Consider the following 56,042-nt stretch of genomic DNA (forward strand, 5'->3'; position numbering starts at 1 on the left):
ACCTTCCGCAACATCGTCGGCCATGCCAAAAATGTCGGCGATTTGTCTTCGCTTTCCTCTTGGACATCCGAGCAGTTCGACCCGCGCCTGTCGTGGGACGACGTTGCCCGCATCAAAGACTTGTGGGGCGGCAAACTCATCATCAAAGGCATTATGGAGCCCGAAGACGCCGAACTGGCCGTCAAACACGGCGCGGACGCCATCGTCGTGTCCAACCACGGCGGCCGCCAGCTCGACGGTGCCCCCTCGTCCATCCATGCCCTGCCAAATGTCGTGCAGGCCGTCGGCAGCCAAACCGAAGTCTGGCTCGACAGCGGCATCCGCAGCGGCCAAGACATGCTTAAAGCCTGGGCGATGGGTGCGCGCGGCTTCATGACCGGCCGCGCCTTCCTCTACGGCTTGGGCGCATACGGCGAAGACGGTGTGCGCCGCGCCCTCGAAATCATGTACAACGAAATGGACGTCACCATGGCCTTCACCGGCCACCGCAACCTGTCCGAAGTGGACAGCAGCATTTTGGTGGGCGGCACCTATCCGCTGCCGACCCGCTGATTGTCCGAATGGCAAAAAGGCCGTCTGAAAAAGCCCGAACAGGTTTTTCAGACGGCCTTTTCTTGTTTCTGCCGCTTTTCGTTAGGAAAACGGCAAACCGAGCCGGAAGAGGGCGGCAGGGTAGGAAATGGCGTGCCGGTGCGGCGTGCCTTATATAGTTAACCAAAACAAAAAATATCCAACAAAGCCTGCTCAAAAGACAAACAGCCGGACATCACTTTCCCCAGATGCCGTTTGATATTCGCCCACACCTTTTCTATCGGGTTCAACTCAGGCGAATATGGCGGCAGCGGCAGAATGATATGTCCTGCCCTCTGCGCCATTTCACGCAGTACCGCCATCCTGTGAAAACGGGCGTTATCCATAATAATGACCGAAGGCTCTTTAAGTTCCTTCAACAGAAACTGCCCAAACCACGCTTCAAACAAGCTGCTGTCCATTGTGCCTTTGTAAACCATCGGCGCAATCAGTTTCCCATCCGCACGGGCGGCAACCAATGACATTCTTTCATAGCGCTTGCCGGAAATCCGCGCTTTGACAATCTGTCCCCTCAAGGCATAGGCATACGGGCGGTAATAGAAAGTATCAAAACCCGTTTCATCCAAGTAAACCTTTGGCATTTCTGAATATTGTTCCAGCTGTTTTCGGTAGGCGGTTACTTTTTGGAGGTCTTGTTCTTTGTAGACGGTTGTCTTTTTTTACGCGTGATCTTGAGTGTTTTGAGCAGGTAGCCGACATTGGATGCGGTGCAGCCCAAGTGCTGTGCTATTTCGTATTGATAGGCATCGGGATGTTCTGCCACATAGCGGCGCAGTTCTTCTTTGTCGATACGTTCCGAATTGCCGCCTTTGGTGCGGTGTTGCAGCGAACCTGTTTCCTTTTTGAGGGCAATCCATTGGTAAAGGGTTCGGTTGGTAATGCGGAAGGTGCGTGCGGTTTGGCTGATGTTGCCGTGCTGTTCGTAGTGGTCTAATGCTTTTTGACGGAAATCGATAGAGTGAGTAGGCCATAAAACGGGAACAGGTAAGGTGTGGAGTTAAGGGAGAGAATTATATACTTTTTGTTTTGGTTAACTATAGTACGGCAAGGTGCAGCAACGCCGCATATTTTTTATTTTGGCTCATCTGCATAAACAATAAACGATACGTCTCTGTTATGCGGCAAAACCGTTATGTCGGGCATTTCTTTGGAAAACGGCAGCCCGTGTTCTGCAATCAGCGCGGAGTAATGGCGGATCAGCGCGATGCTGTTGTCGGATATGTTCAGGTAAATATAGTTTTGGGTGATTTCCAGCGTATCGTCGTCAGCGTTGCCATTTTTTGCAATATGCAAAACGGCGGGCTTTGCTGCGTTTTTAAAAGAAAATTCAGCGGGATAGGATGTGCCGTGTTCGGCGGCAGACGGGATTTGCGCCAAGAGAGATGGGTCGCAAAACAGTTCAAACGCGCTGTAAGCAAAGGATAGTTTTAGGGCAATCATAACTGTTTTACTGAATGGGTTCGGGTTTCAGTCTGCCTGTTCTTGTGCGCAAGAGGCAGCCTGAAAATGGAAAATAGGTGTTTCAGGATGCTTTTTGAACTGTGTATGCGGCTTGCTGTTTATTCTGTTTCTTCATCTGTGAAAATATCAGCTGAAACCCTGCGCACGCGCTTATCTTTTAATCGGTTATTGGATGCTTTGATTTCTTTTAGATATTCCGCCAATCCTTCTTTCCCGAAAATATCTGCAAAACTGCGCAGCATGATAAACAAATCAAATTCGTAGCCGCCGTATTTGGTATCGGGCGAAGCGTATTCGCCAAGATAAAACACATCCAATATTTCTTTGGCAAGGTCAATATTTGAGCAAAGTAAGGTTTCAAAAAAATAGTATCGTTCTTCTCCAAGAATGATGAGCTCTCTGAGTTTGTGAAAGTCCTCTTTATTCAAATAAGGTGTAAGTTCTGATGGTTTTAATTGCCCATAGAGGTGGGTTAATTCGTTATGGAGGTGGATAAATTCGTCTATTTTTTGTTTGAGTAAATTGATTTTGTCCATGTTGTTTTTTCTGTGTTTTCAGGCTGCCTTTGCGCTTTAAGGTAGCCTGAAAAGCGGGGCGGCGGGGTGGCTATGCCGAGGGCGGCGGCGAGGGGGGTGGTGAAGCGTTTGCTGTTCATGATGTTTCCTTTGTCGGGAGGATTGGCGGATTTCAGACGGCCTTTGGGTTTGAGGCCGTCTGAAAAGGCAGGTTAGGGAAAATGCCGCATGGGACTGAAGTCGGCTTTCCGGATGTCGATTTCGTACAGGCTGCCGCCGGGGAGGGCGTACAGGGTGGCAAGGACGGGGATGCCGTCGCTGTCGTTTGTCAGGTATTCGGCAACGGCTATGGAAACTTGTTCCGCAGCAGACGGTTGGTGTCGATGAAACGCAGGCTGCCCATGCCGCCGTCGTTCAGGGGCAGAACTTGGCCGCCGTGGCGGAAGGTCAGGCGGTGGGGCGGGCGGATGCGTGCAATCAGGATGTCGAGCAGGCATTGTTCCCGTTCGGTCAGGGGGTGGGGTTGCGGCACAGGTTTCCCGGTTTTTGTGTTTGAGGCCGTCTGAAAGCGTTTTAACTTTGTTGAAGTTTCGCTTTCAGACGGCCTCTTTGCCGGTTTACGCGCCCTCGCCCAGCCGTTGCAGGCGGTAGCTGCCGTCGAGGACGTTTTGCCACCATTGGCGGTTTTCCAGATACCAGGCGACGGTTTTGCGGATGCCGGTGTCGAAGGTTTCCTGCGGCTGCCAGCCGAGTTCGCGGCCGATTTTGGCGGCGTCGATGGCGTAGCGGGCGTCGTGGCCGGGGCGGTCTTTGACGAAGGTGATGAGGTCTTCGTATTTCGCCACGCCGGCGGGTTTTTGCGGCGCGAGTTCTTCCAGCAGGGCGCAGACGGTGCGTACGACTTCGAGATTGGTTTTTTCGTTGTGACCGCCGATGTTGTAGGTTTCGCCAACTTTTCCTTGGGTAACAACCTGATACAGGGCGCGGGCATGGTCTTCGACATACAGCCAGTCACGGATTTGGCTGCCGTCGCCGTACACGGGCAGGGGTTTGCCGGACAGGGCGTTGAGGATGATGTGGGGGATGAGTTTTTCGGGAAAGTGGCAGGGGCCGTAGTTGTTGGAGCAGTTGGTGATGAGAGTGGGCAGGCCGTAGGTGCGCTGCCAGGCGCGCACGAGATGGTCGCTGGACGCTTTGCTGGCGGAGTAGGGGCTGGACGGGGCGTAGGGGGTGGTTTCGGTGAAGAGATCGCTGGTGCCGTGCAGGTCGCCATAGACTTCGTCGGTGGAGATGTGGTGGAAGCGGAAGGCGGTGCGCTGGTTTTCAGGCTGCTTTTCGAAATAGGCGCGGGCAGCTTCGAGCAGGGTAAAGGTGCCGACGATATTGGTGTGGATAAATTCGCCTGCGCTGTCGATGCTGCGGTCAACATGGCTTTCGGCGGCCAGGTGCATCACGGCGCGGGGTTGGTGTTTGGCGAAGATGCGCTCGAGCGCGGTGCGGTCGCAGATATCGGCGTGCTCGAAGGTGTAGCGCGGGTTGTCGGCCACGGCGGCAAGGGACTGCAGGTTGCCGGCGTAGGTGAGTTTGTCGAGATTGACGACGCGCTCGTCGGTGTTTTGGATCAGGTGGCGGATAAGGGCGGAGCCGATAAAGCCGGCGCCGCCGGTGATGAGAAGGGTCATGGGGATTTCCTGTGTTTTCGGGTAGATGGGCTTTCAGACGGCCTGTCAGGACGCGGGTAGGGTAATCGGCAGGTGGGGGGCGATTTGCAGAATATAGCGAACCCAGTTGGCAAAGCTGTATTTTTCCCGTATGGCGGGGTCGGTGTCCCGGTAGGGTGTGGCGAGGAATTCGTCGATGCCGTCGAAGGTTTTTCCGTCCCAAATAAAGATGTTGTCGGGATGGTAGAAATCATATTTGGCGGTGTCGGGGTTGGTGGTAATCAGTTTTTTGCGGTAGCCGAGTGCTTCGAATGGTCGGAAGGACAGGCCGCTGTGTATGGGCGGCTTGAAGTCTATCAGGACGCGGCTGTTTTGTTCGCGGCTGATGTTTTCGGCGAAGGTCAGGCTTTGCATGGTGGCACGGACGTTTTTGGGGTACAGGGTGTCGTGCCGTCGAAAATCAGATTCGGATAAATAGCGGATGGTAAAGTCGAGTTTCAGGTTGCTGGCCTCGGCATAACGGGCGAAAGCGGCAACGGCTTCATGACGTTGCAATTCCGGCAGGTGTGAGCCGAGAAAGTAGACATCGGAAACAGTGTCTGCCGCAGTCTGTTCCGGCGGAAAATAGAAGTTGGTGGCGGGATACACTTTACCGGAGTATGCGGCTATATCGGCCGGGTCGAAGACGTATACGCGGTCGTAGAGGAAAAATGTTTGCCAAATATCGGGAAAACGGCTGAGGGCATCGCTTTGATAGGCGACGGTAAGGCCGCGGGTTTTAGCTTTGATTTCGCCGATGAGATCGGGCGGATAAATCTGTCCGCCGAGGATGAGGGTATGGTCAAAATGGGGATGGCCGGCAATTTGTCCGCGTATGCGGCGGCAGATGTTGTCGAAATGCTGCCCACGAAAATCTTCTACCAGCCTTTGTTTGGCGTTTTTTTGTCTCAGGATGTTTTTTTTGAAAAAAACGGCTGCGCGTGCGGCAGAGGACGGATAGCGGAAGGGAGGGAAGGTATGGTCGTAGCTGATGTCGACAACAGCAAATCCGGCTTTTTCCAGCTCGCTGACAATCAGTTGGTAAATGCCGTTTACCTGCCACGAACCGATCAGTATGGTAGGTTTGTCGGTTTGTTTCATGTTTTTATCCCAGGTAATAGTGGCAGGCCGATGCTTTGGTTGGGTTGGATATCGAATGCCCAGCGCAGCCAGTTGCCGAAGCTGTATTTCTGTTGCAAATCTTCCAGTGGCGGGTGGTAGGGGCGTTGCAGGAAAGCTTTCAGTTCTTCGGTATTGTTGCCGTTCCAGACAAAAATATTGTCGGGATGGTAGAAATCGTAATGGATGACGGTGGGGTTGGTGGTAATCAGCTTTTTGCCGTAGCCCAATGCCTCAAAGACGCGCAGCGACAGGCCGTGGTGTTTGGTGTGGAGAAAATCCACCAATACCCCCGCTTTTTGTGCGGTTAGTAGGTTGTCGCGGTAGGGCAGGGCTTCGTCCATAGTCAAATAGCGGATGCCGTCCAAACCCAGTTCGAGCTTGGCTTGAGCGGTGTCTTTGGCAGCGATGCGGAAATCGGTGGGTAGGCCGAGTTCTTCTGCCACACGATAAAACGCGCGGATGTCGGCAACACGCTCTTTGTGGTGTGTACCGATGAAAAACAGACTGCCGTTGTTTTCTCTGCTGTTGGGATAGGCGTCAAACCAAAAGCTGGTGGCGGGAACGAGCCTGTCGGCGTATTCGGGGCGGCGGCCGATGTCGTAGGGGTCGAAAAAGATGAATTTGTCGAAGAATTTGATTTTGTAGAATTCGTGTTCGAGAAATTCCAGAGTTTCCCAGTTGTAATGTACCATCAGGCGACTTTTGTCGCGCAGTGTCTGTATGAATTTGCTGGGGAATACGCCCGGCCAGAACATCAGGCAGTAGTCGGCCCTGCCTTCGATTTGATCCAAGCGGCGGGAAAATTCGGGTAGGTAGGGAGCGAACAATTTTTCCTTTTTGTATTCGCGCCGACGCAGGATATTGCGGAAAAACAGTTTTTTCACACGCTCCCAAATATTGCGGTAGGCGAATTTTTTTTCTTCGACAAAAATGAGTTCGGTTACTTCAAAGCCGTGAAAACGCAGGTTTTCGGCGATAACTTGGTGGATGCCGAAGATGGGCGGCATGGCGAGGATGACGGTTTTGGCTTTCATGGCGGTGTCGGCGTGATGGAAGGGCGGCATTGTATGTGATTCGTTGTCTGCGGGGTAGGGTTGATAATTACCGTTTTGGCAGCCTTGCCAAACTCACGCGGCGGGCAGACTGATTTTGATGTGCGGTTCAATGTCCAACACATAGCGCACCCAGTTGCCGAAGCTGTATTTTTGGTAGATTTCCTGCGGCAGTTCGTGATACGGCCGCGCGATGAACGCTTGCAGGCCGTCGAGGCTGCCGCCGCGCCAGATAAAAATGTTGTCGGGGTGGTAGAAATCGTATTTTTCGATTTCGGCGTTGGTGGTAATCAGTTTTTTGCGGTAGCCGAGGGCTTCAAAGGTGCGCAGCGACAGGCCGCTGTGGGTGCTGATAACGAAATCGACCAACACGCTGCTGCGGCGGGCGCGCTCGAGGTTGTCGGCAAAGGGGACATCGTCGGCAAAGTAAACGCCGTCAAAGGGGTAATCCTGAGCGGCTTCGGGCTGGTTTGGGTTGACGATGTGAAAATCGAGCTGCCAGCCGGCCTGCTGCGCGTACCGGCAAAAGCGGCGGATGGCGTCGAGGCGGTCGGCGCGGTGCGAGCCGACAAAGTAAAACCGTGGCGCGGCGGGATTGTAGGGCGCAAGGCCGCTTAGGTCGTGGTCGAAATAAAAACTGGTGGCGGGCAGCAGGCGGGAATCAGCGCGGATGTCGGCGGGGTCAAACGCATAATAGCGGTCAAACAGGCCGATTTGCGCTTGGGCGGCGGCAAAGCGTGCCACGCCGTCCCATTGGTAGTTCACCATCACGCGGCTGCGGCGGCGCACTTCGCGCAGAAAGCTGTCGGGGTAGATGTCGGCGCGGATAAACAGCGCGTAGTCAAACTGCGGATGCGCATTCCAAGCCGTCTGAATCTGGCGGCGTTTGAGCCCGACCATCAATTCTTTTTTGGCCTGACGGTTGCCCAGCAGTTTTTTAAGCTGTACCGCCGTGCGGACGCGCCAATTCGGGTAACGGAAATCGAGCGAATCAAGGGCGAAGTTGACCACCTCGAAGCCGTGGTATTCGAGGCAGGCGGCTACGGTTTGCGACATGGCGGCATCGTTAATCATGCCCAGCAATACGGTGGGTTTGCCCATTCAGACGGCCTCCTGCGCGGTAAAACGTGCCAGCGGCGCGGCCAGCATTTCGGGCGCGATTTCGTCGATATGCGCTTCAAAGCGCACAATCTCGGCGCGCGGCGAATTGGGATGCCAGTTGGCGAAATTCTGCGCGTCGTTTTGATACAGGCCGATGATGTTTTTATCCAAACCGGCGGCGATGTGAATCAGCGCGGTATCGGGCGAAATCACGGTGTGCGCGTGGCGGATGAGTTCGGCGGAATCCTGCACTGTGGCGGTATCGGCGTAGAGAAAACAGTTGCGCCGCCCCGCAATCAGGCGCGACAGCAGCGGAGTGGCATCAGGATAAGTAAGCAGTACAAAGCGCGTATCGGGAAAATGCGCGGCAAAATAATCGAGCATTTCGCGGATACGCGCTTCGCTGAAACGGCGGCGGTTGGCCGCGCCGAAAAAGTTTACCGCCACATAATTGCCCAGCACGTTTTGCCGCAAAAACGCGCCCACGGCGGCGGCGCTTTCAGGCTGCTCGGGCAAATCGTAGCGCGTGTCGATGTGTTGGAAACCGCAAATCTGCAAAGCCTCGCGGTAAATCTCGCTGAAATGCTGTTTTTTATCGGCGATGTTGCGGTTGAAAATGTGGTAGTTTTCTTTGGCAAAGCCGATGTTGTAGGGCGCGCTGATGCTGCGGATTAAAACCAAATCGCGGTTGCGCACCAATACGGTGGGATCGATAACGACATCATATTGCCCTGCAATCGAGCGGCCGGTTTCCCGATACGAGCGGCTGCTTTTGGCTTGGACAATATGCACCGCGTCGATATGCGGATTGGCGTCAAACAGGCTGCGGTTGGCCTCGGTGCAGACCACGCCGATGCGGATGTGCGGCGCGGCTTTTTTGATTTCGCGAAAGGCAAACGAGCTGACGATGTAGTCGCCGATTTTGCCGTCTTGGCGCAAAAACAGAATGCCGCCGATATTCTCCGGCGCAAGCGGCTTTTCAGACGGCACCGGCGCACGGTCGAGCCACGCCTTGCCCGCACGGATGCGCAGCGTTTGCAGGCGTTTTTTGATGGCTTTGAACAGGGTTTTTGCGCTCATTGTTTGGGGGGTCTTTTTCGGGTGGACGGCCTGTGTACTCCGTCATTCCCGCGCAGGCGGGAATCTTTTTCGGCTGCTGCGAGTGGTTTTATCCGCCGTTGCCCGTGGTTCGGAGCAGATTCCCACCTGCGCGGGAATGACGGCGGTTGGGGTTTCAGGCTGCCTTGAGGCCGTCTGAAAAGGCAGCCTGAAACGCGTTCATACCCATTTCAATAGGTAGGTTGGGTTGCCAAACCCAACATTTGGCAAGAGATTTAATCATGTTGTTGGGTCGCGACCCAACCTACCCGCTTGATTTATTGTTTCAGACGGCCTTTTACCGAATCGTTTTGCTGTAAATATATTGCAGCCCCTTTGTGCCCATAAAGGTTCGCCCCGTATCGGCAAATCCGCAGCTTTGGTACAGGCCGATGGCGGCGCGGTTGGCGTGGTGTACGCCGAACACGATTTCGTCGCAGTCGGGCAATATGCTGCGGATGAGCGGCGCCAATTTATCGTCAGCCAGCGCCGCGCGGGCGCAGCCTTGACCCTGATATGCGGGGTTGACCGACATCGAGCGCAGCAATACGGCGCGGGGGTTGGTGCTGTAAGTAAGGCGGTTGCTGCCTTTATCAAGGATGAAAAATCCGATGGGGCGGTTTTGGCACAAAATGGTTACAGCCAAACAGTCGGGCGTGGCGAACCGGCCGTTTTGCAGCCGCTCTTGGGGCGAAGCCGAGTATTGTGCTTGCTCTCCGTGCAGACGGTAGTCCAAATCGGCGGCGTGTGCGGGGTCGTACGGCACAAGGGTAACGGTTTGGGGCATGGCGTGTTTTCCTGTTTGGTGGGCACTTGGCTTGTTTTCAGGCTGCTTTGAGGCCGTCTGAAAGCAAGGTGTCGGATACAAGTATCCGACTTGCGGCTATTGCAATAAAGGCAGCCTGAAAACCGCAAAAGCCGTTTTCAGGCTGCTTTTGTTTACTCGCCAAGCAGCGCAATGTCCGCCACGGCGTTCATCTGTTGCGACAACTGGTTGAGCAGGTTCAGGCGGTTTTGTTTTACGGCGGCATCGTCGGCCATCACCATTACGCCGTCGAAGAAGGCATCGACCTGCGGTTTGACGGCGGCCAGTTCCGACAAGGCCGTCTGAAAGTCCTGACGCGCCAGCGCGGCTTCGATTTTGGGCTGCATGGACTGTGCGGCGGCGTAGAGGGCGCGTTCTTCGTCTTGCTGCAACAGGGCTTCGTTTACCGCGCCCAATTCGGCATCGGCTTTTTTGAGCAGGTTTTGTACGCGTTTGTTGGCGGCGGCGAGCGCGGCGGCTTCGGGCAGGGTTTTGAAGGCGGCGACGGCGTCGAGCCTGGCGGCTAAATCGTTCAGACGGCCGGGGCGTTTGGCGAGTACGGCGGCGATGATGTCCTGCGGATAATCGTTTTGCAGCAACACGGCCAGCCGCGCCTGCATAAAGTCGGCCACTTCGGCGGGGGTTTTGTCGTTTAACAAGCCTTGCGGGAAGCTCGCAAAGGCCGTCTGAATCAGGTCGTTTACGTCCAAGCCGTGCTGCATCAGCATGCGCAAGATGCCCAGCGCGGCGCGGCGCAGGGCGTAGGGGTCTTTGTCGCCGGTGGGAATCAGGCCGATGCCCCAGATACCGACCAGGGTTTCGAGTTTGTCGGCCAACGCCACGGCGGTGGCGACGGGGCTTTCGGGCAGCGCGTCGCCGGCAAAGCGCGGGCGGTAGTGCTGCTCGACAGCGTCGGCAATGGCGGCACTTTCGCCGTCGAGACGGGCGTAGTATTTGCCCATCGTGCCTTGCAGCTCGGGGAACTCGCCCACCATTTCGGTAACGAGGTCGGCTTTGGCCAGGCGCGCGGCGCGTTCGGCTTGGGCGCGGTCTGCCCCCAGCGCGGCGGCGGTGTGGGCGGCGATGCTTTGCAGCCGCTCGATGCGCTCGGCCTGCGAGCCGATTTTGTTGTGGTACACCACGTTTGAGAGCTTGGGCAAACGGCTTTCGAGCGTGTTTTTCTGGTCTTGTTTGTAGAAAAATTCGGCGTCGCTCAAACGCGCGCGCAAAACGCGTTCGTTGCCGTGGATGATGTGTGAGGGGTCGGCGGCTTCGAGATTGGACACCAGCAAAAAGCGGTTCATCAATTTACCGTCTGCATCCAAAAGCGGGAAGTATTTTTGGTTTTGCTGCATGGTGAGAATCAGGCATTCCTGCGGCACTTCGAGAAAATGCGCTTCAAAACCGGCTTCGAGTACCACCGGCCATTCCACCAGCGCGGCCACTTCGTCGAGCAGGGCTTCGTCGGCGGCCACTGTGGCATTCAGACGGCCTGCGTGTTGGTTTAAGGCCGTCTGAATCGCGGCTTTGCGGGTAGCGAATGAGGCGATGACTTTGCCCTGCTCGCGCATTTGCTCGGCGTAGGAATCGGCGTTTTGAATCGTGATGGGGCCGTCTGAAAGGAAGCGGTGCCCCAAAGTGCTGTTGCCGCTTTGCAAGCCCAATACATTGGCGGGCACGACGTTTGCGCCGTGCAGAATCACCAGGCCGTGCACGGGGCGCACGAAAGTGTGCGTGCTGCTGCCCCAGCGCATGACTTTGGGAATCGGCAGCTTTTTCACCGCCTGATTGATGATGTCTTCCAAAAGCTCAGAGAGCGGTTTGCCCGCCTGCGTGAACTCGTGCGCGTACACATCCTGCTTGCCGTCGTGAACGATTTTCAGGCTGCCAATGTCGGCGCCGCAGGAGCGGGCGAAGCCTTCGAGCGCTTTGGTGGGCGCGCCGTCTTTCATCGCGTTGGCGACGGCGGGGCCTTTTTTCACAACGTGCTGGTCATCCTGCACGGCTTTGACGTTTTGTACCTGCACGGCCAAACGGCGCGGCGAAGCGTAGGCGGTGTATTGTGCATCACCCTGAATCAGCTGCGCTTTTTCCAAGCCTTCGGCCACGGCGGCGGCAAAAGCGCTGCCCAGATTGTTGAGGGCTTTGGGGGGGAGTTCTTCGGTAAGGAGTTCGATTAAGAGGGTTTGGGTCATTTTTTGCTTTCTGTTTTCCGGCCGTGCGGGCGGCGGGGTTTTGCTGTTTTGACGGGTTCGGATGATGCGTTCAGACGGCCTTTGCGGTGCGAAGGCCGTCTGAAAAGACGGTTTGCCCTTGCGTTTTGAGCCGCGTGCGTGGCAGAGCCACACACCCTACGCAGGCCGTCTGAAAAGGGTTTTGCGTGCTGCGTTTGTTTTTCAGACGGCCTTTGAAGGGCAGGTTATGAGACCGTCTGAAAGTCATTCCGGCGCGGGCATTTTGCGGCTGAGGGCAGCGTAGTAGCCTTGTTTTTCCAGCAGTTCGGCATGGCTGCCCTGTTCGATGATGCGGCCGCCGTCCATGACGATGATGCGGTCGGCCTGTTCGACGGTGGACAGGCGGTGGGCGACGATGATGCTGGTGCGGTTACTCATCAGGCGTTCGAGCGCCTGCTGCACGAGGCGTTCGGATTCGTTGTCGAGCGCGCTGGTGGCCTCGTCGAGCAGCAGGATGGGGGCGTCTTTCAGGATGGCGCGGGCGATGGAAACGCGCTGGCGCTGGCCGCCGGAGAGCTGGTTGCCGTTGGCGCCGACGGGGGTGTGCCAGCCCTGCGGCTGTTGCTGCACGAAATCCCACAGGTTGGCCGCTTTGAGGGCGGTTTCCACTTCGGCTTCGGAGGCGTCGGCGCGGCCGTAAAGGACGTTATTATACAAGCTGTCGTCAAACAGAAATACGTCTTGCGAGACGAGGGCGAACTGGCGGCGCAGGCTGTCGAGGGTGAGCTCTTCTATGTCGGTGCCGTCGAGGAGGATGCGGCCGGATTCGGCTTCGACAAAGCGCGGCAGGAGGTTGACGGCGGTGGTTTTGCCGCTGCCGGAGCTGCCGACGAGGGCGGTTTTTTCGCCGGGGGCGATGTCGAGGCAGAAGTCGTCGAGGGCTTTTTTGTCCTGGCCGGGGTAGCGTACGTTGATGTGGTCGAATTTCAGACGGCCTTGGGCGCGGTCTATGGTTTTGCTGCCGCCGTCGGCTTCGTCGGGGATGTCGAGAAATTCGCAGACGTTGTCGGCGGCGATAAACATGGCCTGCATGGGGATGCCGACATTGGCGAGGTTTTTGATCGGGGCGACCATTTGCAGCATGGCGATGATGAAGGCCATGAATTCGCCGATGGTGGTGGTGCCGCTGCGGCTCTGCCACAGGGCGATGAAGATGACGACGGCCAGCGCGACGGAGGCGATGAATTCGCTGACGGGCGAGCGGGCGGAGGAGGCTTGGGCGATTTTTTTGTTTATGCGTACGATGTTGTCGTTTACGGCGGCGAAGCGGTCAAGCGCGTTTTGGTAGCCGCCGAACATTTTGACGATGCGGTGTCCCTGGTGCAGCTCGTTGATGACGGAGGTCAGCTCGGAGAGGGTGAGCTGGGCACCGATTTGCGGGGCTTTCAGGCGTTTACGGTAATAGGAAGAGAGCCAAAGCAGCAGGGGAAACATCAACACCACCACCAGGCTGAGCTGCCAGTTGAGATAGAGCAGCACGAACACCAGGCCGGCGACAATCAGGCTGTCGCGGCAGACGGTAACGAACACGCCCGATGCGTTGGAAACGGCGATGCCCGCCTGCACGAGAAAACGGCCGGACAGGTTGCCCGAAGGTTCTTCCTGCTGCACTTTCGACGACAGTTTCAGCATTTTGGCGAACATATCGCGACGCAGGTGCGCTATTGCTTCCACGCCCACCCACGAGAGCAGGTAGTCGCTGACAAAGCGCCCCAGCCCGCGCAGGGTAACAAGAAAAATCAGAAACGCAGGCACCGCCCAAACTTTGTATTCCGAGCCCCAGATAAAATGGTTCAGCCGGTTTTTCAAATCCGCAAGCGCCGCATACCAGTGACCGGCTTCGCCTGCTGCGGGCGCGGCTTCGGGCGCGACAAAACCTTGGTTGACAAGGGGCGCGATAAAGGCGGCCAGATAGCTTTCCGTGCCAGCAACGACGACGATGGCGAGAAATGCCCAGAAAATACGCATTTTGTAGGGCAGCATATAGCCGAGCAGCCGTCTGAGATTCTGTGTGTCTTGCTTGTTGAACAGGCTGAAAGATTTTTCGGTCATGAGGCGGAATGCTCTGTTTGGATTGGCAGGCAGCGGCTGCGGTTTTACGGTAACGGCGTTTTCAGACGGCCTTTGGCGGCAGGCTGAGGCCGTCTGAAAAGCGTCAGGCTGCCTGAAGCATGTGCATGATCAGGCGGATAAGCGTGTCTTTTTGTTTGGGGTCGGACTCGGCCACCAGCAGCGTGAGTGCAGCCAGGCCGGTGTCGTTGATGACGGTTTCGCCGCGCGTGTTAAACAAACGCCCGTTGCGGTGCAGGAAATCGGCAAACAAAAATGCGCCGCTGCGTTTGTTGCCGTCTGAAAACGGATGGTTTTTGACGACGAAATACAGAAGGTGCGCGGCTTTGCTTTCGATGCTGGGATACGCGGGTTCGCCAAATACCGTTTGCTCGAGATTGCCGAGCAGGGCTTCAAGGCCGCCGTCGCGCTCGCGGGCGAACAGTTCGGTGGCTTCACCGCGCGTGATTAACTGCTGCTTGAACTGTGCCAGCGCGGCGCGGGCTTCGCCGACAGTGGGCAGCGTGCCGCCCGCCTGGGCTTTGGGTTCGCTCAACAAGCCTTCGTCGTATTGCTGCAGCCAGAGAAAGGTTTGCGCATAGCGGCCGATAATATCAACCAGCCCGCGCCCGCTTTCGACGGTCAGCTCGGGCGAAGCGGCGGTTTTGCGGATAAGGGCGACGGCCTGCTCCAGCTCGGCGGCGTTTTGCTGCAAACGGCTTTGGTTGAGCGCGTAGCCTTTGAGCAGGTAGTCTTTCAGGCGGGCGGTTGCCCAGCGGCGGAAGGCCACGCCCTGCGGGGATTTCACCCGATAGCCGACAGAGATGATCATATCCAAGTTGTAATGATCAATCTCGCGTTTCACCGAGCGCGAGCCTTCTTGGCGAACTATCCGGAATTTCCGGATAGTTGGTTCTTTCTCCAATTCGCCTTCGGCAAAAGTATTGCCGATATGCTCGTTTATGGTGCGGACGTCTTTACCAAAAAGCTGCGCCATCTGCGCCTGCGACAGCCACACGGTTTCTTGGCCGAAACGCACTTCCACCTGCGTTTGGCCGTCTGAAGTCTGATAGATTTCGATGGGATTGTTCATGGTTCCAGCTTTTTTCAGGCAGCCTGAAAGCCGTTCGGGAAAATCCGCCGTTTAGAAACACCGGCAGCCAAAACAGCCGCGCCGTTTTATGCTTTCAGACGGCCTTGCTGCACATCAAAGGCCGTCTGAAAGCGCAGCTTCAACGAAGTTAAAACCCTTTCAGGCTGCTTTTTCCTGCGTTTTCAACAACGGGAAACCGAGCTTCTCGCGCCCTTCCACATATTTTTGCGCCACGCTGCGGCTTAGGGCACGGATGCGGCCGATGTAGGTGGCGCGTTCGGTTACGGAAATCGCGCCGCGCGCGTCCAGCAGGTTAAAGGTATGGCCGGCTTTGAGCACCAGCTCGTAAGCAGGCAGGGCAAGCGATGCGTCTTCCAGCGCAAGCAGGCGTTTGGCTTGAGCTTCGTAGCCGTTGAATTGGTCAAGCAGCCAGGCGGCGTCGCTGTATTCGAAGTTGTAGGTGGATTGTTCGACTTCGTTTTGGTGGTACACGTCGCCGTAGGTAAGTTTGTCGCCTGTGGGCGTAATCGTCCAAACCAAGTCGTACACGTTTTCCACGCCTTGCAGATACATGGCCAGGCGTTCGATGCCGTAGGTGATTTCGCCGAGCACGGGGGCGCAGTCGATGCCGCCTACTTGCTGGAAATAGGTGAACTGGGTTACTTCCATGCCGTTGAGCCATACTTCCCAGCCCAAGCCCCATGCGCCGAGTGTGGGGTTTTCCCAGTCGTCTTCAACGAAGCGGATGTCGTGCACGGTGGGGTCGATGCCCAGCTCTTTCAGGCTGCCCAGATACAAATCTTGGATGTCGGCGGGCGCGGGTTTGAGCGCGACTTGGAACTGGTAATAGTGTTGCAGGCGATTGGGGTTGTCGCCGTAGCGGCCGTCTTTGGGGCGGCGGCTGGGCTGCACATAGGCAACGTTCCACGGCTCGGGGCCGAGCGCGCGCAGGCAGGTGGCAGGGTGGGATGTGCCCGCGCCCACTTCCATGTCAAAAGGCTGAATGATGGCGCAGCCTTGGGCGGCCCAATAGTTTTGTAGTTTGAAGATGATTTGTTGGAAAGTCAGCATGGCGGAAAGTTGTGTGATTCGCAGAAAAGCGGGCATTTTACTGTTTAGGCGGGGCTTTGGATAGCTTGGTGCGGACATTGCCTTTATAATGGCGAAAATTTTTGTTTGTCTTTTGTAAAAGGAATGTGATGAGCAGCAATCAGCAGAAAGAACAGAAAATCGGTTTGTGGCTGGTCGGCGGCGCGGCGGGTTTGTCGGTGCTGACCGTTTTGTTTTTGTCAGTGTGGGGTTGGGAAACCGGCCGCATAGAAGGCTCGCCCGATTACGGCCGCGCCGCGTCGGAAGCGTCCGCACCGGCACAGATGCCGCAGGAACTTGAGGGAAGCGCCCCCGTTTTGGGCAGCGGTATCCCCGATGCCGTGGCGGTTGAAGAAACCGTTATCGAAATTTCCGCACCGCAAACCGAAGCGGCCGCTTCGGCCGCACCTGCCGCCGGGGCAGCGCCGCAGGACGGGCAGGACGAAGCGAAAATCGTCACGGCCAACGGCGCGGTGAAATTCTACTTTGCCAGCGGCAAGGACGATGTCGCACCGGGCGCGCAGCAGGCGTTGAAAGACGTGCTGGTGGCCGCGCTGGCGGGTAAAAAAGTAGTGGTGTCCGGCTATCACGACAACACCGGCAACGCCGCCTTCAACGAAGAATTGTCCAAACGCCGCGCACTGGCCGTGCGCTCCGTGCTGCAAGGCTTCGGCGTACCCGAGAAACAAATCGAGCTGCGCAAACCGGCCGATGCCGACGCAGGCATCGGAGCGGAGGCGCGCCGCGTCGAAGTGTTCGCCGAATAATTCCCGCACGGAAAAGGCCGTCTGAAAGCGCCGCGCCGGCGAGAGGCTTTCAGACGGCCTTTCGTTCCCCGCGCATGCGCAACGGGCGCGGCGGATGTGTTTTAACTTCGTTGAAACCCCGCTTTCAGACGGCCTGCGCTTTAAACGTCGAGGCCGTCTGAAAACGGCAAAAGCGGTGTTCAGACGGCCTTTATCGTAGGAGGCGACCGCACCTTTTGCGTCATCAGCGCTGTCTGCAAGCTTTCGGACGCGATGCCCGCACCGTCCAAATAAAAGGAAAACCCGATGAATGCTTCTTTCCACACCTTCCCCACCGCCGAAGCCGCCGCCCGCGCCCTGTCAAAAGCCGTGGCGCAAGATTTGCGCGCGGCTCTGGCGGCAAAAGGAAACGCCGTGCTGGCCGTATCGGGCGGACGCTCGCCCCTTGCCTTTTTCCGTGCCCTGTCGCAGGAAGATTTGGACTGGAAAAACGTTGCCGTCACGCTGGCCGACGAGCGCCTTGTGCCCACTGCCCATGCCGACAGCAACACGCGTCTGGTGCGGGAAAACCTGCTGCAAAACCGCGCCACCGAAGCGCAGTGGATAGCGCTGGTGGCCGACGGCGACACCGTGCCGCCGCCCGCCGAAGCCGTGGCGGCCGCGCTGCGTCTTTACCGCCGCGCCGACGTGCTGGTGCTCGGCATGGGCGGCGACGGCCACACCGCCTCGCTGTTTCCCGACGCGCCGCAGCTTTCAGACGGCCTCTCGCCCGATTACCCGCAGCCGCTGCTGCACGTTTCCCCGCCTGCCGCGCCGCATGAGCGTATTTCGCTGGCGCTGGCGGAAATCGCCCGTGTGCCGCGCGTCTATCTGGCGATTGCCGGTGCGGACAAGCTGGCGGTGTACCGCCGCGCCGAGGCCGAAGCTTCGGCGGCTCTCCCCGTCGGACTTGCCGCAGCGGCCGCGCCTTCCTTCGCCGTGTATTATGCGGCCGATGTCTGAGCCGCCGTTTGCGCGAACCATGTTTCAATTTTATTCAAACCCCGTTTTCAGACGGCCTCAGGCCGTCTGAAAACGGCAATAAACCAAAAGGGAAAACAAAGGAAAATAAAGTGTTGAACCAAATCAGCCTGTCGCTCTCCGCCCTGTCGGGTGCGGAGCGCAAAGTTGCCGAATGTGCGCTGGCCGACCCCAAATGGTTTGTCCATGCGGCCGTGGCCGACATCGCCCGCCGCTCGGGCGTCAGCCAGCCCACCGTGATCCGCTTCTGCCGCAGCATGGGTTTCAAAGGGCTGCCCGAATTCAAAATCGCCCTGTCCGCCGACATGGGCAACGAGGGTATGCCCTTCGTTCACGAAGAGCTCAACGCGCAGGACGACATGGCCGCCGTGATGGAAAAAGTGCTCGGCAATACCGCCGCCGCCATCTTGGGCGCGCGCCGCTTCCTTGACGAGGCCGAGTTGGAACGTGCCGTGTCGCTCTTGGTGCACGCGCGGCGCATCGAGTTTTACGGCGTCGGCAATTCCGGCATCGTCGCGCAGGACGCGCAGCACAAATTCTTCCGCTTCGGCATCTCCACCGTCGCCTATTCCGACCTGCACATCCAGCTGATGGCGGCGGCCGTGTTGAGCGATCAGGACGTGGTAGTGGTGATTTCCAAATCGGGCACGCCCTCCGGCCTGCTTGACGTGGCGGCGGCCACCAAAGCCAACGGCGCCGCCGTGATCGCCGTCACCCGCGCCGGCTCGCCGCTGGCCGAATTGGCCGACTGCGTGCTCAACGTGTTCACACAGGAAGACAGCGAACGCTATACACCGATGGTGTCGCGTCTGCTGCAACTGACCGTCATCGACATCCTCGCCATCGGCCTTGCCCTGCGCCTGGGCGAAACCGCCAGCCTGCAACTGGAAAAAGGCAAACGCAGCCTGCAAGGGCGGCATGTGGACGCGGGCAGGGGCAAAGGTCAAGAGGCCGTCTGAAAATACCGAAACGAAAAGGCCGTCTGAAAACCCCGTTTCGGGTTTTCAGACGGCCTATTGTCGTGCACGGCGGATTCGATGCTTTCAGACGGCCTGCGGCTTGTTTTTTGAGGCCGTTCCCGCCTTCGCGGGAATGACGTTTCTGAAACCCGTCGGAACAACAGCGTTCCCTCCCCCGCGCTTGCGGCGCAGGGGAGGGAGTTTCGTGCGCGGCGGGGTTTTCGGTTCCAGCCGCCGCACGTTCAGTCGGCAAACGGTTTCTGCTGCCAGTAAAAGCGTTTGGGCTGCCATTGGCGCGCGCTCAGGGTTTGGCCGCCGCTGTCGAACAGCCATGCGCCTTGTCGGTCGGTGCGCAGCAGGTGTGCGCCGTGGGCGGACAGGCGGGTTTGCACTTCGCGGGCGGGGTGGCCGTAGGGATTGCCGAAGCCTGCCGAGGCGACGGCGTAATCGGGCGATACGGCGTTGACAAACGCGCCCGACGACGAGCCTTTGCTGCCGTGGTGTCCCAACACCAACACCTGCGAGCGCAGGGCGTCGCCGTAGCGGCGTACCAGTTCGGCCTCACCGCGCGTGTCCAAGTCGCCCGTTACCAGCACCGCCGTTTCCCCCGCCAGCACGCGCAGCACGCAGCTTTGACCGTTGTCGCCCGCGCCGCCCGCGCCCGTGTCCAAAAGCTCGAAGCGCACGCCGTCCCATTCCCATGCCGTTTCCTCGCGGCAGCTTTGCGCCTGCGGGTAAAACTCCGGCTGTCCGGCCAGCACGGCGCGCGGGCGCAGGGCGGCTGTGAGCAGCGGCGCGCCGCCGTCGTGGTCGGCATCGTGGTGCGACAAAAGCAGCACGTCCGGCCGCCGCACGCCGAGCGCGCGCAGGACGGGCAGGGTCTGCATCTGCGCCGCACCCTCCGTGCCCGTATCGAACAGGAGGACGTGCGAGGCCGTCTGAAAATACACCGACAAACCCTGTCCGACATCGATCACGACGGTTTTCAGACGGCCTTGTTCGGGCGGCGCGGGGCGGTAGAAGACAAAGCCCGCCAGCACCAGCGCCGCCCACGGCCGCAAGCCCGCGCCGCGCGGCAGCAGCCACACGCAGGCCGCCGCAGCCGCCAGCGCGGACAGCGGCCACGGCGCGGCGGCCACGCCCCATTCGGGCGCGTAATCCGCCAGCCAAGCCAGCGTCTGCAAAGTCTGTTCGCCCAGCCATGATGCCGCGTATTGCAGCGGGTAAAACGGCAGCAGCGACGCCGCCAACGCCAGCGGCACCAGCACCCAGGAAAACCACGGAATCATCGGCGCGTTTGCCAGCGGCGAGGCAAGGGGCAGGGCGGCAAACAGCCAGCCCGTTGCCACCGACGAGGCCAGCGTCGCCGCCCACTGCCCGCGCAGGGCGGCAAGCGGCCAAGAACGCCTGCCCGTGCGCCACGAGTCCGCCCACAGCAGAGACGCCACCAAACCGAAGGACAGCCAGCTTCCCACCGCGAGTGCCGCCGAGGGGTCGAGCAGCAAAACCAAAGCCAGCGCAAACCACCAGCCGCGCCAGGCCGAAGCCGCGCCGCCCGCCGCCCACGCGGCCGCCACCGCCGCCACCATCAGCAGCGAGCGCAGCGTCGGCACGGCAAAACCCGCCAGCGCCGTGTAAAACAAGGCCGCCGCCACGCCCGCCGCCAGCAGCCAAACCTTCGGCCGGCGCGGCGCAACGGGCAGTACGAGCAGCAGCCTTTTTGCCAGCCATGCCGCCAGCAGCGCCACCATCGACACGTGCAGCCCCGACACGCTCACCAGATGGTTCAGCCCCAGCGGGCGGAAAGCCTGCCACCATTCGCCGCGCAACGCGTCCTGTTCGCCGACGGCCAATGCCCGCATCAGTGCCGCGCCGTCGGCCGTTTCCTGCGGCATCCGCCGCCAGCTTGCGCTGACGGCTGCGCGCAGGCGCAGGAGGCCGTCTGAAAGGCCGTCTGCAAACCCCAGCGCCTGCCGATCGGCACCCGCCGTCGCCAGCGCGTCGATGCCGTTGGCCAGCGCCCATGCCTCGCGGCCGAAACCGCGCGCGTTGTTCTCGCCGACGGGGGCGCGCATCCGCAGGTTCAGCCGCCACACGCTGCCTGCAGGCCAGTCGCGGCGGCGGTAGTCGGCCAGCTGCACGCGGTAGCTTCGTCCGTCGTCCGCCACCGCTTCGGCGCTAAAGCGCACCCGCCGCCCGTCGTCCTGCGCCAGCCCCGTCACGCGCACCGCCGCCGCCAGCGTCTCGCCCTGTTTTTCAGACGGCCACCGCTGCGCCAACGCCAGCTCCGTGCGCCACACGCCGTAAGCCGCGCCGACAAGCAGCAGCAAAAGCAGCAAACCCGCGCGTTTCCACCGCAGCAGAGCCGCCGCCGCGCAGCAGAAAACCGCCGCCCACGCAGCGGGCGGCGGCACAAAGGGCAGGGCGAACGACAGCAGTACGCCGGTGGCGAAAGCGGGCAGTAGGTAAAAGGGCACGGCGGCTCCTGTCGGCTTGGCTTGATGGTTGGGAAAAGGCCGTTCCTGCCTGTGCGTAAATGAGGTTTCCGGAACGGTGGCGGGATAAATTTTCCGATAGCGGCACGTTTCGGGATGCCGGTGTTGTTGAGGCCGTCTGAAAGCGCGGATCGGGTTTTCAGACGGCCTTTGTGGGTGTGTGCCACATCAGGCGCGCGTTCTTTGCCGTTTGAGAGGCCGTCTGAAACCGTCCCAAAGCCGTTTCGGCTTTGCCGAAGCTGTGCTTTCGGAAACGCCGTCACCGCGTTTGTGTCCCGAGGGAGTGTCGGCGGGAGCGGCTTTTGGGGTTTTCAGACGGCCTTTGAGGTTCTGAAACTGCGTGCGTCGCGGGCGGCACACCCTGCGCCATACGGGTCGGGCCGGTTTTTTAACAGTCCGCAAACAAATCATTCAGCCCTTCGGAGATGGTCGGGTGGGTGAAGATTTGGTTTTTCAGGTAGGCGGCGGGGACGCGGAAATCCATTGCCATTTTGATTTGGTTGATGATTTCGTGCGCTTCGGCGCAGAACAGGGTTACGCCGAGGATTTCGCCGCTGTGCGCGTCCACCACGGCTTTGAGCAGGCCGTCGGTTTGGTTGAGCACTTTGGCTTTCGTGATCGCGTCGGCTTTCAGTTTCAACACTTTCACGTCGCGCCCCGACTGCTGCGCGGCGGTTTCGGTTAGGCCGATGTGGGCGAGCGGCGGCTCGGTAAAGGTGGCGGTCGGGAACGGGGCGCGGTCGGCGTGGCTGCGTTTGCCCTCGCCGAGGATTTGTTCGCGCACGATGCGGTAGTCGTCGAGCGAGATGTAGGTGAACATCGGGCTGCCCGCCACGTCGCCCATCGCCCAAATGTAGTCTTTGCCCTGCACGCGCAGGTAGTCGTCAACGAGAATGAAGCCGCGCGGATCGGTTTCGATGCCCGCGTTCGCCAGTCCCAGTCCCTGCGTGTTCGGCACGCGGCCTACGCCCACCAGCACCGCATCGGCGGTAAATTCGCCTTGCGAGGTGATGACGCTGGTGTCCGCCGCGTTGTCGCGGATGTCTTCTATCTTCAAGCTTTGTAACACTTTGATTCCCTTGCTGTTTAACACGCGCAGCATTTCTTCGGCGATATCGCGGTCTTCGCGCGGCAGGAAGGTGTCGCCGCCGTCCAGAATCGTGATTTCGCTGCCGAAAGCGCGGAACATAAAGGCGAATTCCAGGCCGATGTAGCCGCCGCCGATGATGACGAGGCGGCGCGGATGCTCGTTCAGCGCGAGCACGCCGGTGCTGTCGAGCACGCGCGGGCTGTCTTCGCCTGCCACGCCCAAACGGCGCGGTGTTGCGCCGGTGTTGATGAAAATGCGTTCGGCGGTGATCGTTTGTTCGCTGCCGTCTGCGCCAGTGAGTTTGACCGTGCGATCGTCGATAAACTCGGCGCGGGCGTTGATGACGGTAACGTTGTCCAGATTGTCCAATTTGGCGAAATTGGCGGCACGCAGTTTGGGAATCAGGGTGTTTTTCGCGTTCATCGCCGCGTCAAACACGGCGGCTTTGTCGGCGTTATGCCCGCGCTGCTCGCCTTCGACAATCAGTTTTTTGCTGGGAATGCAGCCGATGTTGATGCAGGTGCCGCCGTACATCTGCGCCGACTGCTCGACCAACACGACCTGCTGCCCGTGTTTCGCCAAATCCGCCGCCAGCGTTTTGCCTGCCTTGCCGAAGCCGATGATGAGGTTTTGTGTGTGCATAATGTTGTCTCCGTTGAATAAAAATGATGGGTCTGTTGGGATGTCCGGCTGAAAACTGCAGCCGGTTTTTGCAGGTTTTGTAGCGCCCTGCGGCGCACGTGTTCTTTGCCGTTTGATAGGTCGTCTGAAATCTTCCCGATGCCGTTTCGGCTTTGCCGAAGCTGCGCTTTTAGAAACGCCATCTCCGCGTTTTTGCCTCGAAGGGGTGCCGGAGGGAGCGGCTTTGGGTTTTCAGACGGCCTGCGTTTGTTTTTCAGCAAGCGATGGCAGGCTTTTCAATCCGCTTCTTCGTCGTATTCCTCCTGCGTGGCCAGACGGATGCCGCTTTTTTGCAACTCGGCAAGGAGGGCGGGGGGCGGGTTGAGGTTTTCGAGGCCGGTGATGCGTTTGAGATGGGGCAGGCGGGGGAGGTCTGCGGCGGCGGCTTGGGTGATGGGGAGCATTTGGTCGCAGCCGGGGTCGTAATACGGCCACAGTTCGGCGTAGAGCGGGGAGCAGCCGTCTTCGATATGGAGTTCTTCTACGGTGGCGAGCATCTCGGGCGGGATGTCGAGCCGGGTGAAGTAGTCGAGGATTTCGGGTACGGGGGCGTAGCCGTCGGTGTCGCGGCTGATGACGCGCGTTTCGCAGTCTGCGGCGAAGCGGTCGAAGTTGAGGCGGGGGGCGAGGGTGTTTTGCCGGTACATCAGTTCGTCGATTACGGCGAGTTTGAGGGCGGTGTCGCGGAACGGGGTTTGCGGCGGCGCGGCTTTGGCGGCTTTGGCGGGTTTGGACGGTTTGGCGGCAGGCAGTAGGCCGCGCAGGGTGGCGGCGGCGGGGGTGTCGGGGGCGGCTTCGGCGAGCAGGCGGATGTTTTCGCGTACGGGGCGGCTGCGTTTGAGCCATTTGATGAGGCCGGGTCGGGTGTCGGCGGTGTCATCCGCGCCGTTTTCCGTCAAATCGAATTCTTCCAACACTTGCTGTTGCAGGATTTCGGTTTGCGCGGCATCGCATTGCGGCAGGGCAGCTTTCAGGATGGCGGCGGCGTTTTGGTAGGGGTAGCTGTCGGTGTCGCCGTCGCCGAACATTTGGCTGAGGCAGTAGTCCTGCCGGTTTTGCGCGCCAAGGGCAAGCAGGGCGGCGAAGGCGGCGATGGGGTCGGGGGCTTGTTCGAGGTAGCTTTCAAAGAAGCTGCTGTATTGTTCGGGAAAGCGTTGCAGGTAGGGGCGGACGAGGGCGGCGGCAGGAATGAAATTTTCAGGCTGGTCGTGGGTGCTGTGGTGGAAGTAGAGGTCGAGCAGGCTGCCGAGCCAGTTTGCGGCGCGGCTTTCGGGCGGCAGCGGGGCGGCGGTGGCAGCGGCGAGGTGTTCGGCAAGTTGCGCGCCATATTGGGCGAGGACTTCGCCGGTTTGGCGGGTGTTGTCATAGCGTTCGGCGATGAATTTGCGTTGGGCAAACAGGGCGGCGAATTCGTCCAAGCCCTGCCATTGTTGCCACTGCTGCGCGGCGGCCTGTTGGAGGATGGGGAACAGGAAGGTGTAGTAGTGGCGCAAATCGGCTATCGGGTGCTGCTCGAAGTATTTGAGCCATTCGCGGCGCACGGCTTTGCGGGATGCGGGGTCTTGTTGGAGTTGGGCGAGGTTGCGGCCGAGCATGGAGGCCAGGGGGTTGGGCTCGGGCGGGGGTGTGCCGCTGTGGCCGTCTGAAAGTTTGGCGGCGGGGTTGGTTTTTTTGCGGAAGAAGGAGAACATGGCGGGCTGGCTTTTTGCGTGAGGTGGTAAAGTCGGGCGGGGTGGTTCGGGCGGCTTTGGGCTGTATGGCGGGAAACGCGTGCGGTGTGGCAGATTTATCCGGCAGCGCATCCAGACCGCGTGCGTCGCTTGCGCCACACCCTGACTTAGCGGCGGAGGCCGTCTGAAAAACGTTTTTCAGACGGCCTTTGCTGTTTCAGACGGCCGTTTTCTTTTTGGCGGGGGCGGGGGCGGGTTTGCTTTTGCCGGTTTCGGCTGCGGGTTTGTCGGAGATGCCGAGGCGGCGCAGGGTGTCGTTCAGGACGCGGGTGTTGCCGCCGGCGGCACGCCCTTGTTTGAAGGTTTCGCGGGCTTCGTCTTTGCGGCCGAGTGTCCACAGGACTTCGCCCAGGTGGGCGGCAACTTCGGCTTCGGGGTGTTCTTTGAAGGCGTATTGCAGGTAGGGTAGGGCGGCTTCGGGGTCGCCTTTGAGGAAGTAGGCCCAGCCGAGGCTGTCGTTAATGGCGGGCTCTTCGGGCAGTTGTTCGAAGGCGGCGCTGATGAGGGGGAAGGCTTCTTCGATTTGGGGGGCGGGCAGGGTGAGCAGGGTGTAGCCGAGGGCGTTTTGCGCGTTGGGGTTGCCGGGGGAGAGCTCGAGGTAGCGGCGCAGGTCGGCGACGGCTTTGGCGGGTTGGCCGAGGCGGTCGCTGTAGATCATGGCGCGCTGGTAGAGGATGCTGCCGAGCATTTCGGCATTGCCGGGCTGTTTGGCTGTGCGCTCGTAGAGGCGGTTGAGTTCGGCGAGCGCCTGTTTGGCGTTGCTGCTGTGGCCGAGGACGACGAGTTCAAGACCGGTGAGGTGACCCGTGTCGAAGAAGCGGCCCTGGCGGGCGGTCATGCTGCGGGCGCGGCGGACTTCGGCGGCGGCCTGCGGCCATTTTTGTTCTTCGGCATAAAGCGAGGCGGCAAGAACGGCTTTGTCGAAGGCGTAGTCGGGGGAGTGGATTTTGTCGAGCCAGCCATGTGCTTCGGTGTAGCGTTTGTTGTCGGCGTTGCGCATAACGGCGATGACGGCGGCACGGCTTTGCTGCTCCTGTGTGCCGGTTTGGTAGGCTTTGGTGAGGTAGGTGAGGATTTCGTCGAGCGGGGCTTGGCGTCCGGCGGACAGGAGGGCGGCTTGGATGTAGAGGTCGGCGTTGGGGCGTTTGTCGATGAGTTCGCGCAGGAGTTTGCCGGCCTCTTCTTTTTTGTTGGCGAAGATGAGGGCTTCGACTTGGAGTTCCTGCCAGACGGGGGGGAGTTTGGCGGTGTCGGTTTCGGCGAAGAAGCGGTTGATGATGTCGGGTTTGCGCTGACCGATCAGGCGCATGGTGAGGTAGGTGGAGGGGAGGATGTCGCTGTCGAGCGCGGCCAGGCGCTGCAGTGCCTGCACGGAGGCGTCGGTTTTGTCGTTGAGGGCGCTGAGGATGGCGTCGGCGATGACGGCGTCCGGTTTGTCGGGATAGGCTTTGGCGCGGTTGTGGACGGGTTCTTCCATGAGTTTGGCCACGGCGGGGTTTTGTGCGGCGGTTTGGGCGGTGAGCAGGAAGATGCGGCTGCGCTGGCTTTCGTCGGCGCCTTCGAGGGCGGCGTCGAAGCCGTCGCGGGCGTTGGCATAGTGGCCGCGCACCATGTCGCGCATCCAGGTGATGCGTTTGAGGGCGGGGCCGGGGACGGGTTCGATTTTCAGCCAGCGCTGGTAGATTTGTTCGGCCTGTTCGTAAGCGCCGAGGCCGACGGCCATGTCCATTGCGCGTTCGGCTACTTCGGGGTCGCGGGTGCGTTCGAGCATGACGAGATAGGTACCCAGGGCGGTGGCGGGGTCGCCTTTGTGCAGGGCGATTTCGGCGCCGAAGAGGGTGAAGGCGTCGTTGGTACGTTTGACGACGGCTTCGCGGCGGGCGGCTTCGGCGGCGTCGATGGTGATGTGGCGGTGGCTGCCGACTTTGGTAACGGGGCGGCTGCCTGTACCGGCGGCATGGAGCGCGGGAGCGGCGAGTGTCAGCAGGAGGGCGAGGGCGGCGGGGCGCAGGCGGGATTTTTTGTCGGACATGGTGTTCTCGGTGGATGCAAAGGGGCGGGGTGGTGGTGCGGGCTTTGCCGCAGCGGTGTTTTAACTTCGTTGAAACTTCGCTTTCAGACGGCCTGTAACGGGAAAGGAGCTACTTTAACATACGGCGGAATGAATTTTATAGTGATTGGCTTGCAGAGAGCGGTTTGCCGTTTGCGGCGGGCGGATGTGAAAACTGCGCCGGAAAGTGCAAAGGTACTTTCCGGCGCAGTTTGCGGTTGCTGCGGATGCGGCGTCAGTCGAGCTTGCCGTGGCAGTGTTTGTATTTCAGGCCGCTGCCGCAGGGGCAGGGGTCGTTGCGGTGGACGACGATACCGCGCGCGGCCAGCGCTTCGGGGGTGTAGCTGCTGCTGTCGGCATTCGGATCGAAGGCTTCGGCGGCCAGCCCGCTGCGTGACTGCGACAGCACTTCTTCCATATCGGGCGCGTCGGCTTGGAAGGCGTGGGCGTTCAGATCGGCCAAGTCGGCAGGTTCGCTCTCCTGCGCCAGCGGCTCGTCCATACGAACCTGTACGGAAGCCAGTATCGAGGCGATTTGGTATTTAATGCCGTTCCACAGGTTTTGGAACATTTCGAAGGCTTCGCGTTTGTATTCCTGCTTGGGGTTTTTCTGGGCGTAGCCGCGCAGGTGGATACCGTGGCGCAGGTAGTCCATGGCAGAGAGGTGGTCGCGCCACTGGGTATCGATGACTTGCAGCATGACGTTGCGCTCGTACTGGCGCATTTCGTTTTCGTCGACGAGGGCGGTTTTGTCGCTGTAATCCTGTTCCATTTGCGAGAGCAGACGCTCTTTCACGTCTTGGTTGTCGAGCGTGTTGTCTTCTTTCAGCCAGCCCTGAATGTCGGCGTGCAGGCGGAAATCGGCAGCGAGTCGGGCTTCCAGGCCGGGCAGATCCCATTGTTCTTCCATGCTGTCGGGCGGCATATGGGTATCGACCAGCGAGGAAACGGTTTCGGTGCGGAATTCTTTGCCCAGATCGCTGATGCTGTCGGATGCGAGGATGTCGTTGCGCTGGAAGTAGATGACTTTGCGCTGGTCGTTGGCGATGTCGTCGTATTCCAAAACCTGTTTGCGCATATCGAAGTTGCGTCCTTCGACTTTGCGCTGCGCGCCTTCGATCTGGCGGGTAAGCATGCCCGCTTCGATGGCTACGCCGCGCTCGGGTGCGAGGCGGTTGAGGATGGCGGCGGCGCGGTCGAGGGCGAAGAGGCGCAGGAGCGGGTCTTCAAACGAGAGGTAGAAGCGGCTGGAACCGGGGTCGCCCTGACGTCCGGCGCGGCCGCGCAGCTGGTTGTCGATGCGGCGGCTTTCGTGGCGTTCGGTGCCGATGATGTGCAGGCCGCCCGCTTCCATGACTTTGTCGTGTTCTTCCTGCCAGCCGTTTTCCAAGGCGGAAATTTTGGCGGCTTTTTCTTCTTCGCTCAGGCTCTCGTCGGCTCGAATGGCGTCGGACTGGTGTTTGACGTTGCCGCCGAGCACGATGTCGGTACCGCGTCCGGCCATATTGGTGGCGACGGTAATCGCGCCGACTTTGCCCGCCTGCGCCACAATCAGCGCTTCGCGCTGGTGTTCTTTGGCGTTCAGAACGTTGTGCGGAATGCCCTGTTGGCGCAGCAGGGTGGAAACGAGTTCGGAATTTTCGATGCTGGTGGTGCCGACGAGTACGGGTTGGCCGCGGTTGAAGCATTCGATGATGTCTTTGACGACGGCTTCGTATTTCTCTTCCGACGAGCGGAAAATCTGGTCGTTGAAGTCTTTGCGCTGAATCGGGCGGTTGGTCGGGATGATGACGGTTTCCAGATTGTAGATACTTTGGAATTCGAAGGCTTCGGTGTCGGCCGTGCCGGTCATGCCGGAGAGTTTGGTGTAGAGGCGGAAGTAGTTTTGGAAGGTAATCGAAGCGAGGGTTTGGTTTTCGCGTTTGATTTCCACGCCTTCTTTGGCTTCGACGGCCTGATGCAGGCCGTCCGACCAGCGGCGGCCGGACATCAGACGGCCTGTGAATTCGTCGACGATGACGATTTCGCCGTCCTGAATCACATAGTGCTGGTCTTTGTGGAACAGGGAATGCGCGCGCAGGGCGGCCATCAGGTGGTGCATCAGGGAGATATTGGATACGGCGTAGAGCGAATCGCCTTCGGCCAGCAGACCCATGCGCGTCAGGATGGTTTCGGCGTGTTCGTGGCCGGCTTCGCTGAGCAGGACGCTGTGGTTTTTCTCGTCAACCCAGTAATCGCCTTCGCCTTCTTCGGTTTCCTGACGGAACAGCTGCGGGGGGACTTGGTTCATGATTTCGTACAGGCTGACGTTGTCGTCGGCCTGGCCGGAGATAATCAGCGGCGTGCGTGCTTCGTCGATGAGGATGGAGTCCACTTCGTCCACGACGGCGAAATTCAGTTCGCGTTGCACTTTGTCGTATTGGTTGACGACCATATTGTCGCGCAGGTAGTCGAAACCGAACTCGTTGTTGGTGCCGTAGGTGATGTCGGCGCCGTATGCAGTTTGGCGTTGGAAGGGGTCGAGATCGCTGATGATGACGCCGACTTCGAGGCCGAGGAAGTTGTAGAGCGGGCGCATGGTTGCCGCGTCGCGCTGTGCCAAGTAGTCGTTGACGGTGACGACGTGCACGCCTTTGCCCGAAAGGGCGTTCAGATACACGGGCAGGGTGGCCACCAGGGTTTTGCCCTCACCGGTACGCATTTCGGCGATTTTGCCGTAGTGCAGCACCATGCCGCCGATCAGCTGGACGTCGAAATGGCGCATGCCGAGCACGCGCCTGGAAGCTTCGCGGCAGACGGCGAAGGCTTCGGGCAGAATGTCGTTCAAATTTGCGCCATCGGCGATGCGCTGTTTGAATTCGGCGGTTTTGCCTTGCAGCGCGGCATCGTCGAGCGCCTGGATGCCTGCTTCCAATTCGTTGATTTTTGATACGGTTTTCCGGTATTGCTTCAGCAGACGGTCGTTGCGGCTGCCGAATACTTTTTTCGCTAGTTGGGTAAGCATGGATTTCTGAACCTGTTTTTTTAGAGGCGGTAACGGCGCATTTTAACACAGGCCGTCTGAAATAAATAATCCGCCCGCATGGGGTGCGGGCGGTTACGGATGCTTTGTTTTTCGTGGAAACGGGGCTTGGTTGGCCTGCGGCGGTGTTTCGCTTTCAGACGGCCTTTTGTCATTTTGTTTGTTCCGTTGCGGCTGGGGCGACGGTAAACGCGGCCTGTATCAGTCCGGCCAGTTCCAGTTCGAGTCTGTCGCCGCCGTTCAGACGGCCGACGCCCGCCGGTGTGCCGGTAAACACCAGATCGCCGCGGCGCAGGCCGTAGGTTTGTGCGAGATGGCAGAGAATTTCGGGCAGGCTGTAAATCATCAGGGTGGTGTCGCCCTGCTGGCGCAGGATGCCGTTTTGCCGGAAGGAGAAGCGGGTGTGCAGCGGGTCGGGCAGGCGGCCGGCAGGCAGGAAGTCCGATACGCAGGCCGCGCCTTTGAAGCCTTTGGCTTTTGTCCACGGCAGGCCTTTGCTTTTCGCTTCGGCTTGTATGTCGCGGGCGGTGAGGTCGAGGCCGACGGCGTAGCCTTCGATCAGGGTGAGGGCGTCGTTTTCGTTTAAGTTGTCGGCGTTGCTGCCGATCAGCAGCACCAGCTCGGCTTCGTAATGCACGTCGGCGCTGTATGCGGGCAGGCGGATTTGCGCGCCGCTGCGCAGGAGGGCGGAATTGGGTTTGAGGAAAACCAGCGGTTCGGTCGGGGTTTCGTTTTGCAGCTCGGCGATGTGGTCTACATAGTTGCGGCCGATGCAGTAGATGTTGTTGGAGCGGACGGAGCGGGAGTCGAGCAGGATGTCGGTCATGGCGTTTCCTTTTGTTTGCGGACGGGGCGGAAGGTTTGTTTCAGACGGTCTTTTATCGGGCGCTTTGCTTTTTCAGACGGCCTGAGGCCGTCTGAAAAGGCGTGTGGGGGCGGATTGTAGCGTGTTTGCCGGACAAAAAAACGGCATACCGTTTTGCGGTATGCCGTGGCAGGGTGCAGGGTTGCTGCTTGTTTGGCAGTGGTTTGCAGCGGCGGTTTGTTCCGCCTTAGTCCTCTTGCGCCCCGAGTTGGAGGTAGTTGGCCAAACCTGTTTTGGCGATGAGTTCCTGCTGGGTTTCGAGCCAGTCGATGTGCTCTTCGTTGATGTTTTTGTGTTTTTCCAGCAATGCGCGGCTGACGTAGTCCTGATGCTCTTCGCACACGGCGATGGCGGCGGAGAGTGCGGCGTGTTTTTCGTTTTCTTTCGCCAGGTCGCATTTGATGATTTCTTCGGTGTTTTCGCCGATGAGCAGCTTGCCCAGCTCTTGCAGGTTGGGCAGGCCTTCAAGCAGGAGGATGCGCTCGATCAGGTCGTCGGCCGATTTCATTTCGCGGATCGACTGTTTGTAGAAGTGTTCCGACAGTTCTTCCAAACCCCAGTTTTTCAGGATGCGGGCGTGGAGGAAATATTGGTTGATGGTTACCAGCAGGAGGCCGAGGTTTTTATTCAGCTCGCGGATAACGGTGCGTTCGCCTTGCATGTTTCTTTCCTTGTTCGGTTGCCGAGGGCTTTACAGCTGGCTTTGGATGTAGTTTTCCAAGCCCATCAGGTCGATCAGGCGCAGCTGCTGTTCCAGCCAGTGGGCGTGGTCTTCTTCGGTGTCGGCAAGCTGTTTGACCATGATGTCGCGGGTAACGTAGTCCTGTTTTTCCTCGCACAGTTTGATGCCTTTTTTCAGAGCGGCGCGCACTTCGAATTCGGTGTTCAGGTCGGCTTTGAGCATGGAGGGCAGGTCGCTGCCGATATTGAGTGCGGAAGGCACCATTTTCGGTGTGCCGCCCAGCATCAGGATGCGGCGGATAAACTGTTCGGCGTGCTCGGTTTCTTCAACCATTTCGTGGCCGAGGCGCTCGAAAAGTTTGTTGTAGCCCCATTCGGCATACATGCGGGAATGGATGAAGTATTGGTCGCGCGCGGCCAATTCGCCCGCCAGAAGTTCGTTCATATAGTCGATGACTGCTTTGTCGCCTTGCATAATTTTGTTTCCTTGTTTGTCCGGATTAAAAAAACGGTGTGGTTTGGGTTTGGCAGAAGGTTTGTGTCCCGCCTTGTTTCGGGCGGCGTTTTTTTGAATGGGCGCATTCTAGCAGCGCCAAAACGCAATGCAACTTTCCTTTTAAAATACAAACAATTATCAAGAGAAAGGCAAAGGGATGAAGAAGGCCGTCTGAAAGTATTGCTTTGTTTCCTTTGGGGTTTTAATCCGTTTGATTTTAATAAAAGCTCTCAATAAATTTTGTTATTTACATAGTTTAACCAAATGCAAAAAGCGCCCGCGCAACAGACTTTTGCACGCGGTAAAAATCCGACCCTGCGGCGGCAAAGTGCTATAATCCGCCGCTTTTCCATTCTGTCAGCAAAAGTACAAAACTTATGAAACAAATCCGCAACATCGCCATCATCGCCCACGTCGACCACGGCAAAACCACGCTGGTTGACCAGCTCTTGCGCCAGTCCGGCACTTTCCGCGCCAACCAACAGGTGGACGAGCGCGTGATGGATAGCAACGATCTCGAAAAAGAACGCGGCATTACCATTCTCGCCAAAAACACCGCCATCGAATACGAAGGCTACCACATCAACATCGTCGATACCCCCGGACACGCCGACTTCGGCGGCGAAGTGGAGCGCGTATTGGGCATGGTCGACTGCGTGGTTTTGCTGGTTGACGCCCAAGAAGGCCCGATGCCGCAAACCCGTTTTGTGACCAAAAAAGCGCTGGCATTGGGCTTGAAACCCATTGTTGTAATTAACAAAATCGACAAACCCACCGCCCGCCCCAGCTGGGTTATCGACCAGACTTTCGAATTGTTCGACAACTTGGGCGCAACCGACGAACAGTTGGACTTCCCGATTGTGTACGCTTCGGGTTTGAGCGGCTTTGCCAAACTCGAAGAAAGCGACGAAAGCAGCGATATGCGTCCGCTGTTTGACACCATTCTCAAACACACCCCCGCCCCCAGCGGCGATGCCGACGCACCCCTGCAGCTGCAAATTTCGCAACTCGATTACGACAACTACACTGGCCGTCTGGGCATCGGCCGCATCCTCAACGGCCGCATCAAACCCGGCCAGGTGGTGGCCGTGATGAACCACGAAGAGCAGGTGGCGCAAGGCCGCATCAACCAGCTTTTGGGCTTCAAAGGCTTGGAGCGCGTGCCGCTGGAAGCAGCCGAAGCCGGCGACATCGTGATTATTTCCGGCATTGAAGACATCGGCATCGGCGTAACCATTACCGACAAAGACAACCCCAAAGGCCTGCCGATGCTCAGCGTGGACGAACCCACGCTCACCATGGACTTTATGGTCAACACCAGCCCGCTGGCCGGCACGGAAGGCAAATTTGTAACCAGCCGCCAAATCCGCGACCGCCTGCAAAAAGAGCTGCTCACCAACGTCGCCCTGCGCGTGGAAGACACCGCCGATGCCGACGTATTCCGCGTATCCGGCCGGGGCGAGCTGCACCTCACCATCCTGCTGGAAAACATGCGCCGCGAAGGCTACGAACTGGCCGTCGGCAAACCGCGCGTCGTCTTCCGCGAAATCGACGGCCAAAAATGCGAGCCCTATGAAAACCTGACCGTTGACGTACCCGACGACAACCAGGGCGCAGTGATGGAAGAACTCGGCCGCCGCCGTGGCGAGCTCACCAATATGGAAAGCGACGGCAACGGCCGCACCCGCCTCGAATACCACATCCCCGCCCGCGGCCTGATCGGCTTCCAAGGCGAATTCATGACCATGACGCGCGGCGTCGGCCTGATGAGCCACGTCTTCGACGACTACGCCCCCGTCAAACCCGACATGCCCGGTCGCCACAACGGCGTACTCGTCTCCCAAGAGCAAGGCGAAGCCGTCGCCTACGCCCTGTGGAACCTGGAAGACCGCGGCCGCATGTTCGTCTCCCCCGGCGACAAACTCTACGAAGGCATGATCATCGGCATCCACAGCCGCGACAACGACTTGGTCGTCAACCCGCTCAAAGGCAAAAAACTTACCAACGTGCGCGCCAGCGGCACCGACGAAGCCGTGCGCCTGACCACGCCGATTAAACTGACGCTGGAAAGCGCGGTCGAGTTTATCGACGACGACGAACTGGTGGAAATCACGCCGCAGTCCATCCGCCTGCGCAAACGCTACCTGAGCGAAATCGAACGCCGCCGCCACTTTAAAAAACTGGACTAATCCGTCGGCAAAAAGGCCGTCTGAAAGCGCAGCATCTGCCCTCTTTCAGACGGCCTTCCGACTGGCAAACGGCAAAAGGCCGTCTGAAAACCCTGACTAGAGGTTTTCAGACGGCCTTTTTTGCTGCGGAATCGGAATCCTCAGCCTTCGGCAAAATTCCGGCCGCGAAAAACGCGCTGCGGATTGCCGCGTTCGACGCGGTAAAGCGTTTGGTGTGCCTCGCGTCCGTGTTGCGCCAGCTCGGTTTGCCGCTTCTCGGCCAGCTTCAGGGCGATGAGTTCCAGCGCGCGTTTTTTATTGGCGTGCTGGCTGCGCCCGTTCTCCACGCGCACGCTGATGCCGCTGGCGGTGTGCGTGGCGCGCACGGCCGACTCGGTTTTGTTGACATGCTGGCCGCCCTTGCCGCCCGCGCGGCAGGTTTGGAAGACAATGCCGCTTTCAGACGGCCTCTCCGGCAAATCGGGCAGCCTGAACACGCCGATATACCAGTTTTTGCGCGGATGGCGCGGCCGCACGGGGCTGTCGCACACCCATTGCAGCGTGCCCTGCCAGCGCCGCGCGGTTTCGTCGGCAAGGCAGCCTGAAAGGCGGACAAGGGCGGAGAGAATGCCGTGCTTGTCGGCGGTTTCTTCCAACACTTCGGCCTGCACGCCGGCCTGCCCGGCTTCGCGCAGGATTTGCGCCAGCACGAAACGGGCAAAGATACGGCACTCGGCCGGGCCTTGGGCAGTGGAAATTTGCAGAATAACAGTCATGGTTTTCTCCTTTCAGACGGCCTCTGTGTGATGCGGATAACCGGTTGCACGAAAACATATTCCAGCCATTCTTCCGACGGCGGCAGGGCGAAGCCTTGCAGTGTCAGCAGGCCGTTTGAAAAACGGTATGCCGCAACTGCTTCTAGCGGCTCAATGCGGCTTTCGGCAATCGTGCGCGAACATTCGGTTTTCGCATGGTAGGCGCGGCCGTGAAACTGCTGCCAGTCGGAAATTTCGATCACGACCTTTGGCACGAAGGCCTGCAAATCGGTGCGGTAGATTTCCGCGAAATGCAGCGTGATGTGTTTGCCGCCGATCTGCATGTTCTCCAACAGGCAGTCGGCGGTTTCCACATTCTGCGGACGGATAAGGGACGCGCTCATTTCTTGTTCCTTTCAGAAACGTCATTCCCGCGCAGGTCGAGACGGCCTTTTCATCTTCGGGCGGAAGGAATATTTTTCGTCAAAACCCTTGTTGCCGATTTTGGCTTGGTCGGGCACGGGCGGGCTGGTTTCCGCTTCGCTTTTCAGTTGCGACAGGTATTCGACGATTTTCTGCCAGACAAAATCGGGGTCGAGATACACGCCCAGGGCGGAGAGCTGCGGGTTGGCGGCGTAGGCGGTTTTTCTGCCGACATCGCCTATCTTTTCATCGCAGACAAAATAGGCCAGCAGCAGCGGAATATCATGGTATGGCCGCAGACGTGCATCATCATCGCGCCTGACTTCCTTCGGCACGAATGCCTGACGAACTGCTTCGCTGCGGTGTTCCCAGATGTTGTAACCGATCAGACAGTATTCCTGCCCGCCACGAAAGCGGAGAAATTTGTTCAGATAGCCGTTGCGGTTTTTAATGTCGGCAGACTCGATATCCGCCGCGCCGTACACGCGTTCGCCGCTGTTGAACAAGGCCGTCTGAATATTGCCCACATACAGCCACGACACGACGACGCACGCGCCAAGCTCTTTTTCCCATTCGGGCAGCGGCGCGGGCAGCGATTTGGGCGCGGGCAAATCTTTGCGTGCGCGGCGGTCGAACACCAAAATCGGATCGACGCCGTATTTGGCGACCTTGAAATCGTAGAAGTCTTTAAATTTGCTGATGATCTTCATGCTTTATTCTCCTGCGGTTTTGTAGGTCAAAACCGGTTTGAAGCGTGCCACCGGTTCAATCAGGCCGCGGGTCTGCATGGCGGCGATGATGCTGTCGATGTTTTTGTAGGCCTGCGGCGCTTCTTCGTACACCAGCTCTTTGCTGCCGCACACCACAACGCTGCCGAAGGCGGTGCGGCGCAGGCTGTCGGTGCTGTATTTGTGCGACAGGCGGCCTTTGCATTCGCCGCGCCGCCATTTGCGGCCGGCGCCGTGGGCGAGCGAGTTGAGCGCGGCTTCGGTATCGGCAGCAGGCGCAACAAGATAGCTGTAATCGCCGCGCGAGCCGGGTATCAGCACCAGGCCCTGATCGGCGGGCGTGGCGCCTTTGCGGTGCAGCCAGCCGCTTTCGCCGCCGAACTCGGCTGCTTCGAGAAAATTGTGGTGCACGTCGAGCAGGCATCGGCCGCTGCTGTTGAGATGGTGCAGGATGCGTTCGGCAATCAGCAGGCGGTTGGCGCGGGCAAAGGCGAGCGCGTGGCGCTGTTCGGCCAGATAGCTTTGTGCGTCGCCGCTGTTGTCGTCCAAGCCTTGGTGGCCGTGGGCTTCGACGTGGCGGCGCAGGATGTCGCCGCCCAGCCCGCGCGAGCCGCTGTGCACCAAGAGCTGCAGCGCGTCGGCACGGAAGTGTTCCGGCAGCAGGCCGGGGCGGTAAACGGTATCGACGGTTTGCAGTTCGGCAAAGTGGTTGCCGCCGCCGATGGTGCCTAAGGCCGTCTGAAAAGGATGGTTCGGCAAAATTTCGTCGATGCGCGCCTGCCATTCTTCGCTTAAAGGCGCGTCGATGCTGCCGAGCCGCTTGGCCAGTTTGGCGGGCTTGGCTTTGGCGGCAGGGATGTCGGTTTGCCAAAAGGCCATGCCGCAGCCGATGTCGCCGCCGATTAGGGCGGGGTAGAAACGGCCGACGCTGAAAAAGGCCGCGCCTATCGGGTAACCGCGGCCGGCGTGCAGATCGGGCATGCCGGCCACGCGGCGCATGGCGGGAAGGCGGGCGGTGGTTTCGAGCTGGCGCACGGCATTGCCTTCGATCCAGGTGTCGGATGCGGCAATAAGGGAGATTTGGGGATTTTGTGTGCCCATGTGATGCTTTCTTTACAGGCAAACCGCGCCGCCGCGCACGAATAAAACGCGCGTATGGAAAACAAGGCCGTTTCAGTGTTCAGACGGCCTGAAATCCAAACGGCGGAATCGGTTTGCTAAATGGGAGAAAGCAGCCCGGGCGGGCAACGGAATTGGAAGGCGTTACTCAGACGCGCGGGCTGCAAAGGGTGATTGAGCGGGATGTGATGGGTGCCATGGTTGCTCCTTTCTTTGCAGGGGGTTGGTGAAAGGGCGCGATTATAGGCAGGCGGCGCGGTGCGGGCAATGTTCGGCGGCGGCTTTCGCGGCGGGCGTGGCGGAATATAAACAGAGGCCGTTCCCGCGAAGGCGGAAACGGCCTTTTATCAAAACCCGTTTTTCAATTCGCGCAGGGCAATGAAAACGGCGGTTTCATCGTGCAGCTCGCGGCCGCAGAGTTCGGCGGTGCGGCGGCGGACGGCGGCTTCGCCGGTACGCAGGAAGGGGTTGATGCGCCGCTCGCGGGCGAGGGTGACGGGCAGGGTGGGGGTGTGGGCGGCCTCTTTGCGGGCGCAGGCGGTGTCGGGATTGTCGGGCTCGATGTGGGCGGCGAAGGCGAGGTTGGCGGCGGTGTATTCGTGGGCGGGGTAGACGAGGGTGTCGGGCGGCAGGGCGGCGAGGCGGCGGCAGGAGGCGGCGAGCTGTTCGGGCGTGCCGGTGAAGACGCGGCCGCAGCCGGCGGAGAAGAGGGTGTCGCCGCAGAACACGTGCAGGCGGCCTGCGTCGTGCAGCAGGTAGGCGAGGTGGCGGTCGGTGTGGCCGGGGATGTGCCACACGTCGGCGCGCCGTCCGGCAAAACGGATGATGCTGCCTTCGCCGACGGTTTCGTCCGCTTCGGCGATGTCGCCGTTGCCGCAGACGGTGCAGGCGGGGAAGCGGCGTTTGAGTCCGGCGATGCCGCCGGTGTGGTCGCGGTGGTGGTGGGTGATCCAGATTTGCGCGAGATTAAGGCCGTGCGCGTGCAGATAATCGAGCACGGGCGCGGCTTCGGCGGGATCGACGCAGGCGGCGTTTCGGCCGTCTGAAAGCAGCCAGACGTAGTTGTCGGACAGGGCGGGGATGGGGGTGATGTTTAGGGGTTTGTTCATGGGATTCCTAATGTTTGTCTTTCGGCGGCACGGGCGCGAACCAGCCGACCAGAAGCAGCAGCAGGCCGACGATGATAAAGGAGGCGATGCGTTCGATGCCGCCGCTGTTGCCCAGCTCGACGAGGAAGAGTTTCACCACCACCGCGCCCATCAGCGCCGCGCCGCCTATCCAGCGGCCGCGGCTGCCGCTGCGGTTGCCCGCCACCATCAGCACGATGGCCGCGCCTGCCCACACCACGGACAGGCTGGCCTGCAGACCAACGGAGCGCAGGAGTTCGGCCAGATTCCAGCCGATGCCGCCGTAGAAATGCCAGACGCGCATCACGCCCGCGCTGAGGGTGAAAAAGGCGAGGGCAGACAGGGCGTATGCGGCAAAACGGCGCACTTCGCCGCTCCATGCACCGTGCGGCAGCGTGCAAAAGCCGAACCACAGCAGGCCGGCAGCGGCCAGTTCCGTCGGGTTGAACAGCGGCAGATACGGCAGGGGCGCGGGGCTGTGGGGCGCGGCGGTGTTGATCCATAGCAGCCATGCAGCGGCGGCAAAGATACACAGGGCGCGGCCGAAACGGCGGTAAACGGCGGGATGCCGTCTGAAAAGCGGCAGCGCGTCTTGCTCTGCCGCCAGCCAATAGGCCGCAGGCACGGCCAGCCACGACAGTTGCAGCCACGCGCCCGACAGGAACAATGAGGCCGTCTGAAAGGCCAGTTTTTGCCACAGCAGGGCAAACAGGAACAGCGCGGCGGTGTGCAGGGAAGCGGGTACGCCGCGTTTGCCGGTTTCTTCGGCATTCTCGTCGTCAAAGCCGAGCAGCCAAAAGGTCAGCGCGGTTTGCGCCGCCAGTATCGGCCATGCGACGAGCGGTGCGGCGCGGAAGTTTTCCGTCAACAGCGCGGCGGCGAAGAAAAAGGCGGGCGCAAGCAGAACGTATTGCGCCTCGCGCCAGCGCAGATAGCGGGCGGCGACGGCAAAGGGCAGCAGCAACAGCAGCGGATGCAGCCGGTGCGCGATGTTTTCAGACGGCCACAAAACACCGCGCCAGGCCGCGTCGGCCAGCAGCAGCGCAACGGCAAACACCGCCGCGCCCGACCAAGACACCTGCTCTGACTCGCGCCATTGCGGCCGCGACAAAAGCCATGCGGCGGCGGCCGTCAGCGCGGCGGCTGTCAGATATTGCGCCGCTTCGATCGGCGGCAGCGCCGCGTGTGCCGCGTCGGTTTTCAGTAGGGCGAAAACCGTGCAGCAGAACGGTTTGGCGAGATAAATCAGGGGCAGCGCCAGTGCACACAGCAGCGAGAACACGGCGAACACGGTTTGCCGCTGTCGGTATTGGCAGACCGCCCACAGCAGCGACAGCAGCGCGTAGGACAGCAGCAGCGTCTTGGCCGACGAAAACCACAGCAGCGGCAGCAGCGAGGCATAGAACAGCGCGGCGGCCAGCGCAACCGTCTGCCAGCCGTGCTCCCATGCGGCCGAACCCTCGCGGCGGTACAACGCCCACAACAGATAAACCAGTCCGCCGCCGCCCGCCGCCAGCAGCGTCGATAAGGGCGAACCGGCAATCAGGCCGTCTGAAACGGCGGGAAACAGGCGGTAGGAAGCAAGCTGGGCGGCGGCAGCGAGCAGATACACCGCCAAAGCCGCCAAACGCAGATGCGGCAGCCGCTGGCGCAGGCCGAAGTAATACGTCAGCGCCGCTTCCAGCGTCCACAGCGAGGCCGTGTCCGCGCCGTCGAAAAACAGCGGCACGGCCAGCGTGGCAAAAGCGAGCGCGAGCGCGGAAAACGCCTGCCGCAGCAGTGCCAAACCGCCGCCCTGCACCGTCAGCGCGGCGCAGGCGTATGCGGCGGCAAAGCCCAACGCCGACCAGCCCGCGCCGTGCGGCCAATGTTTCACCATATGCCATTGCAGGGTGAAGGCCGCGCCCGCCGTGCCGAACAGCAGCACATGGTCGATCAGGTGCACGCGCATACCGTGTGCGGCGATGCGATCGGCAATTTCGCCAAAGGAGGCGTTGTCGGCCAAGGGCGGCACATCGTCTTCCTCGTTTTCCAGCAGACGGCGGCGGGCGAAAAACACCGCCACCAGCGTATAAAGCAGCCCGTGGTAAAGCAAAAACGGCTCGGTCGTGGCAAACAGCGCGGGCGCGTAATCCCTCGCGCCCCACGCGGCGGCAATCAGAAACGTGCCGGCAAAACCGGTGAGGTTCAACGGCCGCCAAGCCTTAAACCAGGCGATAAAGGCCACGCCGCCGTTGAGCAGCGCCAGATAGGAAAACAGCACCAGATAACGCCCGCTGCCGTCGGATACCAGCAGCGGCGCGGCCAAACCGCCAACCAGCGCCACCTGCGCCATCGCCTGCGCGTTTTGTTTCACCGCCGAGGCCGCCATTACCGCCACCAGCAAAACCATCAGCGCGAATACCAAAGGCGCGGGCAGCAGCGGATGCAGTTTCAAAGCCGCCAGCGCGGTGAGATACATCACCGCCAAACCGAAGCCCTGCAACACCAAAGCATAATCGCGGCGTCGCGCCTGCAATTTCCATCCCGCCAGCGCGGCAGCCAAACCCGCGCCCGCCACCGTCAGATAACGCAGCCCCACCGGCACATGGACGCGCTCCGAAGCATAGCGCAGTAGAAAGGCCAGGCCGAGAAACAGCACTACCACGCCCGTTTTCAACAGCGGATTGCTGCGGACAAACCATGATGCCAAAGCATGGTTTTCATACCATGCGGTTTGGTCTGCCGTTTCGTTTTCAGACGGCCTCTGCGCTTGGGAGGCCGTCTGAAAGGCGGGTTGCGCCGTTTGCTGCGGCACGCGGGCGGCTGCGGCCTGCGTCGGTGCGCCGTGCATCGTGCCGTCCTGCCGCTGCGCACGCAATCGGGCGAGGGCGGAAACGTCTGCGCGGGCATGGCGCGGCGGCAGGGCAGGGGAGGGCGGTGTTTCGTTTTCTGCCATCTCTGCCTGCGCGCAGGCCGTCTGAACATAAGCGGTTTGCGTCTGCGGGATTTCGCAAATGTCTGCCGACGGGTTTTCAGACGGCCTGATCTGCGCTTCGAGCAGGCGCACGCGACGGCGCAAATCTTCGATTTCCTGCCGCAGCGCCTGCGTGCCGCCGCTTTCGCGCCGCGCCCTTTGGGCAGTGTGCACGGCGTAGCCCAGCGCGGCGCCGAGCAGAAAGCCCGACAGCGGCGCACCGTTGACGATGCCGACAATCAGGGCAAGGACGAAAAGCAGATACGGCATGGAAAATCTCCTGCGGATGCGGACAACGGCCGATTGTATAGGCGCGGCGGCGTGTCGGCAAAGAGGCCGTCTGAAAACGCAGTCCGGCGCGGCCAAATGCCGCTGCGGCCGCCCGCCGCGCCTTTCAGACGGCCTCTCTTGGCTCTGCCGCACGCGCCGCTATAATCGCCCGCCTGTTTGACTGTCTGCCGCACGGAGGCCGCTTTGTCCGTTTTGCAAAACATCACTTGGGGCGAGATTTTCCTTGCCGCCCATACCTGCGCCGCTCTCGCCTGCATGGTGCGCGTGCTTTATAAGCAGCGCAACGTCGGTTCGGTGTTCGCCTGGCTCATCATCCTGTTTCTCTTTCCGATTTTCGGCACGCTGGCCTATCTGATGCTCGGCGAACCCAGATTGGGCGCGGCGCGCGCCAAGCGCGGCGGCGAGATGAACCGTTTTTACCGCGGCTTCGCCGAAAAATATCTGGCCGACCGCTACCTCGACATCGCCGGGCAGGTGAAGCCGCGCTACCACGGCATCGGCCGCATCGCCGAGCGCGTTACCGGTTTGGGCGCGACGCAGGGCAACGCGATGGAGCTGCTCTCCACCACCGACGAAATCGTCGATGCCATGTTGGCCGACATCGAAGCGGCGCAGCATTCCTGCCTGCTGGCCTTCTATATTATCGAGCCGCAGGGGCGCATCGAAGAGCTGATGAGCGCCGTGGCGCGGGCGGCACAGCACGGCGTCGATTGCGCCGTTTTGGCCGACGCGGTGGGCAGCCTCGGCTTTTTCGACAGCCGCTGGGCGCAAACCCTGCGCGACGCGGGCGTGGAAGTACACGCCTCGCTGCCCGTCGGCCTGCTGCGCACCTTCTTCACGCGTAGCGATTTGCGCAACCACCGCAAAATCCTCGTCACGGACGGCAAAGTCGGCTACACGGGCAGCTACAACCTCGTCGACCCGCGTTTTTTCAAACAAGATTCGGGCGTCGGCGAATGGGTGGACGTGATGATGCGCTGCACCGGGCCGCTGGTGCTGGAAATGTCGGCCGTGTTCTTTGCCGATCTGGCGGTGGAAGACGACGAAAACCTGCAAGGCATACAGCAATACATCGCCCTGCACGAAGACCGCATCCCGACGCTGCTGCCGGAAAACATGGCGCAGGGCGGCATCGTGGCGCAGGTTATCCCCTCCGCGCCCGACCAGAGCGACCGCGTGATTTACGAAACCATTGTCAGCGCCGTCCACTCCGCTACCCGCCGCGTCACCATCACCACGCCGTATTTCGTACCCGACGAGCCGCTGCTCACCGCCCTCACCACTGCCGCCAAGCGCGGCGTGGCCGTAACCCTCATTCTGCCGGCGCAGGTCGATTCCCTGCTCGTGCGCTACGCCTCGCGCGCCTACTACCCGATGCTGCTGGCTGCGGGCGTGGACATAGCCCTCTTCGAAGGCGGCCTGCTGCACGCCAAAACCATGGTAATCGATGACGACTACGCCCTCTTCGGCACGGTCAACATGGATATGCGCAGCTTCTTCCTCAATCTGGAAATCAGCCTCGCCATCTACGACCGCCCCACCACCGCCCGCATCGCCGCTCTGCAACAGGGCTATTTGGCCGACAGCCGCCGCATCAGCGCCGAAGTGTGGGAAAAACGCCCCAAATGGTGGGGGCTGGTGGAAAACACCGTCAGACTGATGAGCCCGCTGCTGTAAGGCCGTCTGAAAAGCGGAAAAGGAAACATCATGGCGCGTTTTGACAAAAAAATCCTGCAAACCCTGCGGAGGGCGGGTTGGCATCCCAACCGGCACACCGATACCGCTGCTGTTGCCGCCTAAGCCGCCGCCTGCGGCTATGTTGTCGGCGAAAAGCCCGCCGCTTTCCTGCGCGAGTTCGACGGCCTGTCCCTCGAATTTTCCGAGCGGGATTTTCTCTTTGAATTCCGCGCCCGCACGGAATGCCTGACGCGCGAAAGGCAGGCCTATATCGCGGACTGCATCGGGGAAGAAGGGCTGGAAGTCGGTGAAACGCCCGATGTGGCGCCGGTTGTCGGGATGTACGGCATCTGCCACGTCACCGGCATCACCTGCCTTTTGGGCGGATGTGCCGACGAGGGCGTGGAATTTGTCTGCCGCAGGGGGCAACCCGTTCAAGCATCTGCTGTAAACGCTCTTCAGACGGCCTCCCGGGTGCAAAGGCCGTCTGAAAGCCGCCTGTTGGCAGAGGCAGCATTACCTTTTATACTGCCCGCGTTTTTTGCCCGCCAAATCCCCGCCCATGCTGCCCAACGCCCTGACATTCGCCCGCAGCCTGCTCGAAGGCCGTCTGAAAGCAGGCAGCCGCGCCCTCGACGGCACGGCGGGCAACGGACACGACACGCTGCTTCTTGCACGGCTGGTCGGGGAAACGGGCAGGGTCTGGGCGTTTGACATACAAAGGCAGGCGCTGGACGCCACCGAAGGCCGTCTGAAAGCGGCAGGGGCAGACAAACAGGTGGTGCTGATACACGACGGCCACGAGCGTTTGGCAAACCATATAAAAGAGCCGATCGATGCTGCCGTGTTCAATTTCGGCTACCTGCCGGGCGGCGACAAAAACATCACCACCCGCGCCGAATCGAGCATTGCGGCGCTCGAAGCCGCGCTGGGGCTGCTGGCCGAAGGCGGCATTTTGGCGGCGGTGCTATACGGCGGCCATCCGGCGGGTGCGCAGGAGAGCGCGGCGGTGCAGGAATGGGCGGCCGCCCTGCCGCAGGAGCGCTTTGCCGTGTTGCGCTACGCCTTTGCCAACCAGCGCAATTCGCCGCCGGTTTTGCTGGCGGTGGAAAAAAATTCCAAACAAAAACAAGGGACACAACCATGATTTACATTTGGGCGAAAAAAGGCCATCTGTTTTTTGTCGCCATGACCGTGCTGCTGTTCAACCTGCGCTACTGGATGCGCTTTGCCAAGCCGGAAAAACCGCTGCCGGGCGTGCTCAAAGTGCTGCCGCATCTGAACGACACCACGCTGCTTTTCACCGGCCTTTGGATCATGACCCTCGCCCACTGGACGCCCTTCGGCAACGCCAACTGGCTGGGCGTGAAGCTGCTTTTGGTGGTGGGCTACGTCTTCATCGGCATGGCGGCGCTCAAATCGCAGCCGCGTTCGGCCAAAGCCTGGTTTTTCTACGCCCTGAGCATGGGCGTGGTCGGCATCATCTACTATCTGGCCACCTACAAACCGTTTTAAAGCGCAAAAGGCCGTCTGAAAGCGGTTGTTCAGACGGCCTTTTGCAAGGACCAACCGACATTACGGGAATAACAAAATATGAATACACAAAACGCCGCCCCGATGGGCATCAAAGACACCATTTTCGGCTGGATGCGCTATATGTACGAACAAAAAGCGTCCGATCTCTTCATCACTGCCGAATTTCCGCCCGCCGTCAAACTCGACGGCAAACTCACGCCGATAGCCGACAAGCCGCTCACCGCCGGCATGTGCGGCGCCATCGCCCAGGCGCTGATGACCGAAAAGCAGCGCGAAGAATTTGAAAACACCAAAGAATGCAACTTTGCCGTCAGCCTCGACGGCGTGGCGCGTTTCCGCGTCAACGCCATGATCCAGCGCGGCGCCGTTGCCCTCGTTATCCGCATCATCAACAGCGTCATTCCGAAAATGGACGACCTCAAACTGCCCGAAGTGCTGAAAAAAGTGGCGATGCAGAAACGCGGGCTGGTGATTTTCGTCGGCGGCACAGGCTCGGGCAAATCCACCTCGCTGGCGGCGATGATCGACTACCGCAACGAAAACAGCTACGGCCACATCATCACCATCGAAGACCCCATCGAATACGTCCACCCGCACAAAAACTGCATCATCACCCAGCGCGAAGTGGGCGTGGACACCGACAACTGGTTTGCCGCCCTGAAAAACACCCTGCGCCAGGCGCCCGACGTGATCCTCATCGGCGAGATCCGCGACCAGGAAACCATGGAATACGCGCTGGCCTTCGCCGAAACCGGCCACCTCTGCATGGCCACGCTGCACGCCAACAGTTCCAACCAGGCACTCGACCGCATCATCAACTTCTTCCCCGAAGAAAAACGCACCCAGCTTCTGACCGACCTGTCGCTCAATTTGCAGGCCTTCGTCTCCCAGCGCCTCGTGCCCAAGGAAAACGGCAAAGGCCGTGTGGCGGCGGTGGAAGTGCTGCTGCAATCGCCGCTGATTTCCGACCTTATCCTGCGCGGCGAAGTGCACGGCATCAAGGAAATCATGAAAAAATCCACCGACATCGGCATGCAGACCTTTGACCAGGCGCTGTACGAACTCTTCGAAAGCGGCCAGATTTCCTACGCCGAAGCGATTAAAAACGCCGATTCCGCCAACGACCTGCGTCTGGCCATCCAGCTCAAAAGCCGCAGGGGGCAGAACGCCGGCATCGACTTCGAGCTGCTGTAAGACAGACAGGCCGTCTGAAAAGCGCCGACAGGCTTTCAGACGGCCTTTTTCCCATCCCCTTTTCAGACGGCCGTCCGCGCCGACCCTTCCCCGACCATGCACTATTTCAGCCTCCACAGCGAAGACCAAACCCATATCGGCTTTTTCGTCATGACCGGCGATGAAGAACACGAAAGCCCGCCGCAGTCCGGACAATTCCTTGTCAAACTGCAAAGCGAAACCCCGCCGCCTGCTGCCGCAGAACGCGCCCTCGCCCCCTTCCAAGACAGCGAAGCCGCAGGCATCTGGCGGCTGGAAAAAGACCGCGTCGGCCTCTACGCCGCCGACGGCACACCCGCTGGGCGCATCCGCGGCGAATACCTCAGCCTCGGCGGACAAACCTTTATCCTTGAAGACCTTGCCGGAACATTCTGATGGAAAGCATGTACATCCTCGTGCCGCTGAGCCTGATTCTCGGCGCGCTGATTATTTATTTCTTCTGGTGGTCGGGCAAAAGCGGCCAGTTCGACGACCTCGAAGGCCCTGCCCACCGCATCCTGATGGACGACGACAGCTACCGCGAACCCGAAAGGCCGTCTGAAACGCAGAGGCCGTCTGAAACAAGAGGGGAGGGCGGCAGATGAACGCCAAAAACAGCAGTTTCTCCTTTGCCAAAAGCCGCCGCTTCGCCCCGCTGTTCGGCACACAGTTTCTCGGCGCATTGAACGACAATCTGTTCAAAACCGCCCTCTTTGTCATGATCAGCTACCACGGCCTCGGCGCCAACGCCATTCTGCCGCCCGCGCAAATGCTCAACCTCGGCTCGCTGCTCTTCATCCTGCCGTATTTCCTGTTCTCCTCCGTCTCCGGCCAACTGAGCACCCGCTACGACAAAGCCCGCTTCGCACGCATCATCAAACTTTTGGAAATCCTCATCATGGCCGTTGCCGCCTACGGCTTTCACATCCAATCCGCGCCCCTGCTGTTGGCCATGCTCTTTTGCATGGGCGCGCAATCCACCCTGTTCGGCCCCCTCAAATACGCCATCCTGCCCGATTATCTCGACGACAAAGAACTGATGATGGGCAACAGCCTGATCGAATCGGGCACCTTCCTCGCCATCCTCTTCGGCCAAATCCTCGGCACGATACTGGCAGGCGCGCCGCACGCGCTGGTGATGGCGCTGGTCGTGCTGATTGCAATCGGTGGCACGGTAACCGCGTTTTTCATGCCCTACGTCGGCGCGAAAAACCCGCAGCAGCACATCGATGTCAACATCGTCCGCAGCACCAAAACGCTGCTCAAAGACACCTTCGCGCAAAAAGAACTCTACACCGCCATCATCGGCATCTCCTGGTTCTGGCTCATCGGCGCGGTGTACACCACCCAGCTGCCCACCTTCACGCAGAAACACCTCGGCGGCAACGACAACGTCTTCAACCTCATGCTCGCCCTCTTTTCCGTCGGCATCGCCGCAGGCTCGGTGCTGTGTAGCAAAATCAGCGGCCACCGCCTGCACCTGCGCCTCGTTTCCGCCGGCACCGTCGGCCTCACAGTTTTCGGCGTCCTGCTCGTCTGGCTTACCCACGGCCAACACTACGACAGCACGCAACTCGAAGGCATCTTCTCCTTCCTCACCCGCGCCAACGCCTATCCCGTCATGGCCTGCATGATTGCCATCGGCTTTTTCGGCGGCTTTTTTTCCGTGCCCCTCTACACTTGGCTGCAAACTGCCAGCAGCGACGAATTCCGCGCCAACGCCGTCGCCGCCAACAACATCGTCAACGGCCTGTTTATGGTGGCCGCCGCTATTTTCAGCGCCGTGCTGCTCTTTCTGTTCGACAGCATCGGCCTGCTTTATCTCGCCGTCGCCCTCGGCAACCTCGGCCTGCTGGCCTATCTGACAAAACTTGACCGCCGTTTCCTGCGCGGATAAACCGCTTACCAAACTTTTCAGACGGCCTGCTTGATACAGGCCGTCTGAAAAACCATATGGTCGTCTGAAAACCGCTTCCGCAACCGCAAGCACAACCGAGAAAGGCCGTCTGAAATGACCGACTACATCCCCACCTTCCGCCGCCGCAAACTCAACGAACCGGGCTTTCTGAAAAAACTCGCCCGCCACGCCGCCGACCTCGGCGCGCCCGTCGTGCGCCAGTTTTACGCCCTCTACTACCTCTACCGCTCGCCGCAAACCCCGGCCAAAGCCAAACTCATCATCGCCGCCGCGCTGCTGTATTTCGTCAGCCCCATCGACAGTATCCCCGACCTGCTCCTGCCCTTGGGTTTTACCGACGACGTCGCCGTCCTCACGCTGGCCTATGCGCAAATCAAAGCCTACCTCACCGAAGACATCCTCAGCCGCGCCCAAACCGCCGCCGACGAACTGCTGCGCCGCTGAATCCGTGCCAAAAGGCTGTTCCCGCCTTCGCGGGCATGACGTTTCTGAAACGCTTTCAGACGGCCTCCTGCCTTTCGGCGGCGGATTTTGATTTCGCCATACCCCGCCCGCGCCGCAAACCCGAAAGGCCGTCTGAAAAACATTTTTCAGACGGCCTTTCGGGTTTTCACTTCGTCGAAGCCGCGCTTTCAGAAACGTCATGCCCGCGAAGGCGGGAACGGCCTTTTGGCGTCCGCGCCGCCCGTGCGCGTGGCGCAAACGGATACGGAATGATAAAATTTCGCACCAAGCGGGCAGACTGTTTCAGACGGCCTGCCCGTTTTTCTAACGCAGCTCCAACGAAGCCAAAACCTCCTTCCCTTTTTCCCATTTTCACAAGCAAACCATGAAACCCCGCACCATCATTCTTGCCCTTCTCTTTACCGCCGCCGCCGTTTATTTCTGCTGCGGCATCGGCTTTGGCGGCTGGGCATCGCCGCTGGAAATGGACGATACCGTCCGCCAAATCCGCCTGCCGCGCATCTATACCGCGCTCTTGGTCGGCGCGGGGCTGGCCGCTTCGGGCGCGGCTTTGCAGGCTTTGTTTGAAAACCCGCTGGCCGATCCCAGCCTGATCGGTACGTCGGGCGGCGCGGCTTTGGGCGTGATTTCGGTGATTGCGCTCGGCGGCGGCGCGGTGAGCGTGCCGGTGGCCGCGTTTGGCGGCGCGCTGGGCGTGTGCCTGCTGATTTTGGCCGTGCACCGCTTGGTGGGCGGCGGAACGCTGGGGCTGCTGGTGTTGGGTTTCGTATTGAGCGCGTTTGCAGGCGCGGCGGTGAGCCTGATTATGTTTCTGGCCGACGACCAAACGCTCCGCAGCGCAACCAACTGGCTGGCGGGCAGCCTGTCGGAAGCGGGCTTTGCCTCGCCTGCGCTGGCTCTGTGTTCGATGCTGCCGGGCTTTGCGCTGCTGCTTTTGGCCGGGCGGCGGCTCGATGTGTTGATGACGGGCGAGGACACGGCGGTGAGCATGGGCGTATCGGTCGGCCGCGTGCGCGTGCAAACCGTTATCGGCGCGGCTCTGATGACCGGCGGTGCGGTGTCGCTGGCGGGCGTGATCGGCTTTCTCGGCATGATGATTCCCAACGTGCTCGCGCAGGCCGTGGGCGGCGGACGCAGCCGCCTTACCGCGCTGTCGGCCTGGGTGGGCGCGGTGTTTCTGATGATAGTGGACGGCATCTCACGCTGGCTTACCTATCCCGTCGATTTGCCCGTTGGCATCGTCATTGCCCTGCTCGGCGGGCCGTTTTTTCTGTATCTCTTTATCCGCCCCATACAACGCTAATTTTCAGACGGCCTCATCATGCAAACCACATTCCAAGTCCGCAATCTTCACGTTGCCGTAAAAGGCAAAACCCTGCTCTCCATCGACGCGCTCGATTTCCCCGCCGGACTGACCACCGCCGTTATCGGCCCCAACGGCGCGGGCAAATCCAGCCTGCTGCGCGCCCTTATCGGCCAAACCGGCCAAGGCGAAATCCTGCTGCACGGCGCACCCGCCGCCCCGCAAGTGCGCCTGGGACGCGCCGCCTGGGTCGGCCAACACGGCCGCTACAATATGCCCATGAGCGTGCGCGGCTACATCGCGCTGGCAGCCTACGCTAAAAAAGGCCGTCTGAACGACAAAGCCGCCGCCGCGCTCTTGGATTATTTCGATTTGGCCGGGCTGGCCGACAAACGCATCGGCCGTCTCTCCGGCGGCGAGCAGCAACGCGCCAACATCATCCGCGCCCTGTTGCAGGACGCACCCGTATTGCTGCTCGACGAACCGTGCAACCACCTCGACATCCGCCACCAACACCGCCTGATGCAGCATCTGGAGCAGCAAAAAACCGCCATGAGTGCCATCATGGTGTTGCACGATCTCAACCTCGCCGCCCGTTATGCCGACCATATCGTATTGATGAACAAAGGCAAAGTTGTCGAATCGGGCGACACCGCCGCCGTGATGCGTCCCGAACTGCTCGAAGCTGTGTACGGCTGGCCGATACGCCGCTGCGAAGACGAACACGGGCTGTATTTCAGAAGCTGATTTTTTATACTCTGCCGCAGCGGCAGAGACGCAGAAAGGCCGTCTGAAAACCTCAAAAAGGGTTTTCAGACGGCCTTTTGCTGCTTGGGACGAATCCGCGCTTTCGCTTCGTTGAAGCTGCGCTTTCGGAAACGTCGTTCCCGCGAAGGCGGGAACGGCTTCAGCCGAACAGCCCGGCCACTTTCACGCCCGTCATAACGATGCCGTAGGCCAGCGGCACGCAGACAATCAGCCAGCGCAGCTTCACGCGGCCGCCGCTGTGGGCGATTTCCTCCGCCGCCTGCGCCGCTTCTTCAAACGCGCTTTCGGCGGGCACTTGGTGCGGGATGCGGTAGCGGCTGCCGTCGGCATGGTGTTTTTCGTTAACCGGCCGCACGAGCAGGTTGCAGACAAGGCCGGCAATCAGCAGGGCGGCCATGATGTACATGGTGACGCTGTATGCCTGCGCGGGCGGCACGCCGCCGTCGATCTGGCTTTGGCGGATGTAGTTCACCAGCACCGGGCCGAGCACGGCGGCGGTCGACCAGGCCAAGAGCACGCGCCCGTGTATCGCGCCCACTTCCAGCGTGCCGAACAGGTCTTTGATGTAAACGGGCATGGCCGCGAAGCCGCCGCCGTACATGGAAATGATGATGCAGAAGCCGATGATGAACAGCGTTTTGCTGCCGCTTTCGCCCAGCGCGGGGATAGCGAAATAGAGCAGGGCGCCGAGGATGAAAAACAGGTTGTAGGTGGGCTTGCGGCCGAGGCGGTCGGAAATGCTCGACCAGAAAAAGCGTCCGCCCATATTGAACAGGCTCAGCAGGCCGACAAAGCCCGCCGCCGCCGCCGCACCCACCGCCGCGCCTTCGCCGACGGAGTGCACGGAAAACATTTCCTGAATCATTACCGAAGCCTGTCCGAGCACGCCGATGCCGGCGGTGACGTTCAGGCACAGTATCCAAAACAGCAGGTAAAACTGCGGCGTTTTCACTGCCTGCGCGGCGGTAACGTGGTTGGCGCTCACCAGCTTTTTCGCCGCTTTGGGCACAAAACCCGCCGGTTTCCAGTCGGACGCGGGCACGCGGATAGCGAACACGCCGAACATCATAAACACGAAATAAAACGCGCCGAGTACGAGAAAAGTCTCCGCCACGCCGACGGACGAGGGCGTTTTGAAAAAGTCCATCAGCGCTACCGAGAGCGGCGAGGCCAGCATCGCTCCGCCGCCGAAGCCCATAATCGCCAGCCCTGTTGCCATGCCCGGCTTGTCGGGAAACCATTTCATCAGCGTCGAAACGGGGCCGATATAGCCCAAGCCCAGCCCCACGCCGCCGAGTACGCCGTTGCCCAGATAGAGCAGCCACAGATTGTGTTCGCGCACGCCGATGGCGGAAACGAGAAAGCCCAGCCCGAAGCAGATAGCGGCGACAAACATCGCCTTGCGCGGGCCGACGCGTTCCATCCAGGTGCCGAACAGCGCGGCCGACGCGCCCAGCACCGCCAGCGCGATGCTGAACACCCAGCCGACGGTGGCCAGCGACCAGTCGCCGGGCGCGGATTCGCTGATGCCGAGGATTTTGGTGAGCGGCGCGTTGAATACGGAATAGGCGTAAATCTGGCCGATGGAAAGGTGAACCGCCAGCGCGGCGGGCGGCACCAGCCAGCGGTTGAAACCCGCGGGGGCGACGGTGCGCGATTTGTCGAGGAAGGAAGCCATGTTTGAGGAGTGTGTGTGTTGGTTGTCGGGAAGAGGCCGTCTGAAAGCTGCGTTTGAACTTCGTTGAAGCTGCGCTTTCAGAAACGTCATTCCCGCCAAGGCGGGAACGGCCTTTATTCTAATCGCTTACGCCGCTCGGCATGATGAAATATCTTGCACTGCAAAATGACCGGAATTTGTATACAAACTGTGCACCCGCAGCGGCGGGGCAGGGCGGCCTTATTCCGTTTCCCCGATAAAGCTGCCGCGCTCGACCACCGCGCGGTTGCCCCATTCGGTGAGCGCGGCGAGCACGGGCAGGAAGCTTGCGCCGAACGGCGTGAGCGCGTATTCGGTTTTCAGCGGCGGCCTGCTGCCGAACACTTGGCGCGATACCAGCCCGTCGCGCTCGAGCTGTTTCAGGCTGCGGCTCAACACGGCTTCCGTGGCGTCGCGCAGATGCGCGTGCAGCTCGCCGAAGCGTTTGGCGCCGTCCTGCAAGTGGTAGAGGATAACGGCCTTCCATTTGCCGCCGACCAAATCCATCGCCACGCTGAGCGTGCAGGGATAGGTTTTGCCGTTGAAACCGAAGGCGTCGCTTCTGCATTCCGTTTTTGTGTGTTCCATTTTTCCCAACTATACAAAAGGATAGTTATTGAACCGACTGCGGCCGCTGCCTACAATCCGCGCCGTTTCCAACGCAAACCGAAAGGACAAACCGTGGCACTCGTTATTTTAGCCCATCCCGATTTTCAAAAATCCGTCGCCAACAAGGCCGTTATCGAGCATCTCAAAGCCGCGCGTCCCGGCGACGAAATCCGCGACATCGCCGCGCTCTATCCCGATTTTTGCATCGACGCCGCAGCCGAGCAGCAGGCTTTGACGCGCCATCAAACCGTTGTTTTCCAATACCCGATGTACTGGTACAACATGCCCGCGATTTTGAAACAATACTTCGACAGCGTGTTCACCTACGGCTTTGCCTACGGCACGGGCGGTGACAAACTCAAAGGCCGCCACTTCGTGCCGAGCATCACCATCGGCTCGCCCGAAGAAGACTACCGCGCCGACGGCATCGCCCATTTCCGTGTCGGCGAGTTGTGCAAAAACATCGAACAAACAGCCTACTATACGCAGATGAACTATATCGATCCCTTTTATTTCCACGGCACGTCGCCTGCGCTGTATACGCCCGAACAGGTGGCGGCCAAAGCGCAAAGCTGCGCGGGAGATTTGGTGTCGTTGCTGTCCGAACTGGACAAAAAGGCCGTTTGAAAACAAAGCTCCGATAAGGTGCAACCATATAGGCAGAGGCCGTCTGAAACGCTTTCAGACGGCCTTTTGTTTTCAGTGCCGCTACGGCTGCTCCTCTGCGGCCACCGCCTGCGCCCCTGCCGCCAGCCAGTCTGCGCCGTATTGAGCCGCCGTGTCCGCGTCGGTGCTGACAACCAGCGGTACGGGCGTGCCCGCGTGCAGGGTGTCGAGCACGGTTTGCGCGTCGGCATGCGTGCCGACGTGCCAGACAATCACGTCGGCCGCATCGCGGACTTCGGCAAATTCCCGCGCGTTTCCTACGGCAATCCACAGGCTTTCGGCAGCGCTCGGGCGGCCGTCTGAAAGGTATCCGGCGGCGGTCAGCAGCAGGTTTTTGTCGTCGGTCGCCGCACGGGTTGGCGGCACGGCGCGGTATGCGCCTGCGGCGTTTGCGCCGTAAAACCCGTCTTTCAGACGGCCTGTCAGCGCAGTGGGCACGGACAGGGCTTTGAGCAAAGCGTCGTTGGCGGGCAGCATGGGCGACACGGTGAAATACCCCGCCTTCTGCCACGCCCAGCTCTGGCCTTCTTTGGCCTGTATGCCGCCCGCCCATCCGTCGGCGGGCACGCGGAAAAAGTGCAGGCGCACGCGGGCGTGTTCGTAGGAATGGATTTTCACCAGCCAGGGCAGGGCGCGGCGGATGTCTATGCCCAGCTCTTCGGCAAACTCGCGTTTGAGCGCATCCGCCGCGCTCTCGCCCGCTTCGACCTTGCCGCCGGCAAATTCCCAGTAGCCCGCGTAAGGTTTGCCTGCGGGGCGGGAGGAGAGGAGGAATTCGCCGTTTTCGTTGAAAACGATGCCGGCGGCAACTTCGAGCAGGGGGCGGGTGTCTGTTGCGCTCATGGTTTGTCCTTGTGTTTGAACATGGGTTTATCCGTCTGTATCTGCGGAGTTTTTTGCAGGTTTCCGGCTTTGGTTTGCCGTGTTGGAGGCCGTCTGAAAGATTTTCAGACGGCCTTTGCGCTTGCCAAGTGCGGTAAATATTGTAAAAATAAATAAACGCGATAAATAAATTAATCAGCAAATGATGAAATTTTGTGCATTTGCTTGTGATAAAGGTTTTCACGGCGGATTTGTTAAGCGATTTTAACAAAATTCCTGCCGCTTTTCTTTGGCTGACATTGGTTTTTACAAGGAACACGGTATGAGAAAAATTCCCGAGCTGGTTTGCCCCGCCGGCAATCTGCCCTCCATGAAAACGGCGGTGGACAACGGTGCGGACGCGGTTTACATGGGGCTGAAAGACGCGACCAACGCGCGCAATTTCCCCGGCCTGAATTTCGACATGAAATCGGCGCGCGAGGGGGTGGAATACGCCCACGCGCGCGGACGGCAGGTGCTGATGGCCATCAACACCTTCGCCCAGGCGGGGCAGGTGGAGCGTTGGCAGGCGGCGGTGGACACGGCGGTTTTGCTCGGCGCGGACGCGGTGATTGTCGCTGATCCCGCCGTGATGGCCTATGCCGCCAACCGCTATCCCGATTTGCGCCTGCACATGTCGGTGCAGGGTTCGGCCACTAACTACGAAGCCATCAACCTGATGAAGGATTTGTTCAACGTGCGCCGCGTCGTGCTGCCGCGCGTGCTGACCATCGACCAGGTGAAACACGTTATCGACCACACCGACGTCGAAATCGAAGTATTCGGCTTCGGCAGCCTGTGCGTCATGGTGGAAGGCCGCTGCATTTTGTCGAGCTACGCCACGGGCGAGTCGCCGAATATGCAGGGCGTGTGTTCGCCGGCCAAAGCGGTGCGCTGGGAGCAGCTGCCCGACCGCATGGACGTGCGCCTCAACCGCATCCTGATCGACCGCTACAACCCGAACGAACCGGCAGGCTATCCCACGCTGTGCAAAGGCCGTTTTGAAGTGAACGACGAAACCTACTACGCGCTGGAAGAGCCGACCAGCCTCAATATTCTGGAAATGCTGCCCGAAATCATCAAAATCGGCGTGGCCGCCGTGAAAATCGAAGGCCGCCAGCGCAGCCCGATGTACACCGCGCAAGTCACCAAATCCCTGCGTCAGGCGCTCGATGCCGCCGCTGCCGATCCCGCCCGTTTCAGAATCAACCCCGCGTGGGACAGCGCGTTAAGCAAAGTGTCCGAAGGCCACCAAACCACCCTCGGCGCATACAGCCGCCCGTGGAAATAAAGGAACAGACAACGATGAACCCGATGAAACTCTCCCTCGGCCCCATCCTTTTTTTCTGGCAGAAAGAAGCCCTGCTCGAATTTTACGCCGGCCTGCTCGACGCCCCGATCGACACCGTCTATCTCGGCGAAGTCGTCTGCTCGCGCCGCCAGAAAATGCGTTTTGCCGACTGGTACGGCCTGGCCGAAGACCTGGCTGACAGCGGCAAAGAAGTCATCCTCTCCTCGCAGGTGCTGCTCGAAAGCGAATCCGACCTCAAACGCCTGCGCAAAATCACCGGCCAGGACAAATTCAAAGTCGAAGCCAACGACATGGGCGCGGTGAAACTCGCACGCGAACACGGCATCCCTATCGTCGCCGGCGCCAGCCTCAACATCTACAACGAAAGCACCCTGCGCCTTTTCAAAAGCCTCGGCGCCTTCCGCTGGATACCCCAGCCCGAATTGAACCGCGATAAAGTCGCCGCCGTGGCCGCCGCCGCCGTTTCAGACGGCCTCGAAACCGAACTCTTCGCCTGGGGCAAAATGCCGCTTGCCTACTCCTCGCGCTGCTTTACCGCCCGCCATTACAACCTCAACAAAGACAGCTGCGAATTCCGTTGCCTCGACTACGAACACGGCATGACCATGAACACCCGCGAAGGCCAGCCCTTCCTCACCATCAACGGCATTCAAACCATGTCCTACGGCTGCCAAAACCTGCTGCCGCACCACCGCGATTTGCAAAAA

The 56,042-nt window shown here is 60.1% G+C and carries 52 protein-coding genes and 1 pseudogene (2 of these 53 cut by a window edge); 19 read left to right on the forward strand and 34 right to left on the reverse strand.

What is annotated here, in order from left to right; all coding sequences use genetic code 11:
- Positions 1 to 552, forward strand: partial view of an L-lactate dehydrogenase gene (locus ACG2K1_RS04795; RefSeq protein WP_395429530.1) — the 3' end only. 618 nt of this gene lie to the left of the window's left edge; only the last 552 of its 1,170 coding nucleotides appear in the window; the start codon falls outside the window, past its left edge; the stop codon is at positions 550 to 552.
- Positions 553 to 710: 158 nt separating this feature from the next.
- Here ACG2K1_RS04795 and ACG2K1_RS04800 read toward each other — a convergent pair.
- The 16 genes and pseudogenes from ACG2K1_RS04800 to glyQ form a co-directional block, all read right to left on the reverse strand.
- Positions 711 to 1,546, reverse strand: a pseudogene (locus tag ACG2K1_RS04800) (IS630 family transposase).
- Between the two features lie 116 nt (positions 1,547 to 1,662).
- A complete protein-coding gene (locus ACG2K1_RS04805; RefSeq protein ID WP_395428383.1) occupies positions 1,663 to 2,031 on the reverse strand; it encodes a hypothetical protein in 369 nt (122 codons plus the stop codon).
- A 119-nt stretch (positions 2,032 to 2,150) separates the two neighbouring features.
- Positions 2,151 to 2,588, reverse strand: a complete 438-nt coding sequence (locus ACG2K1_RS04810) for a hypothetical protein (protein ID WP_395428384.1) — start codon at positions 2,586 to 2,588, stop codon at positions 2,151 to 2,153.
- Positions 2,555 to 2,707 carry a hypothetical protein gene (locus ACG2K1_RS04815; RefSeq protein WP_395428385.1) on the reverse strand — a complete coding sequence of 51 codons (153 nt, stop codon included), beginning with the start codon at positions 2,705 to 2,707 and terminating at the stop codon, positions 2,555 to 2,557. Before ACG2K1_RS04815 ends, ACG2K1_RS04810 begins: the two co-directional genes overlap by 34 nt.
- A gap of 72 nt (positions 2,708 to 2,779) precedes the next feature.
- A complete protein-coding gene (locus ACG2K1_RS04820) occupies positions 2,780 to 2,917 on the reverse strand; it encodes a DUF6984 family protein (protein ID WP_395428516.1) in 138 nt (45 codons plus the stop codon).
- Complete coding sequence (locus tag ACG2K1_RS04825; protein ID WP_395428524.1) at positions 2,914 to 3,099, reverse strand: DUF6984 family protein; 186 nt, start codon at positions 3,097 to 3,099, stop codon at positions 2,914 to 2,916. Before ACG2K1_RS04825 ends, ACG2K1_RS04820 begins: the two co-directional genes overlap by 4 nt.
- A gap of 85 nt (positions 3,100 to 3,184) precedes the next feature.
- A complete protein-coding gene (rfbB, locus tag ACG2K1_RS04830; protein WP_395428386.1) occupies positions 3,185 to 4,249 on the reverse strand; it encodes a dTDP-glucose 4,6-dehydratase in 1,065 nt (354 codons plus the stop codon).
- A 45-nt stretch (positions 4,250 to 4,294) separates the two neighbouring features.
- The gene (locus ACG2K1_RS04835) at positions 4,295 to 5,368 is read right to left on the reverse strand and encodes a hypothetical protein (protein WP_094031123.1); all 1,074 of its coding nucleotides are present in this window, start codon (positions 5,366 to 5,368) and stop codon (positions 4,295 to 4,297) included.
- On the reverse strand, positions 5,365 to 6,453 hold the full coding sequence (locus ACG2K1_RS04840) for a hypothetical protein (protein WP_232504833.1): 1,089 nt from the start codon (positions 6,451 to 6,453) through the stop codon (positions 5,365 to 5,367). The genes ACG2K1_RS04835 and ACG2K1_RS04840 overlap by 4 nt, the downstream gene beginning before the upstream one ends.
- Before the next feature lie 63 nt (positions 6,454 to 6,516).
- Positions 6,517 to 7,542, reverse strand: coding sequence for a hypothetical protein (locus ACG2K1_RS04845; RefSeq protein WP_094031124.1), 1,026 nt, complete (start codon positions 7,540 to 7,542; stop codon positions 6,517 to 6,519).
- Positions 7,543 to 8,622: a glycosyltransferase family 9 protein gene (locus ACG2K1_RS04850; RefSeq protein ID WP_395428387.1), complete on the reverse strand. Its 1,080-nt coding sequence runs from the start codon at positions 8,620 to 8,622 to the stop codon at positions 7,543 to 7,545.
- A 316-nt stretch (positions 8,623 to 8,938) separates the two neighbouring features.
- Positions 8,939 to 9,427 carry a GNAT family N-acetyltransferase gene (locus tag ACG2K1_RS04855; RefSeq protein WP_395428388.1) on the reverse strand — a complete coding sequence of 163 codons (489 nt, stop codon included), beginning with the start codon at positions 9,425 to 9,427 and terminating at the stop codon, positions 8,939 to 8,941.
- Positions 9,428 to 9,579: 152 nt separating this feature from the next.
- Positions 9,580 to 11,640, reverse strand: coding sequence for a glycine--tRNA ligase subunit beta (gene glyS, locus ACG2K1_RS04860; RefSeq protein ID WP_395428517.1), 2,061 nt, complete (start codon positions 11,638 to 11,640; stop codon positions 9,580 to 9,582).
- A 243-nt stretch (positions 11,641 to 11,883) separates the two neighbouring features.
- Entirely contained in the window at positions 11,884 to 13,731 is a 1,848-nt protein-coding gene (gene msbA, locus ACG2K1_RS04865) for a lipid A export permease/ATP-binding protein MsbA (protein WP_395428389.1), read from the reverse strand.
- A gap of 103 nt (positions 13,732 to 13,834) precedes the next feature.
- Complete coding sequence (rhuM, locus tag ACG2K1_RS04870) at positions 13,835 to 14,821, reverse strand: RhuM family protein (RefSeq protein WP_009426863.1); 987 nt, start codon at positions 14,819 to 14,821, stop codon at positions 13,835 to 13,837.
- Positions 14,822 to 14,980: 159 nt separating this feature from the next.
- Positions 14,981 to 15,892 (reverse strand): glycine--tRNA ligase subunit alpha, encoded by a 912-nt coding sequence (gene glyQ / locus ACG2K1_RS04875; protein WP_036496516.1) that lies wholly within the window; start codon positions 15,890 to 15,892, stop codon positions 14,981 to 14,983.
- Positions 15,893 to 16,020: 128 nt separating this feature from the next.
- Between glyQ and ACG2K1_RS04880 the strand changes: the two genes are divergently transcribed.
- The 3 genes from ACG2K1_RS04880 (at position 16,021) to ACG2K1_RS04890 (ending at position 18,635) form a co-directional block, all read left to right on the forward strand.
- Positions 16,021 to 16,677 (forward strand): OmpA family protein, encoded by a 657-nt coding sequence (locus ACG2K1_RS04880; RefSeq protein WP_395428390.1) that lies wholly within the window; start codon positions 16,021 to 16,023, stop codon positions 16,675 to 16,677.
- A gap of 285 nt (positions 16,678 to 16,962) precedes the next feature.
- A complete protein-coding gene (gene pgl, locus ACG2K1_RS04885; protein WP_009426866.1) occupies positions 16,963 to 17,658 on the forward strand; it encodes a 6-phosphogluconolactonase in 696 nt (231 codons plus the stop codon).
- 110 nt (positions 17,659 to 17,768) lie between these two features.
- Entirely contained in the window at positions 17,769 to 18,635 is an 867-nt protein-coding gene (locus ACG2K1_RS04890; protein WP_395428391.1) for an SIS domain-containing protein, read from the forward strand.
- Between the two features lie 242 nt (positions 18,636 to 18,877).
- On the opposite strand, the gene ACG2K1_RS04895 is transcribed toward ACG2K1_RS04890, so the two are convergent.
- The 9 genes from ACG2K1_RS04895 to bfr (ACG2K1_RS04935) all read right to left on the reverse strand — a co-directional run bounded on the left by ACG2K1_RS04895 (position 18,878) and on the right by bfr (ACG2K1_RS04935) (position 31,724).
- The gene (locus tag ACG2K1_RS04895; RefSeq protein WP_395428392.1) at positions 18,878 to 21,112 is read right to left on the reverse strand and encodes a DNA internalization-related competence protein ComEC/Rec2; all 2,235 of its coding nucleotides are present in this window, start codon (positions 21,110 to 21,112) and stop codon (positions 18,878 to 18,880) included.
- A gap of 406 nt (positions 21,113 to 21,518) precedes the next feature.
- Positions 21,519 to 22,862, reverse strand: coding sequence for an FAD-dependent oxidoreductase (locus tag ACG2K1_RS04900; RefSeq protein WP_395428393.1), 1,344 nt, complete (start codon positions 22,860 to 22,862; stop codon positions 21,519 to 21,521).
- Positions 22,863 to 23,137: 275 nt separating this feature from the next.
- A complete protein-coding gene (locus ACG2K1_RS04905; RefSeq protein ID WP_395428394.1) occupies positions 23,138 to 24,592 on the reverse strand; it encodes a DUF6892 domain-containing protein in 1,455 nt (484 codons plus the stop codon).
- 196 nt (positions 24,593 to 24,788) lie between these two features.
- Positions 24,789 to 26,663, reverse strand: a complete 1,875-nt coding sequence (locus ACG2K1_RS04910; RefSeq protein ID WP_395428395.1) for a tetratricopeptide repeat protein — start codon at positions 26,661 to 26,663, stop codon at positions 24,789 to 24,791.
- A gap of 253 nt (positions 26,664 to 26,916) precedes the next feature.
- The gene (secA, locus tag ACG2K1_RS04915; RefSeq protein ID WP_395428396.1) at positions 26,917 to 29,685 is read right to left on the reverse strand and encodes a preprotein translocase subunit SecA; all 2,769 of its coding nucleotides are present in this window, start codon (positions 29,683 to 29,685) and stop codon (positions 26,917 to 26,919) included.
- A 20-nt stretch (positions 29,686 to 29,705) separates the two neighbouring features.
- Positions 29,706 to 29,858, reverse strand: a complete 153-nt coding sequence (locus ACG2K1_RS04920) for a hypothetical protein (protein ID WP_395428397.1) — start codon at positions 29,856 to 29,858, stop codon at positions 29,706 to 29,708.
- Entirely contained in the window at positions 29,855 to 30,529 is a 675-nt protein-coding gene (locus ACG2K1_RS04925) for a fumarylacetoacetate hydrolase family protein (RefSeq protein WP_395428398.1), read from the reverse strand. The genes ACG2K1_RS04920 and ACG2K1_RS04925 overlap by 4 nt, the downstream gene beginning before the upstream one ends.
- 226 nt (positions 30,530 to 30,755) lie before the next feature.
- Entirely contained in the window at positions 30,756 to 31,229 is a 474-nt protein-coding gene (gene bfr / locus ACG2K1_RS04930) for a bacterioferritin (RefSeq protein ID WP_009426878.1), read from the reverse strand.
- A 30-nt stretch (positions 31,230 to 31,259) separates the two neighbouring features.
- Positions 31,260 to 31,724, reverse strand: coding sequence for a bacterioferritin (gene bfr / locus ACG2K1_RS04935; protein WP_395428399.1), 465 nt, complete (start codon positions 31,722 to 31,724; stop codon positions 31,260 to 31,262).
- Between the two features lie 63 nt (positions 31,725 to 31,787).
- On the opposite strand from bfr (ACG2K1_RS04935), the gene ACG2K1_RS04940 reads away from it, so the two are divergent.
- Together ACG2K1_RS04940 and typA are read left to right on the forward strand one after the other, a co-directional pair.
- Positions 31,788 to 31,982 carry a hypothetical protein gene (locus ACG2K1_RS04940; RefSeq protein ID WP_395428400.1) on the forward strand — a complete coding sequence of 65 codons (195 nt, stop codon included), beginning with the start codon at positions 31,788 to 31,790 and terminating at the stop codon, positions 31,980 to 31,982.
- Between the two features lie 140 nt (positions 31,983 to 32,122).
- Positions 32,123 to 33,934 (forward strand): translational GTPase TypA, encoded by a 1,812-nt coding sequence (gene typA / locus ACG2K1_RS04945; protein ID WP_395428401.1) that lies wholly within the window; start codon positions 32,123 to 32,125, stop codon positions 33,932 to 33,934.
- A 140-nt stretch (positions 33,935 to 34,074) separates the two neighbouring features.
- Here typA and prfH read toward each other — a convergent pair whose 3' ends face one another.
- From prfH to ACG2K1_RS04975, 6 genes are all read right to left on the reverse strand, one after another.
- Entirely contained in the window at positions 34,075 to 34,689 is a 615-nt protein-coding gene (gene prfH / locus ACG2K1_RS04950) for a peptide chain release factor H (protein ID WP_009426882.1), read from the reverse strand.
- Entirely contained in the window at positions 34,686 to 35,072 is a 387-nt protein-coding gene (locus ACG2K1_RS04955; RefSeq protein WP_009426883.1) for a hypothetical protein, read from the reverse strand. Before ACG2K1_RS04955 ends, prfH begins: the two co-directional genes overlap by 4 nt.
- Positions 35,073 to 35,093: 21 nt before the next feature.
- Entirely contained in the window at positions 35,094 to 35,801 is a 708-nt protein-coding gene (locus ACG2K1_RS04960; RefSeq protein WP_009426884.1) for a hypothetical protein, read from the reverse strand.
- Positions 35,802 to 35,804: 3 nt separating this feature from the next.
- Positions 35,805 to 36,920 (reverse strand): RNA ligase RtcB family protein, encoded by a 1,116-nt coding sequence (locus ACG2K1_RS04965; RefSeq protein WP_009426885.1) that lies wholly within the window; start codon positions 36,918 to 36,920, stop codon positions 35,805 to 35,807.
- A gap of 365 nt (positions 36,921 to 37,285) precedes the next feature.
- On the reverse strand, positions 37,286 to 38,047 hold the full coding sequence (gene gloB / locus ACG2K1_RS04970) for a hydroxyacylglutathione hydrolase (protein WP_009426887.1): 762 nt from the start codon (positions 38,045 to 38,047) through the stop codon (positions 37,286 to 37,288).
- A 7-nt stretch (positions 38,048 to 38,054) separates the two neighbouring features.
- Positions 38,055 to 41,291, reverse strand: a complete 3,237-nt coding sequence (locus ACG2K1_RS04975; protein ID WP_395428402.1) for a DUF2339 domain-containing protein — start codon at positions 41,289 to 41,291, stop codon at positions 38,055 to 38,057.
- A 204-nt stretch (positions 41,292 to 41,495) separates the two neighbouring features.
- On the opposite strand from ACG2K1_RS04975, the gene cls reads away from it, so the two are divergent.
- The 10 genes from cls (at position 41,496) to ACG2K1_RS05025 (ending at position 50,170) form a co-directional block, all read left to right on the forward strand.
- On the forward strand, positions 41,496 to 42,989 hold the full coding sequence (cls, locus tag ACG2K1_RS04980; protein WP_395428403.1) for a cardiolipin synthase: 1,494 nt from the start codon (positions 41,496 to 41,498) through the stop codon (positions 42,987 to 42,989).
- 562 nt (positions 42,990 to 43,551) lie between these two features.
- Positions 43,552 to 44,136: a class I SAM-dependent methyltransferase gene (locus ACG2K1_RS04985; protein ID WP_395428518.1), complete on the forward strand. Its 585-nt coding sequence runs from the start codon at positions 43,552 to 43,554 to the stop codon at positions 44,134 to 44,136.
- The gene (locus tag ACG2K1_RS04990) at positions 44,133 to 44,504 is read left to right on the forward strand and encodes a SirB2 family protein (RefSeq protein WP_009426893.1); all 372 of its coding nucleotides are present in this window, start codon (positions 44,133 to 44,135) and stop codon (positions 44,502 to 44,504) included. The genes ACG2K1_RS04985 and ACG2K1_RS04990 overlap by 4 nt, the downstream gene beginning before the upstream one ends.
- Positions 44,505 to 44,606: 102 nt before the next feature.
- A complete protein-coding gene (locus ACG2K1_RS04995; RefSeq protein ID WP_198344885.1) occupies positions 44,607 to 45,719 on the forward strand; it encodes a PilT/PilU family type 4a pilus ATPase in 1,113 nt (370 codons plus the stop codon).
- A gap of 96 nt (positions 45,720 to 45,815) precedes the next feature.
- The gene (locus ACG2K1_RS05000) at positions 45,816 to 46,133 is read left to right on the forward strand and encodes a hypothetical protein (RefSeq protein WP_009426895.1); all 318 of its coding nucleotides are present in this window, start codon (positions 45,816 to 45,818) and stop codon (positions 46,131 to 46,133) included.
- Complete coding sequence (gene ccoS, locus ACG2K1_RS05005) at positions 46,133 to 46,342, forward strand: cbb3-type cytochrome oxidase assembly protein CcoS (protein ID WP_009426896.1); 210 nt, start codon at positions 46,133 to 46,135, stop codon at positions 46,340 to 46,342. The genes ACG2K1_RS05000 and ccoS overlap by 1 nt, the downstream gene beginning before the upstream one ends.
- Positions 46,339 to 47,634: an MFS transporter gene (locus tag ACG2K1_RS05010; RefSeq protein ID WP_395428404.1), complete on the forward strand. Its 1,296-nt coding sequence runs from the start codon at positions 46,339 to 46,341 to the stop codon at positions 47,632 to 47,634. The genes ccoS and ACG2K1_RS05010 overlap by 4 nt, the downstream gene beginning before the upstream one ends.
- A gap of 114 nt (positions 47,635 to 47,748) precedes the next feature.
- Positions 47,749 to 48,099 carry a YkvA family protein gene (locus ACG2K1_RS05015; protein WP_009426898.1) on the forward strand — a complete coding sequence of 117 codons (351 nt, stop codon included), beginning with the start codon at positions 47,749 to 47,751 and terminating at the stop codon, positions 48,097 to 48,099.
- Between the two features lie 385 nt (positions 48,100 to 48,484).
- Entirely contained in the window at positions 48,485 to 49,423 is a 939-nt protein-coding gene (locus ACG2K1_RS05020) for a FecCD family ABC transporter permease (RefSeq protein WP_395428405.1), read from the forward strand.
- Between the two features lie 18 nt (positions 49,424 to 49,441).
- Complete coding sequence (locus ACG2K1_RS05025) at positions 49,442 to 50,170, forward strand: ABC transporter ATP-binding protein (protein WP_395428406.1); 729 nt, start codon at positions 49,442 to 49,444, stop codon at positions 50,168 to 50,170.
- Between the two features lie 160 nt (positions 50,171 to 50,330).
- Here ACG2K1_RS05025 and ACG2K1_RS05030 read toward each other — a convergent pair whose 3' ends face one another.
- A complete protein-coding gene (locus tag ACG2K1_RS05030) occupies positions 50,331 to 51,869 on the reverse strand; it encodes an OFA family MFS transporter (RefSeq protein ID WP_009426902.1) in 1,539 nt (512 codons plus the stop codon).
- Positions 51,870 to 52,088: 219 nt separating this feature from the next.
- Positions 52,089 to 52,475: a winged helix-turn-helix transcriptional regulator gene (locus ACG2K1_RS05035; protein ID WP_395428407.1), complete on the reverse strand. Its 387-nt coding sequence runs from the start codon at positions 52,473 to 52,475 to the stop codon at positions 52,089 to 52,091.
- A gap of 93 nt (positions 52,476 to 52,568) precedes the next feature.
- On the opposite strand from ACG2K1_RS05035, the gene ACG2K1_RS05040 reads away from it, so the two are divergent.
- Positions 52,569 to 53,123: an NAD(P)H-dependent oxidoreductase gene (locus ACG2K1_RS05040; RefSeq protein WP_395428408.1), complete on the forward strand. Its 555-nt coding sequence runs from the start codon at positions 52,569 to 52,571 to the stop codon at positions 53,121 to 53,123.
- Between the two features lie 81 nt (positions 53,124 to 53,204).
- Here the strand turns inward: ACG2K1_RS05040 and ACG2K1_RS05045 are convergent, their stop codons facing one another.
- Positions 53,205 to 54,005 (reverse strand): NUDIX domain-containing protein, encoded by an 801-nt coding sequence (locus tag ACG2K1_RS05045; RefSeq protein ID WP_395428409.1) that lies wholly within the window; start codon positions 54,003 to 54,005, stop codon positions 53,205 to 53,207.
- Positions 54,006 to 54,306: 301 nt separating this feature from the next.
- Between ACG2K1_RS05045 and ACG2K1_RS05050 the strand changes: the two genes are divergently transcribed.
- Positions 54,307 to 55,314, forward strand: coding sequence for a peptidase U32 family protein (locus tag ACG2K1_RS05050; RefSeq protein WP_395428410.1), 1,008 nt, complete (start codon positions 54,307 to 54,309; stop codon positions 55,312 to 55,314).
- Between the two features lie 14 nt (positions 55,315 to 55,328).
- Positions 55,329 to 56,042: the 5' portion of a U32 family peptidase gene (locus tag ACG2K1_RS05055; RefSeq protein WP_395428411.1), read on the forward strand. It continues 219 nt past the right edge of the window; 714 of the gene's 933 nt are visible here — the first part of the coding sequence; the start codon lies at positions 55,329 to 55,331; its stop codon lies beyond the right edge, outside the window.

Source organism: Neisseria sp. 23W00296 (genome assembly GCF_044772855.1).
GTDB lineage: Bacteria > Pseudomonadota > Gammaproteobacteria > Burkholderiales > Neisseriaceae > Neisseria.

Excerpts from the sequence above, each read along its gene's own strand:
- ACG2K1_RS04960 (WP_009426884.1), bottom strand. The coding sequence starts at position 35,801 with ATGAAGATCATCAGCAAATTTAAAGACTTCTACGATTTCAAGGTCGCC.
- rhuM (WP_009426863.1), bottom strand. The coding sequence starts at position 14,821 with ATGAACAATCCCATCGAAATCTATCAGACTTCAGACGGCCAAACGCAG.
- ACG2K1_RS04810 (WP_395428384.1), bottom strand. The coding sequence starts at position 2,588 with ATGGACAAAATCAATTTACTCAAACAAAAAATAGACGAATTTATCCAC.
- ACG2K1_RS04900 (WP_395428393.1), bottom strand. The coding sequence starts at position 22,862 with ATGCACACACAAAACCTCATCATCGGCTTCGGCAAGGCAGGCAAAACG.
- ACG2K1_RS04855 (WP_395428388.1), bottom strand. The coding sequence starts at position 9,427 with ATGCCCCAAACCGTTACCCTTGTGCCGTACGACCCCGCACACGCCGCC.
- ACG2K1_RS05010 (WP_395428404.1), top strand. The coding sequence starts at position 46,339 with ATGAACGCCAAAAACAGCAGTTTCTCCTTTGCCAAAAGCCGCCGCTTC.
- ACG2K1_RS04805 (WP_395428383.1), bottom strand. The coding sequence starts at position 2,031 with ATGATTGCCCTAAAACTATCCTTTGCTTACAGCGCGTTTGAACTGTTT.
- msbA (WP_395428389.1), bottom strand. The coding sequence starts at position 13,731 with ATGACCGAAAAATCTTTCAGCCTGTTCAACAAGCAAGACACACAGAAT.
- pgl (WP_009426866.1), top strand. The coding sequence starts at position 16,963 with ATGAATGCTTCTTTCCACACCTTCCCCACCGCCGAAGCCGCCGCCCGC.
- ACG2K1_RS04990 (WP_009426893.1), top strand. The coding sequence starts at position 44,133 with ATGATTTACATTTGGGCGAAAAAAGGCCATCTGTTTTTTGTCGCCATG.
- glyS (WP_395428517.1), bottom strand. The coding sequence starts at position 11,640 with ATGACCCAAACCCTCTTAATCGAACTCCTTACCGAAGAACTCCCCCCC.
- bfr (WP_395428399.1), bottom strand. The coding sequence starts at position 31,724 with ATGCAAGGCGACAAAGCAGTCATCGACTATATGAACGAACTTCTGGCG.
- ACG2K1_RS04850 (WP_395428387.1), bottom strand. The coding sequence starts at position 8,622 with ATGAGCGCAAAAACCCTGTTCAAAGCCATCAAAAAACGCCTGCAAACG.
- ccoS (WP_009426896.1), top strand. The coding sequence starts at position 46,133 with ATGGAAAGCATGTACATCCTCGTGCCGCTGAGCCTGATTCTCGGCGCG.
- bfr (WP_009426878.1), bottom strand. The coding sequence starts at position 31,229 with ATGCAAGGCGAACGCACCGTTATCCGCGAGCTGAATAAAAACCTCGGC.
- ACG2K1_RS04955 (WP_009426883.1), bottom strand. The coding sequence starts at position 35,072 with ATGAGCGCGTCCCTTATCCGTCCGCAGAATGTGGAAACCGCCGACTGC.
- ACG2K1_RS04905 (WP_395428394.1), bottom strand. The coding sequence starts at position 24,592 with ATGTTCTCCTTCTTCCGCAAAAAAACCAACCCCGCCGCCAAACTTTCA.
- ACG2K1_RS04815 (WP_395428385.1), bottom strand. The coding sequence starts at position 2,707 with ATGAACAGCAAACGCTTCACCACCCCCCTCGCCGCCGCCCTCGGCATA.
- ACG2K1_RS05020 (WP_395428405.1), top strand. The coding sequence starts at position 48,485 with ATGAAACCCCGCACCATCATTCTTGCCCTTCTCTTTACCGCCGCCGCC.
- ACG2K1_RS05035 (WP_395428407.1), bottom strand. The coding sequence starts at position 52,475 with ATGGAACACACAAAAACGGAATGCAGAAGCGACGCCTTCGGTTTCAAC.
- ACG2K1_RS05025 (WP_395428406.1), top strand. The coding sequence starts at position 49,442 with ATGCAAACCACATTCCAAGTCCGCAATCTTCACGTTGCCGTAAAAGGC.
- ACG2K1_RS04910 (WP_395428395.1), bottom strand. The coding sequence starts at position 26,663 with ATGTCCGACAAAAAATCCCGCCTGCGCCCCGCCGCCCTCGCCCTCCTG.
- ACG2K1_RS04975 (WP_395428402.1), bottom strand. The coding sequence starts at position 41,291 with ATGCCGTATCTGCTTTTCGTCCTTGCCCTGATTGTCGGCATCGTCAAC.
- ACG2K1_RS04845 (WP_094031124.1), bottom strand. The coding sequence starts at position 7,542 with ATGGGCAAACCCACCGTATTGCTGGGCATGATTAACGATGCCGCCATG.
- ACG2K1_RS04880 (WP_395428390.1), top strand. The coding sequence starts at position 16,021 with ATGAGCAGCAATCAGCAGAAAGAACAGAAAATCGGTTTGTGGCTGGTC.
- prfH (WP_009426882.1), bottom strand. The coding sequence starts at position 34,689 with ATGACTGTTATTCTGCAAATTTCCACTGCCCAAGGCCCGGCCGAGTGC.
- ACG2K1_RS04835 (WP_094031123.1), bottom strand. The coding sequence starts at position 5,368 with ATGAAACAAACCGACAAACCTACCATACTGATCGGTTCGTGGCAGGTA.
- ACG2K1_RS04925 (WP_395428398.1), bottom strand. The coding sequence starts at position 30,529 with ATGACCGACATCCTGCTCGACTCCCGCTCCGTCCGCTCCAACAACATC.
- ACG2K1_RS04965 (WP_009426885.1), bottom strand. The coding sequence starts at position 36,920 with ATGGGCACACAAAATCCCCAAATCTCCCTTATTGCCGCATCCGACACC.
- ACG2K1_RS05015 (WP_009426898.1), top strand. The coding sequence starts at position 47,749 with ATGACCGACTACATCCCCACCTTCCGCCGCCGCAAACTCAACGAACCG.
- glyQ (WP_036496516.1), bottom strand. The coding sequence starts at position 15,892 with ATGCTGACTTTCCAACAAATCATCTTCAAACTACAAAACTATTGGGCC.
- ACG2K1_RS05030 (WP_009426902.1), bottom strand. The coding sequence starts at position 51,869 with ATGGCTTCCTTCCTCGACAAATCGCGCACCGTCGCCCCCGCGGGTTTC.
- typA (WP_395428401.1), top strand. The coding sequence starts at position 32,123 with ATGAAACAAATCCGCAACATCGCCATCATCGCCCACGTCGACCACGGC.
- ACG2K1_RS04985 (WP_395428518.1), top strand. The coding sequence starts at position 43,552 with ATGCTGCCCAACGCCCTGACATTCGCCCGCAGCCTGCTCGAAGGCCGT.
- rfbB (WP_395428386.1), bottom strand. The coding sequence starts at position 4,249 with ATGACCCTTCTCATCACCGGCGGCGCCGGCTTTATCGGCTCCGCCCTT.
- ACG2K1_RS04995 (WP_198344885.1), top strand. The coding sequence starts at position 44,607 with ATGGGCATCAAAGACACCATTTTCGGCTGGATGCGCTATATGTACGAA.
- ACG2K1_RS05000 (WP_009426895.1), top strand. The coding sequence starts at position 45,816 with ATGCACTATTTCAGCCTCCACAGCGAAGACCAAACCCATATCGGCTTT.
- ACG2K1_RS04920 (WP_395428397.1), bottom strand. The coding sequence starts at position 29,858 with ATGACAAAAGGCCGTCTGAAAGCGAAACACCGCCGCAGGCCAACCAAG.
- ACG2K1_RS05050 (WP_395428410.1), top strand. The coding sequence starts at position 54,307 with ATGAGAAAAATTCCCGAGCTGGTTTGCCCCGCCGGCAATCTGCCCTCC.
- gloB (WP_009426887.1), bottom strand. The coding sequence starts at position 38,047 with ATGAACAAACCCCTAAACATCACCCCCATCCCCGCCCTGTCCGACAAC.
- secA (WP_395428396.1), bottom strand. The coding sequence starts at position 29,685 with ATGCTTACCCAACTAGCGAAAAAAGTATTCGGCAGCCGCAACGACCGT.
- ACG2K1_RS05045 (WP_395428409.1), bottom strand. The coding sequence starts at position 54,005 with ATGAGCGCAACAGACACCCGCCCCCTGCTCGAAGTTGCCGCCGGCATC.
- ACG2K1_RS04840 (WP_232504833.1), bottom strand. The coding sequence starts at position 6,453 with ATGCCGCCCTTCCATCACGCCGACACCGCCATGAAAGCCAAAACCGTC.